The organism is Streptomyces flaveolus (assembly GCF_000716535.1).
GTDB lineage: Bacteria > Actinomycetota > Actinomycetes > Streptomycetales > Streptomycetaceae > Streptomyces > Streptomyces flaveolus_A.
In genome coordinates this window covers 57,672-114,699 of the sequence record NZ_JNWV01000014.1, presented here as the reverse complement: position 1 = coordinate 114,699, position 57,028 = coordinate 57,672, and the positions used below count along the sequence as shown (strand labels likewise).

Annotated in this window: 52 protein-coding genes and 1 riboswitch (2 of these 53 only partly in view); of the genes, 8 read left to right on the top strand and 44 right to left on the bottom strand. The window is 71.8% G+C overall.

What is annotated here, in order from left to right; all coding sequences use genetic code 11:
* A protein-coding gene (locus OO52_RS16595; RefSeq protein ID WP_014671472.1) for an Lrp/AsnC family transcriptional regulator crosses the window boundary here: on the bottom strand, window positions 1–332 show its 5' portion. Its footprint begins 109 nt before the window's first position; the window shows 332 of its 441 coding nt (coding positions 1–332); it begins with the start codon at window positions 330–332; the stop codon falls past the left edge of the window.
* 234 nt (window positions 333–566) lie between these two features.
* Between OO52_RS16595 and OO52_RS16590 the strand changes: the two genes are divergently transcribed.
* Window positions 567–1,001 (top strand): hypothetical protein, encoded by a 435-nt coding sequence (locus OO52_RS16590; protein WP_030644823.1) that lies wholly within the window; start codon window positions 567–569, stop codon window positions 999–1,001.
* A gap of 464 nt (window positions 1,002–1,465) precedes the next feature.
* On the opposite strand, the gene OO52_RS16585 is transcribed toward OO52_RS16590, so the two are convergent.
* A complete protein-coding gene (locus OO52_RS16585; protein WP_030644822.1) occupies window positions 1,466–2,638 on the bottom strand; it encodes an acyl-CoA dehydrogenase in 1,173 nt (390 codons plus the stop codon).
* Window positions 2,639–2,970: 332 nt separating this feature from the next.
* On the opposite strand from OO52_RS16585, the gene OO52_RS16580 reads away from it, so the two are divergent.
* Window positions 2,971–4,203: a glycoside hydrolase family 18 protein gene (locus tag OO52_RS16580; protein WP_030644821.1), complete on the top strand. Its 1,233-nt coding sequence runs from the start codon at window positions 2,971–2,973 to the stop codon at window positions 4,201–4,203.
* Between the two features lie 13 nt (window positions 4,204–4,216).
* Here OO52_RS16580 and OO52_RS16575 read toward each other — a convergent pair whose 3' ends face one another.
* The 5 genes from OO52_RS16575 to OO52_RS16555 form a co-directional block, all read right to left on the bottom strand.
* Complete coding sequence (locus OO52_RS16575; protein ID WP_037629082.1) at window positions 4,217–4,864, bottom strand: TetR/AcrR family transcriptional regulator; 648 nt, start codon at window positions 4,862–4,864, stop codon at window positions 4,217–4,219.
* A gap of 122 nt (window positions 4,865–4,986) precedes the next feature.
* Window positions 4,987–5,127, bottom strand: a complete 141-nt coding sequence (locus tag OO52_RS49620; RefSeq protein ID WP_103816500.1) for an SCO1431 family membrane protein — start codon at window positions 5,125–5,127, stop codon at window positions 4,987–4,989.
* A gap of 118 nt (window positions 5,128–5,245) precedes the next feature.
* Window positions 5,246–6,613 carry a peptidase C39 family protein gene (locus OO52_RS16565; protein WP_030644819.1) on the bottom strand — a complete coding sequence of 456 codons (1,368 nt, stop codon included), beginning with the start codon at window positions 6,611–6,613 and terminating at the stop codon, window positions 5,246–5,248.
* Window positions 6,614–6,841: 228 nt separating this feature from the next.
* Entirely contained in the window at window positions 6,842–8,368 is a 1,527-nt protein-coding gene (locus OO52_RS16560; RefSeq protein WP_245240316.1) for an amino acid permease, read from the bottom strand.
* Between the two features lie 54 nt (window positions 8,369–8,422).
* Window positions 8,423–9,379, bottom strand: coding sequence for a hypothetical protein (locus OO52_RS16555; RefSeq protein WP_030644815.1), 957 nt, complete (start codon window positions 9,377–9,379; stop codon window positions 8,423–8,425).
* A gap of 256 nt (window positions 9,380–9,635) precedes the next feature.
* Here OO52_RS16555 and OO52_RS16550 point away from each other — a divergent pair, with 256 nt between their 5' ends.
* Entirely contained in the window at window positions 9,636–10,256 is a 621-nt protein-coding gene (locus OO52_RS16550) for a uridine kinase family protein (protein WP_106972000.1), read from the top strand.
* Between the two features lie 429 nt (window positions 10,257–10,685).
* Entirely contained in the window at window positions 10,686–12,557 is a 1,872-nt protein-coding gene (locus tag OO52_RS16545) for an AAA family ATPase (RefSeq protein WP_030644810.1), read from the top strand.
* Window positions 12,558–12,638: 81 nt separating this feature from the next.
* Here OO52_RS16545 and OO52_RS16540 read toward each other — a convergent pair whose 3' ends face one another.
* The 10 genes from OO52_RS16540 to OO52_RS16495 form a co-directional block, all read right to left on the bottom strand.
* Entirely contained in the window at window positions 12,639–13,712 is a 1,074-nt protein-coding gene (locus OO52_RS16540) for a hemolysin family protein (RefSeq protein ID WP_030644808.1), read from the bottom strand.
* Window positions 13,709–15,043 (bottom strand): hemolysin family protein, encoded by a 1,335-nt coding sequence (locus tag OO52_RS16535; protein ID WP_030644806.1) that lies wholly within the window; start codon window positions 15,041–15,043, stop codon window positions 13,709–13,711. Before OO52_RS16535 ends, OO52_RS16540 begins: the two co-directional genes overlap by 4 nt.
* 164 nt (window positions 15,044–15,207) lie before the next feature.
* Window positions 15,208–15,678 carry a PH domain-containing protein gene (locus OO52_RS16530; protein WP_030644804.1) on the bottom strand — a complete coding sequence of 157 codons (471 nt, stop codon included), beginning with the start codon at window positions 15,676–15,678 and terminating at the stop codon, window positions 15,208–15,210.
* A 14-nt stretch (window positions 15,679–15,692) separates the two neighbouring features.
* Window positions 15,693–16,541, bottom strand: a complete 849-nt coding sequence (gene hisG / locus OO52_RS16525) for an ATP phosphoribosyltransferase (RefSeq protein WP_030644802.1) — start codon at window positions 16,539–16,541, stop codon at window positions 15,693–15,695.
* Between the two features lie 55 nt (window positions 16,542–16,596).
* Window positions 16,597–16,869, bottom strand: a complete 273-nt coding sequence (locus tag OO52_RS16520; protein ID WP_023552153.1) for a phosphoribosyl-ATP diphosphatase — start codon at window positions 16,867–16,869, stop codon at window positions 16,597–16,599.
* Between the two features lie 34 nt (window positions 16,870–16,903).
* Window positions 16,904–17,389, bottom strand: coding sequence for a 6,7-dimethyl-8-ribityllumazine synthase (ribH, locus tag OO52_RS16515; RefSeq protein WP_030644798.1), 486 nt, complete (start codon window positions 17,387–17,389; stop codon window positions 16,904–16,906).
* A gap of 23 nt (window positions 17,390–17,412) precedes the next feature.
* The gene (locus OO52_RS16510; RefSeq protein ID WP_030644796.1) at window positions 17,413–18,726 is read right to left on the bottom strand and encodes a bifunctional 3,4-dihydroxy-2-butanone-4-phosphate synthase/GTP cyclohydrolase II; all 1,314 of its coding nucleotides are present in this window, start codon (window positions 18,724–18,726) and stop codon (window positions 17,413–17,415) included.
* A complete protein-coding gene (locus OO52_RS16505) occupies window positions 18,723–19,364 on the bottom strand; it encodes a nicotinamide mononucleotide transporter family protein (RefSeq protein WP_030644795.1) in 642 nt (213 codons plus the stop codon). The genes OO52_RS16510 and OO52_RS16505 overlap by 4 nt, the downstream gene beginning before the upstream one ends.
* On the bottom strand, window positions 19,361–19,966 hold the full coding sequence (locus OO52_RS16500) for a riboflavin synthase (RefSeq protein WP_030644793.1): 606 nt from the start codon (window positions 19,964–19,966) through the stop codon (window positions 19,361–19,363). The genes OO52_RS16505 and OO52_RS16500 overlap by 4 nt, the downstream gene beginning before the upstream one ends.
* Window positions 19,967–20,130: 164 nt before the next feature.
* A riboswitch (FMN riboswitch) is annotated at window positions 20,131–20,261 on the bottom strand.
* Window positions 20,262–20,738: 477 nt separating this feature from the next.
* Window positions 20,739–22,277, bottom strand: a complete 1,539-nt coding sequence (locus OO52_RS16495; protein WP_030644791.1) for an ROK family transcriptional regulator — start codon at window positions 22,275–22,277, stop codon at window positions 20,739–20,741.
* 140 nt (window positions 22,278–22,417) lie between these two features.
* Between OO52_RS16495 and OO52_RS16490 the strand changes: the two genes are divergently transcribed.
* Entirely contained in the window at window positions 22,418–23,629 is a 1,212-nt protein-coding gene (locus OO52_RS16490; RefSeq protein WP_030644788.1) for an MFS transporter, read from the top strand.
* Here the strand turns inward: OO52_RS16490 and OO52_RS16485 are convergent.
* Entirely contained in the window at window positions 23,589–24,047 is a 459-nt protein-coding gene (locus OO52_RS16485; protein WP_030644785.1) for an acyl-CoA thioesterase, read from the bottom strand. The two genes, OO52_RS16490 and OO52_RS16485, sit on opposite strands and share 41 nt — an antisense overlap.
* Before the next feature lie 107 nt (window positions 24,048–24,154).
* Window positions 24,155–25,423 carry an alginate lyase family protein gene (locus tag OO52_RS16480; RefSeq protein WP_030644782.1) on the bottom strand — a complete coding sequence of 423 codons (1,269 nt, stop codon included), beginning with the start codon at window positions 25,421–25,423 and terminating at the stop codon, window positions 24,155–24,157.
* Window positions 25,424–25,572: 149 nt separating this feature from the next.
* On the opposite strand from OO52_RS16480, the gene OO52_RS16475 reads away from it, so the two are divergent.
* The gene (locus OO52_RS16475) at window positions 25,573–26,979 is read left to right on the top strand and encodes a uracil-xanthine permease family protein (RefSeq protein WP_030644780.1); all 1,407 of its coding nucleotides are present in this window, start codon (window positions 25,573–25,575) and stop codon (window positions 26,977–26,979) included.
* 76 nt (window positions 26,980–27,055) lie between these two features.
* The gene (locus OO52_RS16470) at window positions 27,056–27,742 is read left to right on the top strand and encodes a DUF5995 family protein (protein ID WP_030644778.1); all 687 of its coding nucleotides are present in this window, start codon (window positions 27,056–27,058) and stop codon (window positions 27,740–27,742) included.
* Between the two features lie 79 nt (window positions 27,743–27,821).
* On the opposite strand, the gene OO52_RS16465 is transcribed toward OO52_RS16470, so the two are convergent.
* From OO52_RS16465 to fmt, 11 genes are all read right to left on the bottom strand, one after another.
* Window positions 27,822–29,519, bottom strand: a complete 1,698-nt coding sequence (locus tag OO52_RS16465; RefSeq protein ID WP_030644776.1) for a flavin monoamine oxidase family protein — start codon at window positions 29,517–29,519, stop codon at window positions 27,822–27,824.
* A 46-nt stretch (window positions 29,520–29,565) separates the two neighbouring features.
* Window positions 29,566–30,354, bottom strand: a complete 789-nt coding sequence (locus OO52_RS16460) for a carbon-nitrogen hydrolase family protein (RefSeq protein WP_030644773.1) — start codon at window positions 30,352–30,354, stop codon at window positions 29,566–29,568.
* A gap of 304 nt (window positions 30,355–30,658) precedes the next feature.
* Window positions 30,659–31,111 (bottom strand): Lrp/AsnC family transcriptional regulator, encoded by a 453-nt coding sequence (locus tag OO52_RS16455; protein WP_030644771.1) that lies wholly within the window; start codon window positions 31,109–31,111, stop codon window positions 30,659–30,661.
* 27 nt (window positions 31,112–31,138) lie between these two features.
* Window positions 31,139–32,626 carry an amino acid permease gene (locus OO52_RS16450; protein WP_030644769.1) on the bottom strand — a complete coding sequence of 496 codons (1,488 nt, stop codon included), beginning with the start codon at window positions 32,624–32,626 and terminating at the stop codon, window positions 31,139–31,141.
* Window positions 32,627–33,074: 448 nt separating this feature from the next.
* Window positions 33,075–34,517, bottom strand: a complete 1,443-nt coding sequence (locus OO52_RS16445; RefSeq protein WP_030644767.1) for a GuaB1 family IMP dehydrogenase-related protein — start codon at window positions 34,515–34,517, stop codon at window positions 33,075–33,077.
* Window positions 34,518–34,649: 132 nt separating this feature from the next.
* Window positions 34,650–34,979 (bottom strand): barstar family protein, encoded by a 330-nt coding sequence (locus OO52_RS16440; protein ID WP_030644765.1) that lies wholly within the window; start codon window positions 34,977–34,979, stop codon window positions 34,650–34,652.
* The gene (locus OO52_RS16435; protein WP_030644763.1) at window positions 34,976–35,413 is read right to left on the bottom strand and encodes a ribonuclease domain-containing protein; all 438 of its coding nucleotides are present in this window, start codon (window positions 35,411–35,413) and stop codon (window positions 34,976–34,978) included. The genes OO52_RS16440 and OO52_RS16435 overlap by 4 nt, the downstream gene beginning before the upstream one ends.
* An 82-nt stretch (window positions 35,414–35,495) precedes the next feature.
* Window positions 35,496–36,539 (bottom strand): sugar-binding transcriptional regulator, encoded by a 1,044-nt coding sequence (locus OO52_RS16430; RefSeq protein ID WP_030644761.1) that lies wholly within the window; start codon window positions 36,537–36,539, stop codon window positions 35,496–35,498.
* A gap of 90 nt (window positions 36,540–36,629) precedes the next feature.
* Complete coding sequence (gene rpe, locus OO52_RS16425; protein WP_030644760.1) at window positions 36,630–37,316, bottom strand: ribulose-phosphate 3-epimerase; 687 nt, start codon at window positions 37,314–37,316, stop codon at window positions 36,630–36,632.
* 132 nt (window positions 37,317–37,448) lie between these two features.
* On the bottom strand, window positions 37,449–38,867 hold the full coding sequence (locus tag OO52_RS16420) for an RsmB/NOP family class I SAM-dependent RNA methyltransferase (protein ID WP_030644758.1): 1,419 nt from the start codon (window positions 38,865–38,867) through the stop codon (window positions 37,449–37,451).
* Between the two features lie 141 nt (window positions 38,868–39,008).
* Window positions 39,009–39,941: a methionyl-tRNA formyltransferase gene (gene fmt, locus OO52_RS16415; RefSeq protein ID WP_030644756.1), complete on the bottom strand. Its 933-nt coding sequence runs from the start codon at window positions 39,939–39,941 to the stop codon at window positions 39,009–39,011.
* Between the two features lie 285 nt (window positions 39,942–40,226).
* Here fmt and OO52_RS16410 point away from each other — a divergent pair, with 285 nt between their 5' ends.
* Entirely contained in the window at window positions 40,227–40,760 is a 534-nt protein-coding gene (locus OO52_RS16410; protein ID WP_030644754.1) for a hypothetical protein, read from the top strand.
* Window positions 40,761–40,937: 177 nt separating this feature from the next.
* Here OO52_RS16410 and OO52_RS16405 read toward each other — a convergent pair whose 3' ends face one another.
* The 14 genes from OO52_RS16405 to pyrR form a co-directional block, all read right to left on the bottom strand.
* Window positions 40,938–43,085 (bottom strand): primosomal protein N', encoded by a 2,148-nt coding sequence (locus OO52_RS16405; RefSeq protein ID WP_030644752.1) that lies wholly within the window; start codon window positions 43,083–43,085, stop codon window positions 40,938–40,940.
* Between the two features lie 114 nt (window positions 43,086–43,199).
* Entirely contained in the window at window positions 43,200–44,408 is a 1,209-nt protein-coding gene (metK, locus tag OO52_RS16400) for a methionine adenosyltransferase (RefSeq protein ID WP_030644750.1), read from the bottom strand.
* A 249-nt stretch (window positions 44,409–44,657) separates the two neighbouring features.
* Complete coding sequence (coaBC, locus tag OO52_RS16395) at window positions 44,658–45,860, bottom strand: bifunctional phosphopantothenoylcysteine decarboxylase/phosphopantothenate--cysteine ligase CoaBC (RefSeq protein WP_030644748.1); 1,203 nt, start codon at window positions 45,858–45,860, stop codon at window positions 44,658–44,660.
* Window positions 45,861–45,988: 128 nt separating this feature from the next.
* Window positions 45,989–46,261, bottom strand: coding sequence for a DNA-directed RNA polymerase subunit omega (rpoZ, locus tag OO52_RS16390; protein WP_030620214.1), 273 nt, complete (start codon window positions 46,259–46,261; stop codon window positions 45,989–45,991).
* A 53-nt stretch (window positions 46,262–46,314) separates the two neighbouring features.
* Window positions 46,315–46,872 carry a guanylate kinase gene (gene gmk, locus OO52_RS16385; protein WP_030644746.1) on the bottom strand — a complete coding sequence of 186 codons (558 nt, stop codon included), beginning with the start codon at window positions 46,870–46,872 and terminating at the stop codon, window positions 46,315–46,317.
* A 60-nt stretch (window positions 46,873–46,932) separates the two neighbouring features.
* Window positions 46,933–47,256 (bottom strand): integration host factor, encoded by a 324-nt coding sequence (locus OO52_RS16380; protein ID WP_003977346.1) that lies wholly within the window; start codon window positions 47,254–47,256, stop codon window positions 46,933–46,935.
* Between the two features lie 298 nt (window positions 47,257–47,554).
* Window positions 47,555–48,400, bottom strand: a complete 846-nt coding sequence (gene pyrF, locus OO52_RS16375) for an orotidine-5'-phosphate decarboxylase (protein WP_030644744.1) — start codon at window positions 48,398–48,400, stop codon at window positions 47,555–47,557.
* Window positions 48,397–49,503, bottom strand: a complete 1,107-nt coding sequence (locus OO52_RS16370; protein WP_030644742.1) for a quinone-dependent dihydroorotate dehydrogenase — start codon at window positions 49,501–49,503, stop codon at window positions 48,397–48,399. Before OO52_RS16370 ends, pyrF begins: the two co-directional genes overlap by 4 nt.
* A 75-nt stretch (window positions 49,504–49,578) precedes the next feature.
* Entirely contained in the window at window positions 49,579–52,887 is a 3,309-nt protein-coding gene (gene carB, locus OO52_RS16365) for a carbamoyl-phosphate synthase large subunit (RefSeq protein ID WP_030644741.1), read from the bottom strand.
* Window positions 52,880–54,022 carry a glutamine-hydrolyzing carbamoyl-phosphate synthase small subunit gene (gene carA, locus OO52_RS16360; protein WP_030644739.1) on the bottom strand — a complete coding sequence of 381 codons (1,143 nt, stop codon included), beginning with the start codon at window positions 54,020–54,022 and terminating at the stop codon, window positions 52,880–52,882. The genes carB and carA overlap by 8 nt, the downstream gene beginning before the upstream one ends.
* On the bottom strand, window positions 54,019–54,579 hold the full coding sequence (locus OO52_RS16355; RefSeq protein WP_030644737.1) for a hypothetical protein: 561 nt from the start codon (window positions 54,577–54,579) through the stop codon (window positions 54,019–54,021). The genes carA and OO52_RS16355 overlap by 4 nt, the downstream gene beginning before the upstream one ends.
* Window positions 54,576–55,862, bottom strand: coding sequence for a dihydroorotase (locus tag OO52_RS16350; RefSeq protein ID WP_030644734.1), 1,287 nt, complete (start codon window positions 55,860–55,862; stop codon window positions 54,576–54,578). The genes OO52_RS16355 and OO52_RS16350 overlap by 4 nt, the downstream gene beginning before the upstream one ends.
* Before the next feature lie 5 nt (window positions 55,863–55,867).
* Window positions 55,868–56,845 (bottom strand): aspartate carbamoyltransferase catalytic subunit, encoded by a 978-nt coding sequence (locus tag OO52_RS16345; protein WP_030644732.1) that lies wholly within the window; start codon window positions 56,843–56,845, stop codon window positions 55,868–55,870.
* A gap of 91 nt (window positions 56,846–56,936) precedes the next feature.
* Window positions 56,937–57,028 carry the end of a bifunctional pyr operon transcriptional regulator/uracil phosphoribosyltransferase PyrR gene (pyrR, locus tag OO52_RS16340; RefSeq protein ID WP_030644730.1) on the bottom strand. The gene runs 490 nt beyond the window's last position, so 92 of the gene's 582 nt are visible here — the last part of the coding sequence; its start codon lies beyond the right edge, outside the window; the stop codon is at window positions 56,937–56,939.

The window sequence follows — 57,028 nt, the reverse complement described above, 5'->3', positions numbered from 1 at the left end:
GGGGTGGACACGCGCACCTTGAGGATGTAGTTCTCGTCGCCCGCCACGCTGTGGCACGCCTCGATCTCGGGGACCCCGGCGAGGCGGTCCGCGATGTCGTCGGGGGCGCTGGGGTCGAACGGCTTCACCGAGATGAAGGCGGTCAGCGGCAGCCCGACGGCCTCGGGGTCGACCACCGCGGCGTAGCCGCGGATGACGCCACGCTGTTCCAGCCGGCGCACCCGCTGGTGCACGGCCGACGTGGACAGGCCCGTGGCCTTGCCCAGGTCTGTGTAGCTCATCCGCCCGTCCTTGACGAGCAGCTGCACGATCTGACGGTCCAGCTCCTCCATGCCGCCAAAACCTACAGTGCGCTTGATCTCCACGGATACCTCAGAGGCGCAGGTCATTCCCTGTTCGGCAGAAAATGCACCGGGACGGGCACCTGCATACGGCATGTGACGAAGACCACACACCTTGAGCAGGCTCCGTGATGGTCTCGTGATTACCGCCGAGACCGGGCGGGAAGTGCTTGCTGTGGTCCAGGCCGCAGCGCCTTCACGGCCCAGCCTTAGGGGGAGAATCCCATGCAGAGTGCCCATCGCCCTGGTCGATCCGCGTCCACGCACCGGCAGCCGGTCGCCGGTCCCGAGCCGGAGGGCGTCGAAGCCGACGTCTTCGACGAGGATCCGGACGCCTACGACACCTTCGAGATGTACCGGGTGATCTGCCCGGACTGCGCACAGCCGATCGCGCTGCTGGCGGACGAGGAGGTGCTGCCGGAGCACGCGCTGTGCGCCTCGCCGTGGAACCCGTTCGGGCTGACGGTGTGCGCGGGTACGGGCCGTGCGGCGGCCGACGCCCGCCCCGCGGACGAGTCCTTCGAGCCGCAGGAGCAGGACACCGCCCTGCTGCTCACGCTCCCCCAGGGTCTGAACTGGCGGACGCAGCCGTTCTCGCACGTCGGCGGCCCGGGCTCGCGCCCGATGCGCGTGCCGTCGATGCGCCGCCAGGCCGCCTGAGTCGTCTCCCACCCCCCGCTCACCCACGCGTACGTGCTCCGCACCATGGCGCGCAGGCCGTCATGGTGCAGGACCGGTCTGCCCGGGTCCGCGGGGACGGCGACCTTCCCGGAGCAGACCTGACGGCAGGCGGCGCGCAGCGCCGGCTGACAGCACGTCAGCGGACCGGAGGAAGCCGGAGAGTGAACCGGACGGGGATGAACTGAAGCTCGATTCCGTCGGAGGGTGACCTGTGCGGCCGTCGGCGCGTTGCCCTGGTATGACCCCCACGTACTCGGCAACCGGGCGTCAGCGCCGTATCTTCGTCCCCCGCCCCGGAGAATCGGTTCCGCCGGCCGCGCCGCCGGACCCGCCCATCTACCGCGACCTCATGCGGACCTGGGCCGACCGGGGCCGCACCCTGCCGGGCCGCCATGACCCGGAGTGGGTCAGGCTGGCGGCCCCGACGGTGCTCACGGGCCAGTTCAGCGACCTTCTGGCCCCGCCACGTGACGGGCGATGACCATCCGCTGGATCTGGTTGGTGCCCTCGACGATCTGCAGGACCTTGGCCTCGCGCATGTACCGCTCGGCCGGGAAGTCGGCGGTGTAGCCGTAGCCGCCCAGTATCTGCACCGCGTCCGTGGTGACCTTCATGGCGGTGTCGGTGCAGTGCAGTTTGGCCATGGCGGCCTGCTTGGCGAACGGCCTGCCCGCGTCGCGCAGCCGGGCGGCGGCGAGGTACAGCGCGCGGCCCGCCTCGATCTGGGTGGCCATGTCGGCGATCATGAAACGCAGGCCCTGGAAGTCGGCGATGGGCCGGCCGAACTGGCGGCGCTGGGTCGCGTAGCGGACCGCCTCGTCCAGTGCGGCCTGGGCGAGGCCGATGGCGCAGGCCGCGATGCCGAGCCGGCCCGAGTCGAGCGCCGCCAGGGCGATGGAGAAGCCCTGGCCCTCCTCGCCGACGCGCCGGTCGTCGGGGACGCGGACGCCGTCGAAGTGCACCTGCGCGGTGGGGGAGCCCTTCAGGCCCATCTTCTTCTCGGGCGCGGCGCCGCTCAGGCCGGGGGCGTCACCGGGCACGAGGAAGGCGGTGATCCCGCGCGGGCCGTCCTCGCCGGTGCGGGCCATCACGGTGTAGAAGTCGGCGATCCCGCCGTGGGTGATCCAGGCCTTGGTGCCGTCGATCACCCAAGTGTCGCCCTCCCGGACGGCCTTGGTGCGCAGGGAGGCGGCGTCCGAACCGGAGGACGGCTCGGAGAGGCAGTACGCCCCGAGCAGGCCGCCGCCCAGCATGGCGGGCAGGTGCTCGACCTGCTGCTGCTTGGTGCCGTAGGTGGCGAGGGCGTAGGACGCGAGCGTGTGGACGCTGACGCCCAGGCCGACGGTGAGCCGGGCCGCGGCCAGCTCCTCCAGGACCTGGAGATAGACCTCGTAGGGCTGGTCGCCGCCGCCGTACTCGGACGGGTACGGCAGGCCCAGCAGGCCGGATTCGGAGAGCAGACCGAAGATCTCACGCGGGAAACGTCCCGCGTCCTCCTCCTCCGCGGCCCTGGGCGCTATCTCGCGCTGGGCGATCTCCCGGACGAGGGCGAGCAGATCCCTCGCCTCTTCCGTCGGCAGTTGACGCTCCACCGGCTGCGGGTCGCGGTCGGACATGGCGTCGGGCTCCTCCCTGTTCGGGCACCGGCGGTCCGGCCCGGGGTGGGGGGCGGCTCCGCCTGGTGATCGCGCTTCGCCGAAGGCGCCCGCTCCCGGGTCTCGGAAGCTGCTGACCAGCGGCATGCGCAGTGAGTATGCCCGATCAGCGACCTCCCGTCACCAGTTAACGACCGCTTACTTCAGGAGTCCAGTCGGGGCTCTGCGCAGGGCCGATATTGGTCCGAACCATTGACCTAATGGTCTAGTCCTCCTAGGGTGCATGACCAACGCTTTACCGCGTTCATGCCAATCGGCGCGCGTTCCCCTCTCCCCCACGAGGAGACACCCGAATGCACACTCCCCACCGCTCCCTCGTCCGGGCCCTCGTCTCGGCCGCGTGTACCGCCGCCCTCGGCGCCGGCCTGCTGGCCGGAACGGGCACGGCGACCGCGGCGGCCCCGAGCGCCCCGCGGCCGGCGGCCGGCTCGAAGGTCGTCGGCTACTTCACCGAATGGGGCACCTACGACCGCAAGTACTACGTCAAGAACATCGAGACCTCCGGCTCGGCCGCCAAGCTGACCCACATCAACTACGCCTTCGGCAACGTCACCGGCGGCAAGTGCGCCATGGGCGACTCCTACGCGGCCACCGACCGGGCCTACACCGCCGCCGAGTCCGTCGACGGCGTCGCCGACACCTGGGACCAGCCGCTGCGCGGCAACTTCAACCAGCTGCTGAAGCTCAAGAAGAAGCACCCCGGCCTGAAGGTCCTCTGGTCCTTCGGCGGCTGGACCTGGTCCGGCGGCTTCGGCGAGGCCGCGAAGAACCCGGCCGCCTTCGCCCAGTCCTGCTACGACCTGGTGAAGAACTCCAAGTGGGCGGGTGTCTTCGACGGCATCGACATCGACTGGGAGTACCCGAACGCCTGCGGCGACACCTGTGACACCAGCGGACGCGAGGCGTTCAAGAACCTGATGGCCGCCCTGCGCTCGAAGTTCGGCTCCGGGAACCTGGTGACCGCGGCGATCACCGCCGACGCCACCAGCGGGGGCAAGATCGACGCGGCGAACTACGCAGGCGCCGCCCAGTACGTCGACTGGTACAACCCGATGACGTACGACTACTTCGGCGCCTGGGACGCGACCGGCCCGACCGCCCCGCACTCCCCGCTGAACTCCTACTCGGGCATCCCCAAGGCGAACTACTACACCTCGGCGACGATCGCCAAGCTCAAGGGCCTCGGCATCCCGGCCTCCAAGCTGCTCCTCGGCATCGGCTTCTACGGGCGCGGCTGGACCGGCGTCACCCAGGCGGCCCCCGGCGGTACGGCCACGGGCCCGGCCGCCGGGACGTACGACCAGGGCATCGACGACTACAAGGTGCTCAAGACCAAGTGCCCGGCGACCGGCACCGTGGGCGGCACGGCCTACGCCAAGTGCGGCAGCGACTGGTGGAGTTACGACACCCCTGCCACCATCGCCACGAAGATGACGTACAAGAACCAGCAGGGCCTCGGCGGCACCTTCTTCTGGGAGCTGAGCGGCGACACCGCGAACGGTGAGCTGATCAGGGCGATCAACTGACGGTTCTTCCGGGTCAGCCGTCCCTGCGGGCGGGCGGCGGGGCCGGGTGGGCGGGGTCCAGCTCCTCGATGGCGCGCAGGGCCCCGCCGAGCGTCTTCACCAGCAGCTCGCACAGGGTGTCCCGGGACAGCCGGGGGCGGTCGATCCAGTCCAGGGTGGCGCCCTCCACGCTGCACACCCAGGAGAGCAGACCCATCCTGGCCACCGGGGAGATGTCGCCGCGGCCGTAGGCGCCCTCGGCGATCGTGGTGACGATCGCCTCGCGCACGCCGTCCCGGATCGCGTGCACCTCGGTGTCGAAGCCGACGCCACCGCTGACGATGGTGCGGTAGGCGGCCTGGTGCTGCTCGGCGTAGCGCAGATAGCCGTCGATCGTGCGGTGCACGCGGTCCACGGCGGGCAGCTCGACCCCGCCGGCGGCGGAGGTGACCAGGTCGGCGACGGAGTCCTGGATGATCGCCAGGTAGTAGCCGCGCTTGGACCGGAAGTAGTAGTAGATCAGGCCCTTGGCCACCTGCGCCTGGCGGGCGATGTCGTCCATGGACAACGCGTCGTAGGACGTGTCGGCGAACAACTTCCGCCCGATGGCGATGAGTTCGGCGCGACGCGCCACGGAACGCTCGGTGCCGCGCGCCTGGACGACGGCACGCTGCTGCGGCATGTTCAAGACCGGCCCTGCACTGGGTACGACGGGACAGCCGCAGTATGTCAGAACAAGCCGCACGCGTGAGCGGTCGATGCGGAGGCGATGACGCGCCGATTCCGAGGCGGGAGCGCCTCGGTTCAGAGCAGGCCGAGCTGGGTCACGAGCATCGCGAACACCGCGACGAGGACCCAGCCCAGGACATGCTCGACGATCTTCGGGCCGTCTTCCTGCGGGCCGCCGGTGACGGCGCGGGTGGCGGTGGCCGGGTGTGCGGTCATGGTGTTACTCGCAGAGGTCGGACGTATACGGCGGAATCCCCCCACCCATCCGTCCACCATGCCACCCGCGACGGCGTGCGCGGCGATGAGCTTGGTCACACGCCGCGCACACCGGGGCTCAGTACACGCCCACCGCGGCGAGCGCCTTGCGCTGGTGCGGGGTCGGGTGGGCCGGGAAGTAGAGGTAGCAGACCCCTCCGGTGCCGGAGACGACCTTGCCGGAGGCGTTGTACCGCTTGGTCCTGAGCCAGATGTTCTCCCACTCGCGCCGCTTGTAGACGCGCCGCACCGCCTCGTCGCTCGGCGAGGCGGGGTCGTTGGCGATCACGTCCCCGTCCGCGGTGAAGCCGATGACGGTCATCAGATGGCCGGAGGTGCCGTAACCGGCCCCCGTCAGCTCCTCCTTGAGGAACGACTGGGACGTTATGGCCGGGATGCCGGCCGCGATCAGCGTCTCCAGGTCGGTGAGGGAGGCGAGCCGGGTGACCACGCCCTGAAGGCCGTCGAAGGTGGCCGCGTAGGCGGCGTTGAAGGGCCAGTTGCCGCAGCCCTGGTACTGGTGGTCGTAGGTGGACCGGGCCGCGTGGCAGACCTGCGGGTCCGCGTAGGACGGGTCGACCCAGGACAGTTGCTCGGGGGTGAGCCGGCCGCCCCAGTACTCGATGATCATCTGTGAGGAGGTGGGGCTGCACCAGGCCTCGCCGCCGTTGTCGTACTCGGGGTACTGGCCCTTGTGGATCTCCTGCGAGTAGCGCGGTACGGCCAGTTCCTGGGCGAGGCCGGGAGTGGAGGCCGGCACGGTGAAGCGGTCGGGGATGTCGGAGCCCATCGCGCCGAGCCGCCAGACCGTCGGGGTCAGGTGCGTGCCGGGCCGGCGGTAGAGGGTGAGGCGCAGCCGGTACGACGTCAGGCGCAGGCCGGTGCTCGCGTCGTCGATGGCGAAGGTGTCCGTCCAGATCGTGCTCTTGCCGTCGGTCTGGTCGTCCACCGAGGTGCGCTTGATGTCCTGGTCGCCGGCGGCCCAGCGGCCCATCACGTACCAGGGTGTCTCGGTGCCGTCGGAGTACGTGCCGTGCAGCTCGACCTGGAGCCAGGTGCCGGCGGGGGTGTGCGCGTTCCAGGAGGCGATGACCTCGGTCGCGGGCACGGTGAGCCGGTGCACCGGGGAGGTCCAGGTGGCGTACTCCCAGGTGGCGGTGGTGCCGGTGTGCGGGTCGGTGTAGTCGCTGCGGCCGGCCGGGGCGCCGATCACGACGCCGGGGCGGCTGCCGGAGACCGGCCGGGCGCCCTGGGCGGTGCCGCAGCGCCAGTCGCGGAACGTGGTCCAGCAGTGGTAGTCGATCGGGCGGGCCTGCGCCTGGCCGGGGTCGTCGCTGCCGGCGGTTCGCGGTGCGGCGGCGGCAGCGGGGGCCGCTGTGCCGGTCACCGCCGCGGCGACGGCCACGGCCAAGACGGTTCTGCGGGACGGCTGTTGGGCTCTGCTCATGGGCGCGACGACCCCCAGGGTGTCCGAGACGGGCTGATCCGGTGCGGTAACTATGAAGCAGGCCGGATCTCGCTGCCAGCACTTCGGCGCATGCCGTGGCACGAATATTGGTCTGGACCCCTGACGGGGCGCGCCAGGGGCGCCCGAAGGGGCGCGGGAGCGTGGGGCCGCGCGGCCCCGCGCACCCCGCACCCCGGCGACGACGCGACCGCGAGCCGGACGGCTCGCTCAGACGAGATCCATCGCGGCGACCTCGTCCGGGCGGCCATAGCTGACCGGTCCCTGGAAGCGGCGGCGGGCCGTGGCGAACCACCACACCGTGGCCACCAGAAGGACGACGGCGAGCGCGATCGGCGCGTAGTTGAAGGAGTCGACGGTGATCGGGGAGGCCTGCGGCAGCATGAACAGGACGCTGCTGAGCAGGATCCAGGTCACCGCGAGCCAGCCGATCGGCCTGCCCCAGCGGCCCAGGTGCCAGGGACCGGGCTGGAACGCGTCGCCGAGCCGCAGCCGCAGGAAGATCGGTACGGCGTAGGCCAGGAAGAGGCCGACCACGTTGACGCTGACGATGGCGGTGAACGCCGTGTGCGACCACCAGCCCGGCACCACCAGGGCCAGCGAGCACACGACCGCGAGCCAGACCGCCTTCACCGGCGTGCGGGTGCGCAGCGAGACCGTGTGCCACCAGCGGGAGCCGGGCATGGCGCCGTCCCGGGAGAAGGCGAAGATCTGCCGGGTGTTGCTGGTGAGGTTGGCGAGACCGCAGAAGAGCATGGCGCCGATGACGATGAGGAGCATCACCTTGGCGGTGCGCAGGCCGAGGCCGTCGATGAGGATCTGCACGGGCGGCGCGGCGGCCCCGGCCACCTTGGCGTAGTCGCCGATGCTATAGACCAATGCCAGCATCAGGACGAGACCGGTGATCGCCGAATAGCCGATGGCACGGGTGATGCCCTTCGGGGCGCTGACCGTCGCATGGACCGTTTCCTCGGACATGTGGAAGCTGCCGTCGAACCCGGTGAAGGTCCAGCTGGTGACCAGCAGGCCGAGCATGCCGCCGTAAAGCCCGCTCGTGAAACCGGTGTTGTTCTCGAAATGGGTGACGAAGGACGCGGACTGGTGATGATCGGGCATCACGATGAGTGCGCCCACGATCACGACGAGTCCGATCAGCAGCCACCACACGGAAATGCGGTTCAGTACGGCGACGAGCTGGACGGTGTAGGTGTTGGCGAGCCCCTGGAGCACGATGATCAGGGCCGTGATGAGGACCGTCTGGTGCGCGGTCGGCTGGTAGGAGGGCCACTGCAGCTCAACGAACACCTGTATGAAGGTGGCGGCGGCATAGCCGGTGGCGGCGGTGCCGCCGATCTGGCCGACGAAGTTCAGCCAGCCCGTGAACCACGACCAGGCGCCTTTGTGCCGCTTGGCGAGTTTACCGGCGGAGAAATACAGGGCACCGCTGGTCGGATAGGCGGAGGCGACTTCCGCCATGGCCGCGCCGATGAGCAGCACCATGAGCGAGACGCCGATCCAGCCGAACACGAGAATGCGGGGGCCGCCCGCGTTCATACCGAATCCGAAGGACGAGAAAATGCCCGAGAGGATATTGATGATGGTGAACGAGATCGCGAAATTGTCGAACGCCCGGAAGCGTCGGGTGAGTTTCCGCGGATAACCCATCGCGTGCAGGGTGGCGTCGTCGTCGAGCACGACGGGGTCCGTCGCGCGGGCGCGGGCCCGGGGAGTCGACATCCGTTCCGACACAGATCGGCCTTTCTCTGGGTGGGGGGTGGAGGGGACGTGCGGTCAGGCGGGCCCCGGGACGGGCAGGCCGCAGGCGCGCCGCGCCCGGGAGAGCTGCTCGGCGGGATCGCCGAAGGCGCTCCACGGCATGCGCGAGGCGTACGGGCCCATCGCCGTGAAGACCGCCCGGGCCTCGAACACGCGCTGGGCCATGACCAGCGCGTGCGCGAGGTAGGCCAGGTCGAGCACCGGGGTGAAGCGGTAACCGGCCACGCTGGGCAGCCAGTGCTGGTAGATCGCCAGCGCGGTGGAGCGCCACTGGGGCTGCTCCCACACCCGGTCGGCGAGGAGCTGGGTGGGGTTGTAGCTCTCCACCAGGGCCACCAGGGGAAGCAGCCGCAGGGCGGAGTCGGCGGGCGCCCGCTGGCTGAGGAAGGCGGCCACGTCCCAGGCAGCGGTGACCGAGCCGCCGTACCGCGTGAAGAAGCAGGACAGGAAGCGGTGGTGGGCCTCGCGGTGCCAGGGGTCCAGGGACAGGATGTGCGCGAACAGCCGCCAGGGGCCGGGCGGGGCGGTGAGCAGGCCTTTCGGGGCCGGGTCGCGCAGCCGGTGGAGCCGGGCCATGGCGAGCCGGGCGACCCAGGGGGTGGGGTCGGCGGGAGCCGCCTCGGCGGCCCGGTCGCAGGCGGTCAGCGCTATCCGTTCCAGGGCCTCGGCGCGCTCGTCACGGGCGTCGGCGGCCCGCAGGGCGCGCTGCACCGCGACCCGGGCCCACATGAGCGCGGCCTCGGGCGTCGGCTCCTCGGCCAGCCAGCGCTCCACCAGGTCGGTGCCCGCCGCCTCGGAGGCGAGGACGAGCGAGCGGTGGGCGCGCAGGGCGAAGTCGGAACGCGTCTCGGCGAGCGCCTCGTGGGCGTATCGATAACGTCCGGCGCGCACATCGACGCATACGCTCGCCAGGACCCGGTCGTCGGCCGCCGGATGCCATACATAGTGCCCTTCGAATAATTCCGCGGCCATGGTCCCCCTGCCGGTCCCCGTTCGACGCATCACGTTGCGCAGGAGGCACCTTACTCAGCGTGGGGCACACCCGGAACGCCGAATTCGACATATCGGTCAGGGGATTCGGACTGTTTATCGGCGCCTTTGACTGGCCGCCAGCCGATGGTTCAACGCGTGACGACTGCCGGCGCGTGACCGCTACTAGACTGTTTCACGGAAAACCCACAACAACGGACCTCACGCCCACACACGGCACGACTCCACGGGAATCACCATTCACGACCTCGCCGCCCGGCTGCACGGGCTCCCGCCCTCACTGGGACCGGTCCGGCTCGTCGCCGTCGACGGACACGCCGGCTCGGGGAAGTCCACCTTCGCCGGACGACTGGCGCACGCGCTGGGCGGGGCTCCGGTGCTCCACCTCGACGACATCGCCAGCCACGAGCGGCTCTTCGCGTGGACCGACCGGCTCATGACCCAGGTGATCGAGCCTCTGGCGCGTGGCGAGAGCGCGCACTACACCCCGTACGACTGGCGGGCCCGTGCCTTCGGCGCACCGCGCCCGCTGCCGGCCGCACCCGTCGTCCTGATCGAGGGTGTCGGCGCCGGCCGCCGCGCCCTGCGGCCGCACCTGGCCCGGCTGCTCTGGATGGAGCTGCCCCGGGAGGAGTCCTGGGCGCGCGGGCGGCGACGGGACGGCGCGGAGCAACGGGAGTTCTGGGACGGCTGGGTCGCGGCGGAGCGCGCGCACTTCGCCGTGGATCCCTCGCGCCCCCATGCCGATCTGCTGGTACTCCAGCGACAGGAGGGATATGAGGTGCTGCCGGGACCGGCGGCGACTCCCGAATCCGGGCCGGATGTGACGCTCCGTGACGGACCATCCCGGATGTGGTGAAGTCGTGAAGAGCCTTGCGGGACAACTTCTCCGAGTGCCTCAACTGCGCTTGACCGGGGGGCCGTACAGGTCTTACGTTCTCAATGTGCGGCTTTCGGAGTCGCCCATCGACGCGAAGCCCCCGGTTGTTCCCCCGTGACCGGGGGCTTCGTTCTGCCCGCGAAGACCGCTTTCCGGGCGCCCGGCGCACCCGCACTCTCACCCTCGGTCACGAAACGCCGTGCGCCCCGTCTGCTCCCACCTCGTGGAACGCCCCGTGCGGCACCCTTCGGCACGCGGAGTACCGCGGGTACGATGCCCTCGGTGCGACCTTCGAGCGGCTGCCTCGCGCACTGCAACTCCGGTCCGCGGCACAGCGGTTCGACCGCGGCGGCCGTCGGGCGACTGCCCGGTGGTGAACCACGGGGACACGGTCTGTGGGGGGACGTGATGGACTTCGGCACGCAGGGCCCCGAGGCCCCGGCCGACCTCGCCTGGCTGCGGGGTGTGGACGCCTACACGATGGGCGCCTACCCGCAGGCGGAGGAGGAGTTCCGCACCGCGGTGCGGATGGACCCGGGCATGGCGGACGCCTGGCTCGGGCTGCACGCGCTCCGGGTCGACACGACCACGGCGCTGCTGCGGATGTTCCGGCACCGCGACCGCTTCGGCGAACAGCGCGCCCGGCACCGCCGGAGCCTCAACTCCTGGTACTGGCTGGGCTGGTGGGTGCAGCCGGTGCTGGAGAGCCCGCGCGATCTGCTGCTGGCGCACGCCTCCCACTGGCTGGACGGCCGGCATGTGCCCGAGCTGGACCGCGCCCTCGCCGGGCTGCCCCCGGTCGACGCCGACCCGCAGGTCCGCTTCCTGCACGCCTGCCGCGCCTATCTGGTCAAGGACTGGGAACAGCTGGTCCGGCACACCGATCCGCTGCTGGACGATCCCCTGCTCGGCATCGAGGCCGGGCTGTTCGGCGGCATGGCCCGGGTCCGGCTGGAGATGTACGGCCAGGCCGAGCCGCTGCTGTCGGCGGCGCTGATGCGGTGCCGCAGCGAGCAGCCGCAGCGCAAGGAACTGCGCTACTGGCTGGCGAGGGCGCACGAGGGGACGGGGCGCTCGGCCGCCGCGCTCCCCCTGTACCGCGCGGTGCACCGGGTCGACCCGGCCTTCATGGACACCTCCGCCCGGCTCGCCGCCATCTCCGAGGGCGACGGGTACGACGAGACGGCCGACTACGCCGCGATCACGCTGACCGGCGCGGGGCAGGACGCGGTGGACGGGCCGGACGGGTTCGATCCGCTGTTCGGCACGGAGGGCCGGGACCTGCGGCTGCCGGAGCCCGATCTGCCGACCGGGCCGCTGCCGTCGGTGGCCGACCCCTCGGTACGGACCAAGACGGGGGTGCCCGGGGTGTCCGCCGTACCGATCCCGGCCGGGCCCACCGACCCCGCGTTACTGGAGGAGGCGCTCGCCGAACTGGAGCGCATGGTGGGGCTCGAACCGGTCAAGCGCCAGGTCAAGGCGCTGTCGGCGCAGTTGAACATGGCGCGGCTGCGGGCCGGTCAGGGGCTGCCGGTCCAGCCGCCCAAACGGCACTTCGTCTTCTCCGGCCCGTCCGGCACGGGCAAGACCACGGTCGCGCGGATCCTCGGCCGGGTGTTCTACGCGCTGGGGCTGCTGGGCGGGGACCACCTGGTGGAGGCCCAGCGCGCCGACCTGGTCGGCGAGTACCTGGGGCAGACGGCCGTGAAGGCCAACGAACTGATCGACTCCGCGATCGGCGGGGTGCTGTTCGTGGACGAGGCCTACTCGCTGTCCAACTCCGGGTACGGCAAGGGGGACGCGTACGGCGACGAGGCCTTGCAGGTGCTGCTGAAGCGGGCCGAGGACAACCGGGACCACCTGGTGGTGATCCTGGCCGGCTACCCGGAGGGCATGGACCGCCTGCTCGCCGCCAACCCCGGGCTGTCCTCCCGCTTCACCACCCGGGTGGACTTCCCCTCCTACCGGCCGCTGGAGCTGACCGAGATCGGCAAGGTGCTCGCGGCGGAGAACGGGGACCTGTGGGACGACGAGGCGCTGGACGAGCTGCGGTCCATCGCCGGGCACGTGGTCGATCAAGGGTGGATCGACGAATTGGGCAACGGCCGGTTCCTGCGGACGCTGTACGAGAAGAGCTGCGCGTACCGGGACCTGCGGTTGTCGACGTACGCCGGTTCGCTCACGCGGGACGACCTGGCGACGCTCCGGCTGCCGGACCTCATGCAGGCCTACGGCGAGGTGCTGTCGGGGCGGGGGCCCCAGGATCCGCCGGGTATGTGAAGCGCCCCGAAGGGACGCGGGGAACCGCGCGACCGGCACGCCACCGGCGGGCAGTCGCGCGGCTCCCCGTCACCATCCGGGCTATCCGGCGAGCGCTCCCTCCGGCTCCCCGCTCACCCGCGGCTCCGGCATCTCCCGGTGCGCCGGGTCCCGGACCTCGCCCACCAGCAGCTCCAGCACGTCCTCCAGGGCCACCAGCCCCAGCACCTTGCCGGTGGCGTCCGCCACCTGGGCCAGGTGCGTGGCCGCCCGGCGCATGACCGTCAACGCGTCGTCCAGCGGCAGCTCGGCGCGGAGCGTGGCCATCGGGCGCCACACGTGCTGCGGCACGGCCCGGTCGGACTCCTCCAGATCCAGGACGTCCTTCACGTGCACGTACCCCATGAACGGGCCCTTCGCGCCGGCCTCGACCGGGAAGCGGGAGTAGCCCGTGCGGGCGGTCAGCTCCACGATCTCGCCCGGGGTGACCGCCGGGGTCACCGTGACCAGGGTCTCCCGGCGCAGCAGGACGTCCGTCACCGGGCGCGAGCCCAGCTCCAGGGCGTCCTCCAGGCGCTCCTGCTCCTCCGGGTCGAGGAGGCCGGCCTGGCCGGAGTCCTCCAGGAGCCGGTTGAGCTGCTCGGTGGTGACGACCGCCTCCACCTCGTCCTTCGGCTCGACCCGGAACAGCCGCAGGATGCCCTGGGCGCAGGCGCCGAGGGACACCGTGATCGGCTTGCAGAGGCGGGCGAACCAGACCAGGCCCGGGCTGAGCCACAGCGCGGCCTTCTCCGGGGCGGCCATGGCGAGGTTCTTCGGGACCATCTCGCCGATGACCAGGTGGAAGAAGACCACCGCCGCCAGCGCGATGACGTAGCCCAGGGGGTGGATCATGCCGTGCGGGAGGTGGATCCACTCGAACACCGGCTCCAGCAGGTGCGCCACCGTCGGCTCGGCGACCGCGCCGAGCGTCAGCGAGCAGACGGTGATGCCGAACTGGGCGGCGGCCATCATCTGCGGGAGGTGTTCGAGGCCGTACAGCACCTGCCGGGCCCGGGCGGTGCCGAGCGGTTCGATCTGGCTGCGGCGGACGGAGACGAGCGCGAACTCGGCGCCGACGAAGAAACCGTTGGCGAGCACGAGCAGCGCAGCGAAGACCAGTTGGAGGACGCTCATCGGGCGGCCTCCACCACGTTCACCGCAGGGACCGTCCTGACCAGGCGGACCCGTTCGGCGCGGTAGTGGCCGACCTGGCGGACCGAGAGCCGCCAGCCGGGCAGTTCGGCCCGGTCGCCGGGGGCCGGAATCCGGCCGAGCAGGTCGGCGACCAGGCCGGCGACGGTCTCGTACGGTCCTTCGGGGACATCGAGGCCTATGCGCTGCAGGATGTCGACGCGGCAACTGCCGTCCACGTCCCAGGCGGGCCTGCCGTCCTCGGGCGGGGCGGGGGCCAGCTCGGGCACGTCCTTGGCGTCGTGCTCGTCGCGGACCTCGCCGACCAGTTCCTCGACGATGTCCTCCAGGGTGACCACGCCGGCCGTGCCGCCGTACTCGTCCACGACGACCGCGATGGGCTGCTCGCTGCGCAGCCGCGCGAGCAGGGGCTGGACCGGCAGGGTCTCGGGGACGAGGAGCGCCTTGCGGGCGATCCGGCTGACCGGCGTGCGCAGCCGGTCGTGCACGGGAACCGCCAGGGCGTCCTTGAGGTGGGCCATGCCGACGATCTCGTCGATCTTCTCCCGGTAGACGGGGAAGCGGGACAGACCGGTGGCCCGGGTGAGGTTGACGACGTCCTCGGCGGTGGCCGAGTCCTGCAGCGCGCTCACCTTCACGCGCGGCGTCATGACGTGCTGGGCGGTCAGCTCGCCCAGGGACAGGGTGCGGACGAACAGGTCGGCCGTGTCCTGCTCCAGGGCGCCGGCCTGGGCGGAGTGCCGGGCCAGGGAGACCAGTTCGCCGGGGGTGCGGGCGGAGGCCAGCTCGTCGGCGGGTTCGACGCCGAGGGCGCGGACCAGCCGGTTGGCGACCGTGTTCAGCGCCGAGATCACCGGACGGAACAGGCGGGCGAAGCGGTGCTGGGGGCCGGCGACGAAGCGCGCGACCTGCAGCGGCCGGGACACCGCCCAGTTCTTGGGTACGAGTTCGCCGATCACCATCTGGATCGCGGAGGCCAGCAGCATGCCGACGACCACGGCGACGCCGGAGGCGGCACCGTCGGGGATGCCGAGCGCGGCGAACGGGCCGCGCAGCAGCTCGGCCAGGGCCGGTTCGGCGAGCATGCCGACGACCAGGGAGGTGATGGTGATGCCGAGCTGGGTGCCGGAGAGCTGGAAGGACAGCTCCTTCAGCGACTCCACGACCGTACGGGCGCGGGCGTCGCCGTCGGCGGCGGCCTTCTCGGCCTCCGGTCGCTCGACCGTCACCAGGCCGAACTCGGCCGCCACGAAGAAGCCGTTGGCGAGAATCAGCAGGAACGCAGCTCCGAGGAGCAGCAGGGAGATGGTCACGCTGCCACCGCCTTCCCGCTGAGTCGGGCAGGGGTGGCGCAGGTACTACAGGACGATCCGTCCATCGCCGGAGGGAGTCACTCCTCGGGTAGCAGGAACCCCTGTGCACCGGGCGGCACGCAGGGGCGGAGGCGCAGCGAAACGGCCTCCGCCCTCCAGATTAATCAAGATCTGGGCTCGTGCGGCAGGGCGGACGGCGCCGAGTGGGCCTCGGCGAGCGCGCGCAGGGCCTTGGCGTCGGCGATGGCCCGCTGCTTGGCGATGCCCGGCTGGATGCCGAGCGCGGGCAGGCTGGTGCCGTCGCTGAGGTCGAGGAACACCCAGGGGTCACCCGGCCGGAGGTTCACCCGGAGGATCTCCTCCCAGGCCAGGCGGCGCTTGCCGACGATGTTGACGACGGTGACGCCGGCCTCGTCGGCGACCACCTTCACCCGGGCCAACTGGGCCAGGACCCAGAAGATCAGCGCGCCGGTGACGACGAAACTGAGCTTCGAGCCCGGGCCGAGGTGTTCCAGCAGCATCGCGACCCCGCTTATCACGAGGAAGATCACGACCCCGGCGGTGAGCAGGATGGCCCGCGTGTGCCCCGGCCGGAAGGTGACGGGGAGGCGGGGAAGAGGGGGCAGGTCCGACATCTCGGGCGTACCTCTTACAGGCGGCAGGCGTGGATGGCCGTGGTCAGGATGGCGCGGGCGCCGATGGCGTAGAGGTCGTCCATGATCCGCTGGGCCTCCTTGGCGGGGACCATGGCGCGTACGGCGACCCAGCCCTCGTTGTGCAGCGGGGAGACGGTCGGGGACTCCAGGCCGGGGGTGAGCGCGACGGCCTTCTCGAGCTGCTCGACCCGGCAGTCGTAGTCCATCATCACGTACGTGCGGGCCACCAGGACGCCCTGGAGGCGGCGCAGGAACTGCTGGACCTTCGGCTCCTCGGCGTCGGCGCCGGTGCGGCGGATGACGATCGCCTCGGACTTCATGATCGGCTCGCCGAAGACCTCCAGGCCCGCGTTGCGCAGGCTGGTGCCGGTCTCCACGACGTCGGCGATGACCTCGGCGACGCCCAGTTCGATCGCGGTCTCCACGGCGCCGTCCAGGTGGACGACGGAGGCGTCGATCCCGCGGTCCGCGAGGTGCTTGTCGACGATGCCCTCGTAGGAGGTGGCGACCGTCTTGCCCTTGAGGTCCTCGATGCCGCTCGCCGTGCCGGGCTTGGCGGCGAAGCGGAAGGTGGAGCGGGCGAAGCCGAGCGGCAGGATCTCCTCGGCGTCGGCGCCGGAGTCGATCAGCAGGTCACGACCGGTGATGCCGATGTCGAGGCGTCCGGAGGAGACGTAGATCGCGATGTCGCGGGGGCGGAGGTAGAAGAACTCGACCTCGTTCTCCGGGTCGACGATGCGCAGTTCCTTGGACTCACGGCGCTGCTGGTAGCCGGCCTCATGCAGCATCTCCGCCGCAGGGCCGGACAGTGAACCCTTGTTGGGGACGGCGATGCGCAGCATGAGGTCGGCTTCCTTTGCGTGACGGGGTTTTCTACGGCTGTGTGCGGCGGGCGGCTTACAGGTGGGCGTAGACGTCGTCCAGGGAGATCCCGCGGGCGACCATCATCACCTGGACGTGGTACAGCAGCTGCGAGATCTCCTCGGCCGCCGCCTCCTTGCCCTCGTACTCGGCGGCCATCCAGACCTCGGCGGCCTCCTCGACGACCTTCTTGCCGATGGCGTGGACACCCTTGCCGACCAGCTCCGCGGTACGGGAGGTGGCGGGATCGCCGTGGGCGGCCTTCTGCTGGAGCTCGGTGAAGAGCTCCTCGAACGTCTTCTTGGACATGGTGCTGCCCACCCTACGCGGTCGGCCCCGCTCCTCAGTGCCAGGGTTCGGATACTGAGCGGAGCGTGGCCGCGGTCGCGACGGCGGCGGTCACCGCCTCGTGGCCCTTGTCCTCGTTCGAGCCCTCCAGGCCGGCCCGGTCCAGGGCCTGCTCCTCGGTGTCGCAGGTGAGCACGCCGAAGCCGACGGGGACGCCGGTCTCTACGGACACCTGGGTGAGGCCCTGCGTGACGCCCTGGCACACGTAGTCGAAGTGGGGGGTGCCGCCCCGGATGACGACGCCGAGGGCGACCACGGCGTCGTAGCCACGGCCCGCGAGGACCTTGGCGGCGACCGGCAGCTCGAAGCTGCCGGGGACCCGGATCAGGGTCGGCTCGTCGATCCCCAGCTCACGCAGGGCGCGCAGGGCGCCGTTCACCAGACCGTCCATCACCTGCTCGTGCCACTGCGCCGCGATGACGGCGACCCGGAGGTCGCTCACATTGCGTACGGACAGTTCCGGTGCACCCTTGCCGCTCACGTCTCTCCTCAGTGCTTTCGTGCTTACTGGTTGCCGCAGGTGGCCGCGGACGCGGCCGTGGAGGCCGACACGGCGGGCGTGTCGAGCCAGGGCAGGTCGTGCCCCATCCGGTCCCGCTTGGTGCGCAGGTACCGGAGGTTGTGCTCGCCGGCCTGGACGGGCATGGACTCCCGGCCGGTGACCTTCAGGCCGTGGCGCAGCAGCGCCTCGGTCTTGTCGGGGTTGTTGGTCATCAGCCGGACGCCGCGCACGCCGAGGTCGGCGAGGATCTGCGCGCCGGCGCCGTAGTCGCGGGCGTCGGCGGGCAGGCCCAATTCGAGGTTGGCGTCCAGGGTGTCGCGGCCCTGCTCCTGGAGTTCGTAGGCGCGCAGCTTGGACAGCAGACCGATGCCGCGTCCCTCGTGTCCGCGCAGATAGACGACGACGCCCCGGCCCTCGGCCTGGATGCGTTCCAGGGCGGCGTCGAGCTGGGGGCCGCAGTCGCAGCGCAGCGAGCCGAAGACGTCGCCGGTGAGGCATTCGGAGTGGACGCGGACGAGGACGTCCTCGCCGTCGCCGATCTCGCCGTGGACGAGGGCGACGTGTTCGACGCCGTCGACGGTGGACCGGTAGCCGTAGGCGGTGAAGGTGCCGTGCCGGGTGGGCAGGCGGGTCTCGGCCTCGCGGCGGACGGTTGGCTCGCTGCTGCGGCGGTAGGCGATCAGGTCCGCGATGGAGATGATCGTCAGGCCGTGCTTGCGGGCGAACGGGATCAGTTCGGGGAGCCGGAGCATCCGGCCGTCCTCACCGGCGATCTCCACGATGGCGCCGGCCGGGCGGAGCCCCGCGAGCCGGGCGAGGTCGACGGCGGCCTCGGTGTGGCCGTTGCGCACGAGGACCCCTCCGGGCCGGGCGCGCAGCGGGAAGACATGGCCGGGGCGGACGAGGTCGGTGGGCTGCGCCGTGCCGCTCGCGAGGAGCTGGAGCGTCGTCGCGCGGTCGGCGGCCGAGATGCCGGTGCTCACGCCGTGGGCGGCGGAGGCGTCCACCGAGATGGTGAACGCGGTCTTCATCGACTCGGTGTTGTCCTGGACCATCTGCGGCAGTCGCAGCCGGTCCAGTTCCTCCCCCTCCATGGGGGCGCAGATCAGGCCCCGGCACTCGCTCATCATGAAGGCGACGATCTCGGGGGTCGCCTTCTCGGCGGCGATGACGAGGTCGCCCTCGTTCTCCCGGTCCTCGTCGTCCACGACGACCACCGGGCGGCCCGCCGCGATGTCGGCGATGGCCTGCTCGACCGGGTCGAGGGCGAAGTTCTCGATGTCGTCGGTGCCGTACAGCAGCGGTGCGGAGGTCATGCCGGGGCTCCTTCCAGTGCGGGCTGCGGGCCCCGGCGGGAGCGCAGCCACCAGTCGCGCATGCCCCACAGGACGAGTGCGCCGTAGATGACGTAGACGAAGCCGGAGAAGGCGTAGCCGTTGGCGAAGTTGAGGGGGACGCCGACGAGGTCGACGAGCAGCCAGGCGATCCAGAACTCGACCATGCCCTTGGCCTGGGCGTACATCGCGACGACGGTGCCGACGAAGATGTAGGCGTCGGGCCAGGGGTCCCAGGACAGCTTCGGGTAGGCCGTGAAGAGCAGGGCGACGGCGACCGTGCCGGCGGCGGCCGCGGCGAGCATGGCCGCGCGCTCCCGCCAGGTGGCGAAGCGCGGGGCGATGTGGCCGTCGTCGGACCGGTCCTTGGTGCGCTGCCACTGCCACCAGCCGTACAGCGCGACGGCCATGACGACGACCTGCTTGCCGGCGCTGCCGGTCAGGTGGCCGTAGAAGGCGGCGAAGAGGACGAGACCGGACAGGAACTGCACGGGCCAGGTCCACAGGGAGCGGCGCCAGCCGAGGGCGAGGGTGATGAGGCCCAGGATGTTGCCGATCATGTCGGACCAGATGATGTGCTGGCCGAAGAGGGTGAACGCCTCGGAGTTCATCCAGTTCACTTGCCGGTCCCCTGTCCGGCCGCGAGCAGCCGCTCCACGTACTTGGCGATGACGTCCACTTCGAGGTTGACCGGGTCGCCGGGCTGCTTCACGCCGAGCGTGGTGAGGGCGAGGGTGGTCGGGATGAGGCTGACGGTGAAGTGGTCGGGGCCGGCCTCGACCACGGTGAGGCTGATGCCGTCGACGGTGATGGAGCCCTTCTCCACGACGTAGCGGGAGAGGTCCGCGGGGAGGGAGATCTTCACGATCTCCCAGTGCTCGGAGGGCGTGCGGGCCAGGACCTGGCCGGTGCCGTCCACGTGTCCCTGCACGATGTGTCCGCCGAGGCGGGCGCCGACGGCGGTGGGGCGCTCCAGGTTGACGCGGGAGCCGACGGTGAGCGCGCCCAGGCTGGAGCGCTTCAGGGTCTCGGCCATGACGTCGGCGGTGAACTCGTCGCCCTCGTGCTCGACGACCGTGAGACAGACCCCGTTGACGGCGATGGAGTCGCCGTGGCGTGCACCCTCGGTCACGACGGGGCCGCGGAGCCGGAAGCGGGAGGAGTCGCCGAGGTTCTCGACGGCGGTGACTTCACCCAGTTCTTCGACGATTCCGGTGAACACTTCCCGGGTCCTCCTGCCTCTTCGGGCACGGACTCCGGGGCCTGTCGATGACGACAGCAAGGTACGGATGAGCACACACCGGGGGCGTCGCCGAAAGGGACACGTCCGCGCACGGACCCGTCACACGTACGGCGGCGCGCACACGGAAGACGCATGCCCGCCCGCCGCGCACTGCCTCCCATCCGGACTTTAACCGTCGGTCCAGGAATTTCACCTGGTCAACCGGCCGCTGGAAGCGACCGGGTCGCGGACTGTAACCGCCGGTTCGGAGTTTCACCGACCCCGGAGTGCGCTGCTTCTGGTACAGGGCCAGTGTGCCACGCCCGGTACGCGTCCAGGCGGGTGACGGGTGTGGGGTCGCTCACAGCCTGTGTCGTCGCCTTCGCGCCACGCGGCCGGCCGCGCCAACTGGCCGGTACGGAAAGAGCATTGGCCTCGGTCCGGACCATTGACCGTACTGGTCTAGTCCTTTTAGGGTGCGGACGGGCCCGGCGGCGGTGACGACGGCCCTTGCCCGCCGCCGGGCCGTCACGGGACGACCCCTCCGAGGACCAACTCCACGATCTACCGGCGGACATGAGTCCGGCCTGGCGCTTCGTCACCGGTGCCGCGCGAGCACGACGCGTTCGCCGTCGCGCCCGTGGCCGAGGCCGTACGGGCGTAGGCGTTCGGACGGCCGGGGCGGCGGGAGGCACCGCCGTGGGTCAGGTGCCTGAGCCGAGCCACGTCGAAGAGCCGCCCGCTCCGGGGTCGTGGGCGCTCCGGTGGCGTGTCAGCCGCCCGGGCGCTCCGGTGGCGCGAACAGTTCGTCCTGCGCCCGCTCCCTCGCCGTGAGGAGCGCGCCGCGCAGCACGGCCGTCCCGCCGAGGCTGCTCGCCCGCACCTCGGTGACCAGCGGCGACATCCGGCGCAGCCGCTCCTCCACCAGCCCGGCGAGCACCGCTCCCCCGGCCTGGCCGACCTCCCCGCCGAGCACGACGCAGCCGGGGTCCAGAACGGCCACCACGGAGGCGGCACCGACGGCGACCCGGTCGGCGAGGATGCGAAGGAAGCGGGCGGCGGGAAGCTCACCCGGCGGGGCCACCGGGGGCGCGCCGCCCGACTCCGGCTGTTGGGCCGCCCCGCATCCGACATGCCCCTTCGCCGCCGTAGCCGGCATCGACGCGGAATCGCGGCCGGGATCGACGCCCGAAGCCCGCACCGAGGGCCCCGCCTCCCCCGGGGCCGACACGGTGCCAGGACCCGAGTCCGCACCCGCCTCCGCGCAGGCCCCGCCCGGCCGCGCCGCCGGCCCCACCGCTCCCGGCCCCGCCACGGTCACGGCCTCCGCCGCCATGGGCGCCTCCACCGGCACCGCCTCCCCCGCCGTCTCCAGCACCTCCGCCACGGCGGCCCGCACCGCCTCGGCCGCCCCCGGGCCGTCCGGTGTCGCAGGGGTCGGGAGGCCGCACTCGGCTGCCAGGGAGGCGACCGCCGCCGCGCCGGTGAGGGAGTGGAAGCCGCCGGCGCAGTCGGTCACCGAGGGCAGCGTCGCGGTTCCCGGGACCGGCAGGAAGCCGATCTCGCCGGTGCCGCCGGAGGCCCCGCGGCGCAGGGTGCCGTCCAGGACGACCGCGGCGCCGACGCCGTGGCCGAGCCAGAGCAGGACGAAGGTGTCCCGGTCGCGCGCGGCGCCCTCGCGCTGTTCGGCCAGGGCGGCCAGGTTGGTCTCGTTCTCGACGGTGACCCGCGCGCCGGGCAGCCGGTCCTGGAGGGTGGCGGCCAGGCTGCGGTGCCAGGCGGGCAGCCCGGCCGAGTCGCGGAGGTCCCCGGTGGCCGGGTCGATGAGGCCCGGCGCGCCGATGCCGACGGTGTGCAGCCTCCCCCATGCCCGGACGTCCTCGCGCGAGGGCGCCCCCATGGCGCCGGCCTCCTTCGCGGCGCTCTCCACCGCCGCCACCGCCTGCTCCACGGCGGGGCCCGTTCCGGCGTCGGGGTCGATCGGCACGGACGCCTCGGCGAGCACCCGCCCGACCAGGTCGGAGACGAGGACGAAGACGCCCTCGGTGCGGACGTCGAGCGCGGCGAGATGGGCGCGGTCGGCGACGATGCCGTAGAGCCGGGCGTTGGGGCCCCGGCGCTGTTCCCCGGACTCGCCGACCACGGTGATCAGCCCGGACGCGGTGAGCCGGTCGACCAGGTCGGCGACCGTGGGCCGGGACAGTCCGGTCAACTGCTTCAACTGCCCTGCCGTGAGCGGGCCTTCCTGCTGCAACAGCCGCAGGGCCAGCCGGTCGTTGATGGCCCGGGCGGTGCTGGGTGATGCGGGCATGACGGGAATCCTCCCAGATCGCCGAGGCAGGACCAGGCTGGTAATCGCTATCTATCAGGCAGGGTTCCTGATAGTTTACGGCGCGTCGCAGCCGGAGCGGCGCCGACGGGGCCGGGCACTCCCGGGGAGGGGACAGGATCATGAGTGACGTGACGCGTGCGGGCGACGAGGTCAGGCGCGCCCGGTACGCCGTGGCGGCCGTCTTCGCCGTGCACGGCGCCGTGACCGGCTCGTTCGCGACGCGCGTGCCGTGGGTCCAGGACCACACCTCGCTCGGCGCGGGCCAGTTGGGGTTCGCCCTGGCCTTCACCGCGCTCGGTGCCTCGTGCGCGATGCCGCTGGCGGGCGGGATCACCCATCGTTTCGGCAGCCGTACGGCCCTGCGCGGGCTGCTGGCGCTGTGGACGCTGTCCCTGATCCTGCCGTCGATCGCGCCGAACCTGGTCACCTTGTGCCTGGCGATGTTCGTCTACGGGGCGAGCGCGGGCATGGCCGATGTCGCGATGAACGCGCTCGGTGTGGAGGTCGAGCGGCGGCTCCACAAGTCGATCATGTCGGGGCTGCACGGCATGTGGAGCGCGGGCGCCCTGATCGGCTCGGCGGCCGGCACCCTCGCCGCGCATCTCGGCGCCGACGCGCGCGTGCACTTCGCCCTGGCGTCGGCCGTCCTCACCGTGCTCGGTCTGGTGGCCTGCACCTGGGTGCTGGACCTCCAGCCCGCCGAGGACGAGGAACCGCCGCCGCGGTTCGCGCTGCCGCCGCGCTCCGCGCTGCTGATCGGCGCGGTCGGCTTCTGCGCGGTGTTCGCGGAGGGCGCGAGCCTGGACTGGTCGGCGGTGTTCCTGCGGGACCGGCTGGACAGTTCGGCCGGGCTGGCGGCGGCGTCCACGACCGGCTTCATGCTGACCATGGCGGTGGCCCGGATCGCCGGGGACGCGGTGGTGAACCGCTTCGGCGCGGTCCGCACGGTGCGGGCCGGAGGTGTCCTGGCCGTGCTGGGCGGGCTGCTGATCGTGCTCGCCGGGCATCCGGCGGTGGCGATGGCCGGGTTCGCGCTGATGGGGCTCGGCATCGCGGTGGTCGTACCGCTGTGCTTCGCGGCGGCCGGGCACGCGGGCCCGAACCCCAGCCAGGCCATCGCGGGCGTGGCGACCATCACCTACACCTCGGGGCTGGTCGCGCCGAGCCTGATCGGCGGGGTGGCCCAGGCGACCAGCCTGATGGTGTCCTTCGTGGTGGTGACGGTGCTGGCGTGCGGGCTCGCGGCGTTCGCGGGCGTGCTGCGCACCGCCGAGCGCGGCGGCGGCGAGGTCAGCCGGCAGGCCGCAGCAGTTCCCGACCCGCGGCCCTGAAGGTCTCGCTCCAGGGCGCGGGGCGCATGGTCGCCGCGTCCAGCCGGACCAGCACCCGGGTGCCCCGGGCGTAGGTCTCGGTGCCGTCGGCCGAGCAGAACCGGAAGCCGTAGGTGAGGCCGGTGGTGCCGAGCCGTTCCAGCCAGAGGTGGACGGCGTAGGTGCCGGGCCGGGTGACCGGCGCCTCGTAGCTGATGCGCAGTTCGCGGACCGCGTTGCAGGCGTCGCCGGCCGCCGCCCAGTCGCCGTCGAAGCGGACGCCGTGCTCGTGCCACAGCTCGGTCCAGGCGCGCTCGACCATGAGCGGGTAGCGGGCGTTGTGCAGCAGCCCGAGCGCGTCGAGGTCGTCGAAGTGGACGGTGACGGGGATCAGCCGGCCGTGGGAGACGGCGGGGGCGGTCGGGGCTTCGGCGGTCACGGGAAGGGCTCCTGAGCAGCGCTGTTGGGGTGGCGACACCCCCGTACACCACCATACTAAGCGACCGCTCAGGAGCCTGGCAGGGAAGCCCCGTGTCAGCCGGGGGGTCAGCCCGCGATGGAGTCGAGCTGCTCGGCGGCGGGCCGCAGCGCCCAGAGGTCTCCCCCGGGCGGCGCCTCCAGCTTCGGCACGGCCGCCTTGGCCAGTGGGTCACCGGCGTCGGCCGCCGCGTGCACCACGTCGGTCGCCGCGTAGCGGTGGAACTCCAGCTCGGGGTGCGGCCAGGCGGTGGCGCCGGTCGCCGCGGGCAGCAGATAGTCGACCGCCTTGGAGAGGCTCTGCCCGTCCGGCCCGGCGTAGCCCCACAGGTTCACGCCGACGTGCCGGCCGATGGCCGCGAGCCGGGTGTAGGCGACCAGGTCGAAGGTCGAGTAGTGCCAGCTCCGGGTGCGGGTGAGTTCCTGGGGCTGGCTGCCGTCGGCCGCGATCTGCGGGTCGATGCGCTTCGCGCGCGCGTCGAGCACGGTCCGCCGGGCGAGCGCGGTGTCGCCGGTGGCGTAGGCGAGAGCGGCGAGCTGCATGTCGTAGAAGGTGCCGTGGTTGTTGGCGGCGGCGCCCTCCTGCCGGCCGAACTCGCTGTTCTTCAGCCAGTCGCGGAAGTCCTCGTTCCACCGGGTCATCGCGGCGCGGTCGGCGGCCGTCCAGCCGGGTGCGCCGGTGGCGAGGATCGCCTGCGCGTCCAGGACGCTGGTGTAGGACTGCGAGAAGTCGATGATGCCGATGGCCCGGCCGTCGTACTTGCACGGGATGAACTGGGCGTGGTCCAGGTCGGGGTTCATCCGGGTGGCCGGGTCGAGGAACCAGGTGCGCAGGATCTGCCCGGCCTTCTCGGCGTAGCTCCGCTCGCCGGTGTAGTACCAGGCGAGCGAGAGGTCGTACGTCGCGTCGAAGACCTTCTCCACGTCCTGCCGGTCGGTCCCGCTGTCGACCTCCGGATTGCGCTGGCCGTCGCGCTGGACGTACGGGCAGCCCCAGGGGTTGTCGGCGGTGGGGGCGGTCGTGGGCCACCAGTAGGGGGCCTGGCTCAGGTAGTCGTGGACGTCGCCGCCGGGGGCGGGCCTCGGCTTGTCGACTACCGTCCAGGGGCCCTGGTCCAGCCAGGCGTCGGCGCGGGTGGTCAGGTCCGCGAGGGCGCGCCGGAGCCGGGGGTCGTGGGGTAGGCGGGCCCGGGTCTGCTGGAGGCGGGCGCCGTCGAGGACCGCGGTCCGCGGGGCCGCCTTGGCCGGGGCCGGTGCCGCGTGGGCGGAGGGGACGAGGAGGGCTCCGAAGGCCACCACGGCGGCGAGGAGCGCGGCCGCACGGGGTCTTCCACTCATTCAGGCACTCCGATCTTCGCTCGACCCGATCAGACCTCGATCAGGTATGTGAACGCAGTTCATGAGTAGGACCGTGTGAGCGTAGAGCCGCCAGGTACCCCTGACAATGGTTCGGACCCTCTTCACGTACAGAGAAAGCGAAACCCCTCATGGATCTCGGCGTGCGCTGGAAGCTGCACGGTGACGGGCGCACGCCCGCGCCCGGAGCGGTGGTACGCCCCGACGAACGGCTGTCCTGGCCCCGCACCGTGGGCCTGGGCGCCCAGCACGTGGTCGCGATGTTCGGCGCCTCGTTCGTGGCCCCCGTGCTCATGGGCCTCGACCCCAACCTGGCGATCATGATGTCGGGCGTGGCGACCATGATCTTCCTGCTCGCCACCCGCGGCCGGGTGCCGAGCTACCTCGGCTGCTCCCTTTCCTTCGTGGGCGTGGCCGCCGTCATCCGCGCCCAGGGCGGTACGAGCGCGACCGTGACCGGCGCGGTCCTCGTGGTCGGTGTCGTGCTGTTCCTGGTCGGCCTCGCGGTGCAGCGCTTCGGGGCGCGGATCATCCATGCCGCGATGCCGCCGATCGTCACCGGCGCGGTCGTCATGCTGATCGGCTTCAACCTGGCCCCGGTGACCGCGTCCACCTACTGGCCGCAGGACCAGTGGACGGCCCTGCTGGTGATGCTCTTCACCGGTCTGGCGGTCGTCTGTCTGCGCGGTTTCTGGTCCCGCGTCGCCATCTTCCTGGGCCTCGTGTTCGGGTACGGCCTGTCCTGGGCGTCCGACCGGGTCTTCGGCAGGATCCACTCGGTGGACGCGAGCGGCAAGCTCACCGACCACTGGCGCCTGGACCTCTCCGGCGTCTCCAAGGCCGACTGGATCGGTCTGCCGTCCTTCCACGGCCCGTCCTTCCAGTGGTCGGCGGTCCTGGTCGCGCTGCCGGTCGTCATCGCGCTGGTCGCGGAGAACGCGGGCCACGTCAAGGCGGTCGGCGAGATGACCGGCGACCCGCTGGACGACAAGCTCGGTACGGCGATCTCGGCGGACGGCGTCGCCTCCGTGCTGTCGACGGCCGTCGGCGGCCCGCCCAACACCACCTACTCCGAGAACATCGGCGTGATGGCCGCGACCCGCGTCTACTCCACCGCCGCCTACTGGGCCGCCGCCGGCTTCGCGCTGCTCTTCGGCGTCTGCCCCAAGTTCGGCGCGGTCGTCGCCGCGATCCCGGGCGGGGTGCTCGGCGGCATCACCGTCATCCTCTACGGCATGATCGGCCTGCTCGGCGCCCAGATCTGGCTGAACGCCAAGGTGGACCTGCGCAACCCGCTGAACCTGGTCCCGGCCGCGGCGGGCATCATCATCGGCGTCGGCAACGTCAGCATGAAGTTCACCGACACCTTCTCGCTCAGCGGCATCGCGCTCGGCACGCTGGTCGTCATCACCGGCTACCACGCGCTGCGCGCCTTCGCCCCAGCCCACCTGAAGAAGCAGGAGCCGCTGCTGGACGAGGGCACGTCCTCCTACGACAGGGAGGCGGACACGGACGCGGCGCCGCGCGCCGAGTCGTAGCCCGGCGTTCCCCCGTTCCGGCGAAGCACCGGGCCGGTCGGCACACCGGCCGGCCCCGGGCTGGGACCCTTCCCCCATGGTGCAGCTGGAACACCTCACCGCCCCCGTCGACGCCGTCGTCGCACGGATGCGCGCGCTGGACGCGGCCCTGCCCCCACGGGACGGTGTCGCCGTGTTCAACCGGGTCTACCTCGCCGTCACCGAGGAGATCGACCGGCGCCTGGACGCCGGGGAGTTCCCGGACCCGCACGCGGCGACGGCGCTGGACGTGCGGTTCGCCGAGCGCTATCTGGCCGCGGTGGACGCGGCCGCCGCGGACCGCCGCCCGCCCGCCTGCTGGCGCCCCCTGTTCCAGCTCCGCCGCCACCCCGGGGTACGGCCACTGCAGTTCGCGCTGGCGGGCATCAACGCCCACATCGGGCACGACCTGGCCCTGGCCGTGGTCGACGCCTGCCGCACGCTCGGCTGTGAACCGGCCGATCTGGAGGACGAGTTCGACCGCGTGGGCGATCTCCTCGTGTCACTGGAGGAGCGCATCCGCGAGGATCTGATGCCGGGCCCCGACCTGTTCCAGATCGCCGACCCGCTCACCCATCTGCTGGGCTCCTGGAGCCTGGAGCGGGCCCGGGAGGCGACCTGGGCGGCGGCCCGGGCCCTGTGGGCGCTGCGGCACTGCGCCGACGTGGCCGAGGAGTTCACCGAACGGCTCGACGCGGCGGTGGGGTTCGCGGGCCGGATGCTGCTGACACCGCTGGCCGACTGAGCTTTCAAGGGGGTTGAAGAAGGCGCGGGCGGCCGGAGTCTGGTGGCCGGCCGCCCGCGCCTTTCGTCCGTCTCCCGGGTCAGTCCTCGGGAAGCTCCACCGGCGCGATCTCGTCGTAGACGTCACCCGGGCCCGGGTTCGACGCGTCGGTCTCGCCGCCGAAGTGGTGCATGACGCCCCAGACCGCGTTCAGCGCGGTCTGCACGGCGCCCTCGGCCCAGCCGGCCGTCCAGGAGATGTCGTCGCCGGCGAGGAAGATGCCCCGCTTGTCCTCGGGCAGCCGCTCCTGCATGAAGTGCGTGAACAGGCGCCGCTGGTAGCGGTAGTGGCCGGGCAGGTTGGCCTTGAACGCGCCCATGAAGTAGGGCTCGTTCTCCCAGGAGACGGTCACCGGGTTGCCTATGATGTGCTTCCTGATGTCGACCTTCGGGTAGATCTCGCCGAGCGACTTCAGCATGACCTCCATCCGCTCGTTCGCGGACAGCGGCAGCCACTTCAGGCTGTCGTCGCACCAGGTGTACGACAGGCAGATGACGGCGGGCTTGTCCGGGCCGTCGTCCAGCAGGTAGGTGCCGCGGGTCATGCGGTCGGTGAGCGTCATCGACATGACGTCCCGGCCGGTCTGCTCGTCCTTGTCCAGCCAGAACGGCCGGTCCACGGGCACGAAGAGCTTGGAGCTCTCCATGTAGTGGGTGCGCTCGATCGCGGTCCAGTGGTCGATCGGGAAGAGCGAGTCGTCGCAGGCGATCTTGGACAGCAGCATCCAGGACTGGGCGGTGAAGATCGCCGCCCGGTAGGTGCGGATGTCGCCGTTCGCGTCCGTCACGGTGATCCGGTTGCCGGCGGTGCGGTGCAGCCGGGTCACGGCCGGCAGCGGCTTGCCGCCCTCGTGCAGCTTGGCGAGCGAGGTGCCGTACGCCCAGTGGACGATCTTCTCCGGCTCGCGCTCCCACAGCCGCAGCGGCAGCTGCTGGGAGCCGCCGACGATGCCGCGGTGGTGGTCGTCGGCCTCGGTGTAGACGACGCGGAGGATCTCCAGGATGGAGTTCGGGAAGTCGGTGTCCCAGCCGCCGGTGCCGAAGCCGACCTGGCCGAAGATCTCGCGGTGCCGGAAGGACTTGAAGGCCTCGGAGTCGCAGAGGAAGCCGTAGAAGGTCTGGTTGTCCAGCTTCTCGACCAGCTTCGCCCAGATCTCGCGGATGCGCGGGACGTCCCGCTCGCGCATCGCGCGGTTCATGTCGGAGAAGTCGGCGCCCTCCTCCAGGCACTTGTTCCAGGCGTCGGCGACGTCCCGGTACACCTGGGGCAGGTCGTCGATCGTCTCGGCGTAGTGCGACTCGCCCTTGAGGTCGACCACGGTGGACGGGGTCGCCTCGGCCAGGGGGTTCGGGAAGGGCCTGGTCTCCAGGCCCACCAGGTCGATGTAGTGCTGGAGCGCGGTGGAGGACGGCGGGAAGCGCATGGCGCCCATCTCGGCGGTCAGCGAGTCGTCGCAGCCCTCGAAACCGACCGTGCGCAGCCGGCCACCGATCTGGTCGGCCTCGTAGACGACGGGCTTGAGGCCCATCTTCATCAGCTCGTAGGCGGCCACGATGCCGGACAGGCCGCCGCCGATGATCGCGACCTCGGTGCCGTGCTCGGTCGCCGGGACCTGGCCGAGGCCCGCCGGGTGGGCGAGGAAGTCGTCGTAGGCGTAGGGGAAGTCCGGGCCGAACATGGTGATCGGCGGCTGCTGCTCGTCGGTGTGCTCGACGGCGTTGGGCACCGTGGACGTCATGGGGTACGGACTCCTTGCACGGGTGGTTCGGGGGAAGGCTCGGGTGTCAGACGAGGGACCCGTACAGACCGGGGCGGCGGTCCTTCAGGTACGGGTTGTGCTCGCGGGAGGCGGCCAGGAAGGCGGGGTCGGCGTCGGCGAGCACCAGCTCCTCGGCGCGGCCCGCGCGGGTGCGGGCGACGCCGTCGGGACCGGCGAGGACGGAGAGGCCGACGAACTCGAACTCGCCTTCCTGGCCGACCCGGTTGACGTAGGCGACGTACATCTGGTTCTCGAAGGCGCGCACCGGGATCATCGACTCGGCGACGAACTGGAAGGGGTGCATCTGCGCGGTCGGCACGACCAGGAGGTCGGTGCCGGCCAGGGCGTGGGCGCGGACGTTCTCCGGGAACTCGACGTCGTAGCAGATCAGCAGGCCCACGGTGAGGCCGTTCAGCTCGGCCTGCACGACCTGCTGCTCGCCCGGTGTGAAGTGGTCGCGCTCGAAGCAGCCGAAGAGGTGGGTCTTGCGGTAGTTCGCGAGCCGGGTGCCGTCGGCGGAGACGAGCTGGGCGGAGTTGAAGACGGCGTCGCCGTCGCGCTCGGGGTAGCCGTAGGCGAGCGCGAGGCCGTGCCGGGTGGCGATCTCGGCGATCGCGTCGGCGGAGTCACCGTCGGCGGGCTCGGCGAGGCGGGCGATGTCGTCGCCGATCGCGTACCCGGTGAGGAACATCTCCGGCGCGGCCAGCAGCCCGGCGCCCGCGGCGGCGGCCCGGCCCGCGGCCTCGTCGAGGACCTTGAGGTTCTCGGCGATCGAGCCGGGGCGGCCGGAGCTCTGGAGCAGGGCGGTGCGCATGCGTGATCCTCACCGGAAAAAAAGGGGGGTTCGGGGGCCAGAAAGAAGGTACGTTCGGCGCGCTCGGCCGGACAAGAAGGAGCCGTTGCGCGCCGGTGCGAAGTTTGTTGCGCCGAGGGGCGGCTGGGCGGCGATTCGTTGCGTGGGCCGGTGAGGGGGGCCGGAGGAGCGCGGAAAAGGGCTCGGGGCGCCTCGCCGTCGGCCGGGTGCGGGTAGTCCGGGGTGCTCGCGCAGTTCCCCGCGCCCCCTCGGGGCGCCGACCCGCACCCGGTGACGACGAGGCGCCCCGGGCCGTGGTCCGCTCCTACCCCGGCGCCCCGGAGGAGAAGCGGCGCAGCAGCGGCGACAGCACCAGCACCGACTTGGTCCGTTCCACGAACGGCTCCCCGGCGATCCGCTCCAGCACCCGCTCGAAGTGACGCATGTCGGACGCGAAGACCTGCGCGATCGCGTCCGCGTCCCCGGTGACGGTGGACGCGGCCACGACCTCCTGGTACCGCTCCAGTCCCCGCTGGATCGTCTCCGGCGAGGTGTTCCGCCGGCAGTAGATCTCGATGAACCCCTCGGTCTCCCAGCCGAGCGCCGCAGGGTCCACCCGCACGGTGAATCCGGTGATGGCTCCGGTGGCCCGCAGCCGGTCCACGCGCCGCTTCACCGCGGGCGCGGACAGGCCGACCATCTGCCCGATGTCCGCGTAGGAGCGGCGGGCGTCCTCGGCGAGGGCGTGCACGATGCGTTCGTCGAGATCGTTCAGCACAGGGGGTGGTTCACTTCTTCGGTCCGGTCACTTCTCTGCCGTCACCGCGAGAGCGCCGTCGGCCGCGAGACGGGAACGGCGATAGCCGTAGAGGAAGTAGAACACGAGCCCGGCGGCCATCCAGCATCCGAAGACCACCCAGGTGATGGTGTCGAGACTGAACATGTTGTACGCGCAGAACAGGAAGCCCAGCACCGGCAGGACCGGGCCGAACGGCACCTTGAACGTGCGCTCCAGCTCCGGCCGCCTGACCCGCAGCACGATCACCGCGATGTTGACCAGACCGAAGGCGAACAGCGTGCCGATGCTGGTGGCGTCGACGAGCTTGCCCAGCGGGATGAGGGCGGCGAGCGCACCGCAGAACAGGGACACGATCACCGTGTTCAGGCGCGGCGCCCCGGTCTTCGGGTGGATCCTGCCGAGCGCCTTCGGCACCAGGCCGTCGCGGGCCATCGCGAAGAGAATGCGGGTCTGGCCGTAGAGGACGGTGAGGACCACGCTCGCGATGGAGATGACCGCGCCCAGCGCCAGCAGCGTGCCCCAGAAGGTCTGACCGCTGACGTCGTTCATGATCCCGGCGAGGGCGGCCTCGGAGCCGTCGAACTTCTTCCAGTTCCAGGCGCCGACGGCGACGGCCGCGACGAGCACGTACAGCGCGGTCACGATGATCAGCGAGAGCATGATCGCCCGCGGCAGGTCCCGCTTGGGGTCCTTCGCCTCCTCACCTGCGGTGGAGGCGGCGTCGAAGCCGATGTACGAGAAGAACAGCGTGGCGCCGGCGGCGCTGACCCCGGTCATGCCGAGCGGCATGAAGTCGGCGTAGTTGCCGGACTTGAAGCCCATGACGCCGATCGCGCAGAACAGCACCAGCGCGGCGATCTTCACACAGACCATGATCGTGTTGGCGCGGGCGGACTCCCGCGCGCCACCGAGCAGGAACACCATCGCCAGCAGGACGACGATCAGGGCCGGCAGGTTGATGACGCCGCCCTCGCCCGGCGCGGAGGACAGGGCGGCCGGGATGGTGACGCCGATGGTGCCGTCCAGCAGCTCGTTCAGGTACTCGCCCCAGCCGACGGCGACCGCGGCCACCGAGACGCCGTACTCCAGCACGAGACACCAGCCGCAGACCCAGGCGACCAGTTCGCCCATCGTTGCGTACGCATACGAGTAGGAGGAGCCGGCGACGGGGATGCTGCCGGCCAGTTCGGCGTACGACAGGGCCGAGAACAGCGCCGTGAGACCGGCGATGACGAAGGCGAGGGTGACCGCGGGACCGGCCTTGGGGACGGCGTCGCCGAGGACGACGAAGATGCCGGTGCCGAGGGTGGCACCGATGCTGATCATGGTCAGCTGCCACAGCCCGAGGGAGCGCCGAAGCTGCCCTCCCTCGCCGTGGCCGCCCTCCGCGACCAGGCGTTCCACGGGCTTGCGACGCATGAGGCGCGCGGCGACGCCCGGGGACGCGGGGGCGGCCGATATCTGGTCGTGCGGGGGTGCGCCTTGGTCGAGCACGCGTTGGCTCCTTATCGCTGCCGGTGATTGTGGGGCGGACCGGCAAGAGCGCCGGCCCTCGTGGGCGGGGACCGGCGGAGCCTGCGAGGGCAGGAACCCGCCGAGCGGGGTCCCCGCCACGCCACGTACTAGCGCAGCACCCTATGAGGCGGGCCTTCACGGGCGTAATGCAGCAACCTTGCGCATCCCCGCATGATCATTGCGTTCATCGGGGCGGAATGACAAATCGTTGCGCGCGACCTGTCGACCGTTGCACACCCGTCCCACGGGTCCCGTTCGCCGTCGGTTTGCCTGCCGGCTTCTCGGCGGCGACCTCGCCGACTCCGGGCCCGTCCCCGCCGGCTCCTCGCCCGCTCCTCGTCCTTTTCCTCGGCGGGCGCCGCACACGCCGACGGCCCCCGTCGTTCCCGGACGCGGGAACGACGGGGGCCGTCGGTGCGGAGCGGGGTCAGTTCCAGCTGGCGTGCAGCGGCTTGCCCTCGGCGTAGCCGGCCGCGCTCTGGATGCCGACGATGGCCTTCTCGGCGAACTCCTCAAGGGAGCCCGCACCGGCGTAGGTGCAGGAGGAACGGACGCCCGCGATGATCGAGTCGATCAGGTCCTCGACGCCCGGGCGGGCCGGGTCGAGGAACATGCGGGAGGTGGAAATGCCCTCCTCGAACAGCGCCTTGCGGGCGCGGTCGTACGCCGACTCCTCCGACGTGCGGTTGGCCACCGCACGCGCGGAGGCCATGCCGAACGACTCCTTGTAGGCGCGGCCGTTGGCGTCGTGCTGGAGGTCGCCCGGGGACTCGTACGTGCCCGCGAACCACGAACCGACCATCACGTTGGACGCGCCCGCGGCGAGCGCCATGGCCACGTCGCGCGGGTGGCGGACACCGCCGTCGGCCCAGACGTGCTTGCCGTACTTCTTCGCCTCGGCGGCGCACTCCAGGACGGCGGAGAACTGCGGGCGGCCCACGCCGGTCATCATGCGGGTGGTGCACATGGCGCCCGGCCCGACACCGACCTTGACGATGTCCGCGCCGGCGTCGATCAGGTCCTTGACGCCCTCGGCGGAGACGATGTTGCCCGCGGCGATCGGCACCCGCGGGTCGAGGGCGCGCACCACCTTGATGGCGTTGATCATCGACTCCTGGTGGCCGTGCGCGGTGTCGATGACGAGCGTGTCCACGCCCGCGTCGAGCAGCTGCTTGGCCTTGCCCGCCACGTCGCCGTTGATGCCGACGGCCGCGGCGATCCGCAGCCTGCCGTTCGCGTCCACGGCCGGGGTGTACAGCGTGGCGCGCAGCGCGCCCTTGCGGGTGAGGATGCCGACGAGCTTGCCGTCCTTGTCGACGGCCGGGGCGTAGCGGCGGTTGTGGTGGTCGAGGGTGTTGAAGGCCTCACGCGGGTCGATGTCGGCGTCCAGCAGGAGCAGGTCCTTGGACATGACCACTTCGAGCTGGGTGAAGCGGTCCACACCGGACAGGTCGGCGTCGGTGACGACACCGACGGGCCGGTTGTTCTCGTCCACGACCACGCCGGCGTTGTGCGCGCGCTTGGGCAGCAGCGACAGGGCGTCGGCGACGGTCTGGTGCGGGGCCAGCACGATCGGGGTGTCCAGCACCAGGTGGCGGCTCTTCACCCAGGAGATCACGTCGGTGACGACGTCGATCGGGATGTCCTGCGGGATGACCACCAGGCCGCCCCGGCGGGCCACCGTCTCGGCCATGCGGCGGCCGGCGATGGCGGTCATGTTGGCGACGACGAGCGGGATGGTGGTGCCCGTGCCGTCCGGCGAGGCGAGGTCCACGCCCTGACGCGAGCCGACCGCGGAGCGGCTCGGCACCATGAACACGTCGTCGTACGTCAGGTCGTACGCGGGCTGGATGTCATTGAGGAAACGCACGTGCTGCACATCCCAGTCGATCAGAGGCGACCCCCTGACAGGTGTGCCAGGGGGAAAGAGCACGTACTTCATTGTCCCATGTCGGGGCCGCTGTCATGCCCTGACGGATCATCCAGGGTCCTCGCCGATCAGCTAGGAGGTTCCTCCAAGGGCGAGGGCGACGGTGAGCGAGGGCATCACGCGCATGGCCTGCGTGAACACCTCCCGGGCGGTCTCCCACTCCCGGGGCCGCTCCGTGGCGTAGCCCTCCCAGCCCCGTACGACGACCAGGAGCCCTCTGCCCTCGGCCTCCGCCGGCCACACGGACGGGTCGGACAGGGAGTCGGCCAGCGCGTCCCAGTTGCGGCCGAACCAGTCGGGCAGCGACAGGGCCCGGGCGGCGCGGTCCATCAGGCCGGCCTTGTCCGTGACGCCGTCGAGGTCGAGTGCGACCACGATGCGGCCGGTCAGGTCCTCGCTCATCTCAATACCGCCCGGAACGACTCGTAGTGATCATCGGTGTAGTAGAACTCCCCGCCCTGACCGGTGACGATGCGCCGGGCCCCGCGGTCGTGCGAGCCGGGGGTCGGCACGGTGTACTCGTGGTAGTAGCCGCGCCGGTGCTTCGGCAGACGTCCCTCGAAGTTCCCGAAGACGGTCCCGTCCTTGGCGTAGGGGAAGGGGCCGCCCCTGTCGATGAGGGCCAGTGTCCTGCGGGCTTCGGCCGGGAGCCGGGGCTCCTGGACGGTGGCCGTGCCGGCGGCCCAGGCCGGGGTGGACGCGGCCGGTGCGGGCGGCGTCGGCGTACTCGTGCCCGTACTCGGCGAGGCCGGGGAGGCGCCGGAGCACCCCGTCAGGAGGACGGCGAGACAGACCAGCACCCCGGCGAGAGCACGGGGGACGAACCGTGGCAGCATGCGGACGATGCTGCCACGGCCGTCCCGCGACGACCCCGGCGCGACCCGCCACCGGACTCCGTCGAGGTCCCGAGGCCGAGCGTCAGACCCCGTCGGGGTCCTGCCGGCTGAGGGCCGGCTTCGGGGTCGGGCCCGCCGTCATCAGGTAGTCGGCGGCCGAGGTGTCGGTCACCAGACTGGTGACCAGCCCGGAGCGCAGGACCGCGTCGATCGCGGCGGCCTTGCGCTGCCCGCCCGCGATGGCCACGACCTCCGGGATACGGCGCAGCTGGTCGGCCTTGACCGTGATGCACCGCTCCCCCAGGTCCCGCCCGACCCGGCGCCCCTCGGCGTCGAAGAGGTGTGCCGACATCTCGGCGGCGACCCCGAGCGAGGCGTAGTGCGCGCGCTCCTCGTCGCTGAGCATGTCGTGCACGGTCGAGATGCCCGGCTCCCAGGAGCCGATGGAGACGCAGGCGACCGTGACCTTGTCGAAGTACTCGAAGGCCCGGGCGATCCCGGTCTGGTGGCGCAGCGCCGCCGCGGTGGCCGCGTCCGGCAGCAGCATCGGCGCGTAGATGGGGTGCGCGTCTCCGCCCGACACCTGGGCGGCCCGGCGGACGGCCTCCACCGAGCCGCGCTCGGCGGTCCCGGCGTCGTACACGCCCGTCAGCTGCACCACCGTGCACGGCGGCAGCCGGTCCAGCGCCGCCGCCATGTGGATGGTGGACCGGCCCCAGGCCAGCCCGAGCACGTCCCCCTCGTTGACGAGTTCGCCGAGCAGGTCGGCGGCGACCTCGCCGAGGTTCTCGGGGTCGGGGGTCTCCTCGGCCTCGGCCGGGGACTCGACCACGACGGCGTGCCTCAGGCCGTAGCGGGCGCGGAGCGCGTCGGAGCGCTCGGCGTCCAGTTCGGCCGGCACGCGGATCTCGATGCGTACGAGGTCCCTTTCGAGGGCAGTCTCAAGTACCCGGGCCACCTTGAAGCGGCTGACGCCGAACTCCTCCGCGATCTGGATCTTGGACTTGCCCTCGAGGTAGAAGCGGCGGGCCATGGCCGCCGCCTGCACCAGCTCAGCGGGTCCCATCCGCATGGCTGACCGGCCCGCCGACATACCCGACACGGCGATCTCCTCACTGCTGTTCACACTCTGGATTCGCCGTTCATCCTTGCAGATTCGGGGCGACTGATCTGCCCTGATGGGCGCCGTTCACTTAACCGTTCACTTGGCCGTGGCTCAGTGGTCGCATGCCCAGGACGCCTTGGCGGTGGCCGCTTCCGCCTGGGCGCGCAGGGCACGTACCGCCTCCGCCGGGTCCTTCGCACCGTAGACGGCCGAGCCGGCGACGAACACGTCCGCTCCCGCGTCCGCGCACCGCTCGATCGTCGAGGCCGAGACCCCGCCGTCGACCTGCAGCCACAGCTCGAGACCGTGCTTCTTGATCAGCTCACGGGTGCGGCGGATCTTCGGCAGCATGATGTCGAGGAAGGCCTGGCCGCCGAAACCGGGCTCCACCGTCATGACGAGCAGCATGTCGAGTTCCGGCAGCAGGTCCTCGAACGGCTCTATCGGCGTCGCCGGCTTGAGCGCCATGGAGGCGCGGGCACCCTTGGCGCGGATCTCCCGGGCGAGCCGCACCGGTGCGGCGGCGGCCTCCACGTGGAAGGTGACCGACGACGCCCCCGCCTCGACGTACTGGGGCGCCCACCGGTCGGGGGCCTCGATCATCAGGTGGCAGTCCAGCGGGGTGTCCGTCGCACGGGCCAGGGACTCCACCACCGGCACGCCGAGCGTGAGGTTCGGGACGAAGTGGTTGTCCATGACGTCGACGTGGAGGAAGTCGGCGCCTTGGACCGCCTTGGCCTCCTCCGCGAGGCGGGCGAAGTCGGCGGACAGGATGCTGGGGTTGATCTGCACGGCCATGACCCAAGCCTGCCATGTCGCTGCGCTGGGCTGTAGCCGCGGTCCCTTGCGGTGGGGATTCGGACGCGGGCCGGTGGGGGTTGCTCGCGCAGTTCCCCGCGCCCCGCCGATGGCGCTGCCCCCCTGGCGGCGTTATGCGGTTCTGCGGATCAGGGACAGGTACATCGCGTCCGTGCCGTGGATGTGGGGCCACAGCTGGATGTCGGGGCCGTCGCCCAGGTCGGGCACGCCGGGCAGGAGGGGGCGGGCGTCGATCAGTTCCGTGTCCGGGCGCTGCTTGAGCACGTCGGAGACGACCGCGCGGGTCTCCGCCAGGTGCGGGGAGCACGTGGCGTAGCCGACGACGCCGCCCACGCGGACGGAGTCGAGGGCGGTGCGCAGCAGACCGCGCTGGAGCGGGGCGAAGCTGTCCAGGTCCTCGGGGCGGCGGCGCCAGCGGGCCTCGGGGCGGCGGCGCAGGGCGCCGAGGCCGGTGCACGGGACGTCCACCAGTACCCGGTCGAAGCTGCCGAGCCGCCACGGCGGGCGGGTGCCGTCGGCGGCGATGACCTGGTACGGCCCGGGGTTGCCGTGCAGGGCCCTGGCCACCAGCCCGGCGCGGTGCGGCTGCTTCTCCGAGGCGAGCAGCGTGGCCCCCCGCTCGGCGGCGAGCGCGGCCAGCAGCGCGGCCTTCCCGCCGGGTCCGGCGCAGCCGTCGAGCCACTTCTCGTCGGGGCCGTCGAGCGGGGCGTTCGCCAGTGCGAGGGCGACGAGCTGGCTGCCCTCGTCCTGGACGCCGGCGCGGCCCTCGCGCACGGCCTCGACCGCGCCCGGCTCGCCGCCCTCGGCGAGCCGCACGGCGTACGGCGACCAGCGCCCGGGTACGGCGGCGTCCTCGCGGAGCAGTTCCCCGGTGGTGGCCCGGCCGGGCCGGGCGACGAGCGTGACCTCGGGCCGCTCGTTGTCCGCCGCCAGCAGCTCCTCGATGCCGGCCCGGCCACCGCCGAGGGAGTCCCAGAGCGCGGAGACGACCCAGCGGGGGTGCGAGTGCACGACGGCGAGGTGGTCCTCGGGGTCCTCGTCGTAGGGCGGCGCGACCTTCTCGATCCAGCCGTCGAGATTGTCCTGGGCCACCTTGCGCAGCACGGCGTTGACGAACTTGGCCCGTCCGTCGCCGAGTACGACCCGGGCCAGCTCGACCGAGGCGGACACGGCCGCGTGCGTGGGGATGCGAGTGCCGAGCAACTGGTGCGCGCCCAGGCTCAGCACGTCGAGCACCGGCGGGTCGACCTCGCGCAGCGGCCGGTCGACGCAGGCGGCGATGACGGCGTCGTACGTGCCCTGGCGGCGCAGCGTGCCGTACACCAGCTCGGTGGCGAGGGCGGCGTCCCGGGCGTCGAAGTCACCCTGCTCGCGGGCCTTCCGCAGCAGCGGGGGCAGCACGAGGTTGGCGTACGCGTCCCGCTCGTCCACCGCGCGCAGCGCCTCGAAGGCCAGGATGCGGACGGGGTCCTTCTTGGGACGGCGGTAGGGCTTGGCGGGCTTGCGGGGCCGCCGGGACTGCTCGCTCACGAAAAAGGTGCTCCGGGTGTGAAGAGGGGGATGCGCCTCCAGCGTACGTCGCCTCGCCCCCGGGCCCGTCGGCCGGGCTCGGCCGTGCCGCCGCCCGGAGCCGCCGCCGCCGCCCGCCCGTGCTCGGCCTCGCCCGGGCTGTCAGCCGCCCAGCGTCTCGCCGTCCGCGATGCGTACCCCGCGGGCCCAGTCGGCCGCGCGCATCGGCTTCTTGCCCTGGGCCTGGACCCAGAGCAGCTCGACGGCGTACGACCCCGTGCCCACGTGCACGCTGTTCTTGCCCACCGCGAGCCGGCCCGGCGCGAGGTCCGTCCGCTCCGGCACCGGCGTGACCTGGACGAGCTTGAGCCGCTCGCCGCGGAAGGTGGTCCAGGCGCCGGGCGCGGGCGTGCAGCCGCGCACGACCCGGTCGACGCGCAGCGCGGGCGCCGCCCAGTCCACCTGAGCGTCCTCGACGGTGATCTTCGGCGCCACGGTGATGCCCTCGGCGGGCTGCGGTACGGCCTTCAGCGTGCCGTCCTCGATGCCGTCCATGGTCGCTGCGAGCAGCCCGGCGCCCGCGAAGGCGAGCCGGGTGAGCAGGTCGCCGCTGGTGTCGGTGGGGCGGATCTCCTCGGTCACGGTGCCGTAGACGGGCCCGGAGTCCAGGCCCTCCTCGATGAGGAAGGTGGACGCCCCGGTGATCTCGTCGCCCGCCATGATGGCGTGCTGGACGGGTGCGGCGCCGCGCCAGGCGGGCAGCAGCGAGAAGTGCAGGTTGACCCAGCCGTGGGCGGGGATGTCCAGGGCGGCCTTCGGCAGCAGGGCGCCGTAGGCGACGACCGGGCAGCAGTCCGGGGCGATCTCCCGCAGCCGCTCCAGGAACTCCGGGTCCCGGGGCTTCAGCGGCTTCAGCACCTCGATGCCCGCCTCCTCCGCCCGCTCGGCCACGGGCGACGCGACCAGCCTGCGCCCGCGCCCGGCCGGCGCGTCGGGCCGCGTGACGACGGCGGCCACCTCGTGCCGCCCGGAGGCGAGCAGAGCGTCCAGAGCGGGAACGGCGACCTCGGGGGTACCGGCGAAGACGAGCTTCATGGGCGGGATCGGGCCTCTCGGGCGGAAGTTGGCGGGCAGCGCACCAGTCTATGACCACGGACGTGGGCACGCCGACGGCGACCGGCCCCCAGCGGGGTGTCCGGCCTCCCGGCCGAGCCGACGGGAAACGGGGGGTGCGTGGGTGGGAGAACGGCGTACGCATATGCCCGTACGCCCCCACCCCGTGACCAGCGGAGCGTCAGCGCGTTGGTCAAGAAAGAGTTGACCACATCGGGCCGCTTTCGCGGCCCAATTCCTTTCAACGCCGGTTCGAGAGGCTTGTTCATGGCCGACCACGCAACCCACGACGCCCAGGCCCGGGCCAGCCTGCACTTGCTGGTGCGGGACATCGAGAGGGTCCGCCGGCAGGTGGACGCGCTGCGCACGCTCACCGCCCAGTTGGGCAACGTCTACCGCCCGCGCCGCTCCGGCCCGTCCACGGGCTTCGTCGTCTACGGACGCGCTCCCGCCCCGACGGTCCGCCTCGCCCAGGAGCTCCGGGACAGTGTCGAGACCCTGGTGACGGCCGCCGTGGACTTCGACCGCTCGCTCGGCTTCTCGTGGGACGCGGTGGGCTCGGCGCTCGGGGTCACCAAGCAGGCGGTGCACCGCCGGTACGGCGCCCGCCGCGCCGCGGCCCAGGCGGCGGCGGAGGCGGAGCGGACGCCGGAGCCGTCCGGCACCCGCACGGTCAACGTGAACACGCCACTGCCCACGGTCCCCGCGGCCCGCTCCATGCCCACGCAGCCGACGGCGGGCAGCCCGACACTGCGCGACGACGCCCGCCCGACGGCCTTCCCGGGCCCCCGCAACGGCTGACACCCCCACCCCTGCCCTTCCGGGCCACGTCCGGGAGGGCAGGCGTTTCCTCCCCTCCGGTCCGGACCGCCGCGGGTACCGGGGGGGTTCCGCCCGGTCGAGCGGCTCCCCGCGGGGGACGCCTCGCCGGGTCCCGACGCCCGGCCACCGCGGCGGAAGGCGCTCCGCTCGCCACCGTCACCCGATGTCCGGCGGATCGATCCGTACCCGGACCGCCTCCCCGCTCCCCCGTGCCATGCGCGCCGCCTGAGCGGTCTTCAGGGCCATGGCCAGTGCGGAGCCGCTGCCCGGTGGTACGCGCACCAGTGCCCGGTCCCAGTGTTCGCCGGGCGGCGGGGCGCCGGGTCTGCGTGGTCCGCCCGGCGGGAGCGGTGGCAGCGGGACCGGTCCCAGTACCTCGGCGTCCGGCGGCAGGTCGACCGCCGCCAGGAACTCGGCGACGGCCGTGGGCGGTCCGGAGACGGCCGCCATCCGGGACACCGGCGGAAAGCCCAGCTCGGCCCGCTCGGCCAGCTCCCGCACGGCATGCCCGACGGGGTCCCACCGCACCAGCGCCTGGACGGGCCGCAGGGTCGGCTCGGCCACCACGACCACCGTGCCGCCCTCGCTCTGCGGCCGTACCAGCGCCCCGGCCGCGATCCACCGGCGCAGCGCGTCCTCACCGGCCCGCAGGTCGGGTCGTACGAGCATGGCCCAGCCGTCCAGCAGCAGGGCCGCCGCGTAGCCGCCCTCGGCGACCGGTTCGGCGCCCGGGGTGCTGACGACCAGGGCGGGCGCGTCCGGGACGGTGTCCAGCACATGCTCGCGTCCGGAGGTGCGCACCGGTACGGCGGGGAAGGCCCGGCCCAGCTCCTCGGCGGTCCGGCGCGCGCCCACGACCTGGGCGCGGAGCCGGAAGCCGCCGCACTCCGGGCAGTGCCAGGCGCTCTCCTCGCGCCCGCACCAGCCGCAGCGCAGCACGCCCGCGTCCTGCCCCTGGAGCGGGCCGGAGCAGTGCCGGCACCGGGCGGGGGCCCGGCACCGGGCGCAGGCCATGCGGGGCGCGTAACCACGCCGGGGCACCTGCACCAGCACCGGCCCGTGCCGCAGCCCCTCGCGGGCGGCCTGCCAGGCGAGCGTGGGCAGCCGGGCGGCGCGGGCGGCCTCGTCGCGCGCGAGGTCTTCGTCCCCGACCGTCCGGACGAGGGGCGCGGTCCGGCGCACCTGTTCCCGCCCGGCGACCAGCGGCCGGGCCCAGCCGCTCTCGACGAGCTGGGCGGCCTCCACGGTGCAGCCCCAACTGCCCAGCAGGAACGCGCACTTGTCGAGTGCGGCGCGCAGCAGGAGGACATCGCGGGCGTGTGGCTGCGGGGCGTGCGGCTCGCTGTGGCTGTCGTCCCCGTCGTCCCAGATCGCGACGAGCCCCAGGTCCTGGACGGGCGCGAACATCGCCGCCCGGGTCCCGACGACGGCACGCACCGCACCGCGCCGCACCGCCAGCCACTGCGCGTACCGCTTCTCCGGCCCGGCGTCGGCGGTGAGCAGCGCGTGCCGGCCGGTGCCGAGCAGCGCGGTGAGCGCGGCGTCCACGCGCGCGGCGGAGCGCCCGTCCGGTACGACGACGAGGGCGCCGCGTCCGGAGACGAGGGTGGCGGCGACGGCCCGGGCCAGCTCCTCGCTCCACAGCGGCCCCGGCAGCGCGTTCCACACGGCCCTGGGCGCCCCGCCGGAGGCCAGGGCGTCGAGGAAGGCGCTCCCGTGCTCGTACCGGGTCCAGGAGCCGTGGTCCGGCGCCTGGGGCGGGGGCAGCGGCTCGGGGGACGGGCGCTGCTCGGCACGGGCGCTGCGCGGGGGCACGGCCAGCTGGAGGACATCGGCGAGGCTTCCCGCGTACCGGTCGGCGACGGCCCGGGCGAGGCCCAGCAGTTCCTCGCTCAGCACCGGCTCGGGCGACACGACCTGGGCGAGCGCGGCCAGCGGCCCGGAGTAGTCGGACTCGGCGCGCCGCTCGACGAGGAAGCCGTCGATGAGCCCGCCGCCCTCCCGGCGTCCGTCGCGCACCCGGTGCCGCCCGGCCCCGAACCGCACCCGCACCCGCACGCCGGGCTGGGCGTCCGCGTCCAGCTCCGCGGGCACGGCGTAGTCGAAGTACCGGTCGAGGTGCAGCACGCCCTTGTCGACCAGGACCCGTGCGACGGGCAGTTCCCCGGCGAGCGCGGCCCCCCGCCAGGTCCGGGGCTTGGCCTTCGGCACCTTCGCCTTCCGCACGCTCTCGCGGATGAGCGCGAGCTGTTCCGGCGGAGCCCCCTCGGCCCCGCCACCCCCCGACCCGTTCTCGCTGCTCACGCTTGCATTCTTGCAAATCCCACTGACAACGCGGCCGGTCCGCCGGTGGACGGCGACGCCGAGGCCCGGCCCCCCGAAGGGAGCCGGGCCTCGGCGACAGCGGGTGGGCCGGGGTTACAGGCCCGCGGCCTTGCGCAGGGCGTCCACGCGGTCCGTCCGCTCCCAGGTGAAGTCGGGCAGCTCGCGGCCGAAGTGGCCGTAGGCCGCCGTCTGCGCGTAGATCGGGCGGAGCAGGTCGAGGTCGCGGATGATCGCGGCCGGGCGGAGGTCGAAGACCTCGTCGATCGCCTTCTCGATCTTCTCCGGCTCGATCTTGTGGGTCCCGAAGGTCTCCACGAACAGGCCCACGGGCTCGGCCTTGCCGATCGCGTAGGCGACCTGGACCTCGCAGCGGGAGGCCAGGCCCGCCGCCACCACGTTCTTCGCCACCCAGCGCATCGCGTACGCCGCCGAACGGTCGACCTTGGACGGGTCCTTGCCGGAGAAGGCGCCGCCGCCGTGCCGGGCCATGCCGCCGTAGGTGTCGATGATGATCTTCCGGCCGGTCAGGCCGGCGTCGCCCATCGGGCCACCGATCTCGAAACGGCCGGTCGGGTTGACCAGCAGCCGGTAGCCCTCGGTGTCCAGCTTGATGCCCTCCTCCAGGAGCGCCTTCAGCTCCGGCTCCACGACGAACTCGCGGATGTCGGGGGCGAGCAGCGACTCCAGGTCGATGTCGGAGGCGTGCTGGGAGGAGACGACCACCGTGTCCAGGCGCACGGCCTTGTCACCGTCGTACTCGATGGTGACCTGCGTCTTGCCGTCCGGACGCAGGTAGGGGATCGTGCCGTTCTTGCGGACCTCGGACAGGCGCTTGGACAGCCGGTGCGCCAGGAAGATCGGCAGCGGCATCAGGGTCGGCGTCTCGTCGGACGCGTAACCGAACATCAGGCCCTGGTCGCCCGCGCCCTGCCGGTCCAGCTCGTCCTCGTCGCCCTCGACCCGGGCCTCGTACGCCGCGTCCACGCCCTGCGCGATGTCCGGGGACTGCGCGCCGATGGACACCGAGACACCGCAGGAGGCGCCGTCGAAGCCCTTCTTGGAGGAGTCGTACCCGATCTCCAGGATCGTGTTGCGGACGAGGGTCGCGATGTCCGCGTACGCCTTCGTCGTCACCTCGCCGGCCACGTGCACCAGGCCGGTGGTGATCAGCGTCTCCACGGCGACCCGGGAAGACGGGTCCTCACGCAGGAGCGCGTCGAGAATGGTGTCGCTGATCTGGTCAGCGATCTTGTCGGGGTGACCTTCGGTCACGGACTCCGAGGTGAACAGGCGACGGGACACAACGCTCCCTGTGGTTGCAGCGGCTGCTGGCTGATCATTTACGGTCGACACGGGGCTGCGCCCGGCGTCGACCGTGAACAGTTTATCGGTCGCGCTCGACATGCGGGCCACTGTCTCGCCTCTCGGGAGCGCTGTGACCTGCGGCACGGGCATTCTGCACAATGGCGAGCGCCCTTGGCCAGGGCCGCCGCACCCGATTTCGGCGTGGCGTGAACCTGCCGTCGAGTTCGCCCGATCGCGTGCCCGGGGTTAGTCCAGTCGCCGTACGACCAAGTCCCAGACGGTGTCGGCCAGGGCTTCCTTGGGGCCGTGCGGCACCGGGGTCTCGCTGCCGTCGGCACCCAGGACGACGGCCTCGTTCTCCTCGGAGCCGAAGGTCTTGCGCTCCCCGACCTCGTTGACCACGAGCAGGTCGCAGCCCTTGCGGGCGAGCTTGGCGCGGCCGTTGGCGAGGACGTCGTCGGTCTCGGCGGCGAAGCCGACGACGACCTGTCCCGGCCGGGCGCGGTCGGCGGAGATCTCCGCGAGAATGTCCGGATTCCGCACCAGGACGATCGGGTCCGGGTCCTGGCCGTCCTTCTTCTTGATCTTCCCGGCGGCGTAGGCGGCCGGGCGGAAGTCGGCGACGGCGGCGGCCATCACCACGGCGTCGGCGTCCGCGGCGGCCTTGAGGACGGCCTCGCGCAACTGCACGGCGGTGCCGACCCGGACGACGTCCACGCCCGCCGGATCGGGCAGGCCGGCGTTGGCGGAGACCAGGGTCACCCGGGCGCCACGGGCCGCGGCGGTGCGGGCGAGGGCGTAGCCCTGCTTGCCGGAGGAGCGGTTGCCGAGGAAGCGGACCGGGTCCAGGGGCTCGCGGGTGCCGCCGGCCGAGACGACGACGTGCCGGCCCCGGAGGTCGGGCTCGGTGACACCGCGGGCCAGCACCCGGCGGCACACCTCGAAGATCTCCGCCGGGTCGGGCAGCCGGCCCTTGCCGGTGTCGACGCCGGTGAGGCGGCCGACGGCGGGCTCGATGACGACGGCGCCGCGGCGACGCAGCGTGGCCACGTTCTCCTGGGTGGCCGGGTGCTCCCACATCTCGGTGTGCATGGCCGGGGCGAAGACGACCGGGCAGCGGGCGGTGAGGAGGGTGTTGGTCAGCAGGTCGTCGGCGAGGCCGTGGGCGGCCTTGGCGAGCATGTCGGCGGTGGCCGGGGCCACGACGACCAGGTCGGCGTGCTGGCCGATGCGGACGTGCGGCACCTCGTGGACGTCGTCCCAGACCTCGGTGGCGACGGGGTTGCCGGACAGCGCGGACCAGGTGGCGGCGCCGACGAAGTGCAGCGCGGAGGCGGTCGGCACGACGCGGACGTCATGGCCCGACTCCGTGAACCTTCTCAGCAGCTCGCAGGCCTTGTAGGCGGCGATGCCACCGCTGACCCCCAGCACGACCTTCGGCTTGTCCACCATGGCTCCTCGCATTCGAGAATCTGCACCACCCATGACACACCACAGGCCCGGCAGGGGGTCCCCCCGGCGTTAGCTGGGGGAATGACTGCCGAGCCTGTGGATAAGTCAATCGCGATCTGAAAGTACTACTGCGCCGGGCCGTCGACGGCCTCGGAGGTCAGCAGACCGGCGTTGATCTCGCGCAGGGCGATCGACAGCGGCTTCTCGTGGACGTGGGTGTCGACGAGCGGACCGACGTACTCGAGGAGGCCCTCACCGAGCTGGGAGTAGTACGCGTTGATCTGGCGGGCACGCTTGGCCGCGTAGATCACGAGGCTGTACTTCGAGTCGGTCGCCTCGAGAAGCTCGTCGATCGGCGGGTTGATGATGCCCTCGGGCGCGGTGATGGAAGAGGACACGCTCTACCTTCCGATGGGTGGGAAAGAATCAGACATCGTGATCACAGTCACGATCACACAACGTCCATCAAGGCTAGCAGCTCGCGAGCCACGTCCTCGACGGAGGTGTTGACCAAGGTCGTATCGAACTCCGGCTCGGCCGCCAGCTCGGTCTTCGCCGCCGCCAGGCGGCGCTCGATGACCTCGGGCGGCTCGGTCCCCCGGCCGGTCAGCCTGCGCACCAGCTCCTCCCAGGAGGGCGGAGCGAGGAACACCAGCTGGGCGTCGGCCATGGACTCGCGGACCTGCCGGGCGCCCTGGAGGTCGATCTCCAGCAGGACGGGCTCGCCGTTCTCCAGCCGCTCCAGCACCGCCGCACGGGGGGTGCCGTAGCGGTTGCCGGCGAACTCGGCCCATTCCAGCAGCTCGCCGTTGGCGATCAGCTTGTCCATCTCCTCGTCGGTGACGAAGAAGTAGTGGACTCCGTGCTGCTCGCCGGGGCGCGGCTTGCGGGTGGTCGCCGACACCGAGAGCCAGACCTCGGGGTGTTCCTTGCGCATATGGGCGACGACCGTGCTCTTGCCGACCCCCGAGGGGCCGGAGAGCACGGTCAGCCGCGGACGTTCACTCATGCAGCGATTATTCCAGCAATCCCGGAGTGCCCGGGACTCCCGGTCCGCCGGGAGACGGACTCAGGAGCCGGTGCTGCCGAACTCACGCTCCAGGGAAGCGATCTGGTTGGAACCGAGACCGCGCACGCGGCGGCTCTCGGAGATGCCCAGACGCTCCATGATCTGCTTGGCGCGGACCTTGCCCACGCCCGGCAGCGACTCAAGAAGGGCGGAGACCTTCATCTTGCCGATGACGTCGTTTTCCTGGCCCTGCTTGATGACCTCGTGCAGGGAGGCGCCGGAGTGCTTGAGTCGATTCTTGACCTCGGCCCGCTCCCGGCGAGCCGCGGCGGCCTTTTCGAGCGCGGCTGCGCGCTGTTCAGGGGTAAGGGGCGGAAGAGCCACGCCTACGTCACCTCGGATGTCGAACTGTCGGATACGGACCGGTGAGGAACCTAGTCGCCCCACACCTGGGGAGCCACGAGCAACACGCTGCCCGTTCTCCCCCACTGCCTGAGGGGCGCGGGAGGTGCCCCCACTGCTCGGAGACTAGCGGGCAAGTCCGCCAGAGTCAGCGAGAACAGCGGAAAAGTCCTGGTCAGCCTCCGTCAGGCCGGACATTTCAGACATACTGCCCCTGATTTGAGGATGTATTCACACTCAAGTCGGCGTGATGCCGCTCAGCGGAGCACCCGGCCGGGCCTCAGACGCCGTCGACGGCCGCCCGGATCTCCCCCGCGAACCGTTCGGCAGCCCCCCGCAACGCGCTGACGTCGGGACCGTGACGCAGAACACCCCGGCTGACGTTGGGCACGACGTTGCGGACGGCCGCCCCGAAGACCCGAGGAAGATCGGCCGGGGTCGCCCCCTGGGCACCGATGCCCGGCGCGAGGAGCGGACCGCCCACGGCGAGGTCGTACGAGGACAGGTCCCCGAGCGTGGCCCCCACCACCGCGCCGAAGGAGCCCAGCGGCTCCTCCCCCGCGTTCTCGGCCGCCAGGTGGGCCAGCATGGTCGCCCCGACCGTCCGGCCGTCCGCGCGGACCGCGTGCTGCACCTCGCCGCCCTCCGGGTTGGAGGTCAGCGCCAGCACGAACAGGCCGGCCCCGCTCTCCCGGGCGAGCGCGACGGCCGGGCTCAGCGAGCCGTAGCCGAGGTACGGCGAGACGGTCAGGGCGTCGGAGAACAGCGGGGCGCCGGGGCGGAGGAACGCCTCGGCGTAGGCGGCCATGGTCGAGCCGATGTCCCCGCGCTTGGCGTCCATCACGACCAGGGCACCGGCCGCGCGCGCCTCCTGGACCGACTTCTCCAGGACGGCGAGGCCGCACGAGCCGAACCGCTCGAAGAAGGCGCTCTGGGGCTTCAGGACGGCCACCCGGTCGGCCATGGCCTCGACGACCGTGCGGCTGAACCGCTCCAGGCCGGCGACGTCGTCGTCCAGGCCCCACTCGGCGAGCAGGGAGGCGTGCGGGTCGATGCCGACGCACAGCGGGCCGCGCTCGTCCATGGCGCGGCGCAGCCGGGCGCCGAAGGGCTCCAACGGGCTCATGCGGGCTTCCTCACGTCGGCGCCGACCGCGTCGGCGAGGGTGGCGTACGGACTGGTGCGCAGGCGGGCGGCGAGGCCCTTGTGGAGGGCGCGGCACCAGAAGGGGCCCTCGTAGATGAAGGCGCTGTAGCCCTGGACCAGCGTGGCACCGGCCAGGATGCGCTGCCAGGCGTCCTCGGCGGTCTCGATGCCGCCCACGCCCACCAGGGTGATCCGGTCGCCCACGCGCGCGTACAGGCGGCGCAGGACCTCCAGGGAGCGCTCCTTGAGCGGAGCGCCGGACAGGCCGCCGGTCTCCTTGACCAGCGCGGCGGAGGAGCGCAGGCCGAGGCCCTCGCGCGCGATGGTGGTGTTGGTGGCGATGATGCCGTCCAGGCCCAGCTCCACGGCGAGGTCGGCGACCGCGTCGACGTCCTCGTCGGCGAGGTCGGGGGCGATCTTCACCAGCAGCGGGACGCGCCGGTTCGCGACCGTGCGGTCGGCGGCCTCGCGCACGGCGGTGAGCAGCGGGCGCAGGTGCTCCACCGCCTGGAGGTCGCGCAGACCGGGCGTGTTCGGCGAGGAGACGTTGACGACCAGGTAGTCCGCGTACGGCGCGAGGCGCTCGGCGGACTTCACGTAGTCGGCGACGGCCTCCGCCTCCGGGACGACCTTGGTCTTGCCGATGTTGACGCCGACCACCGTCCTGAAGACCGGCTCACGGGTGGCCAGACGGGCCGCCACGGCCAGGGAGCCGTCGTTGTTGAAGCCCATGCGGTTGATCAGCGCGCGGTCCGCCACGAGCCGGAACAGCCGTTTCTTGGGGTTGCCGGGCTGCGGCTCCCCCGTCACCGTGCCGATCTCGACGTGGTCGAAGCCCAGCATCGACATCCCGTCGATGGCGACCGCGTTCTTGTCGAATCCGGCCGCGAGCCCGAACGGGCCGTGCATGCGCAGCCCGAACGCCTCGGTGCGCAGCTCCTTGTGGCGGGGCGCGAGCGCGGCGGCGACGAAGGTGCGCAGCACGGGGATCCGGACGGCCAGACGGATCCAGCGGAAGGCGAGGTGGTGGGCCTGCTCCGGGTCCATGCGCCGGAAGACCAGACGGAAGAAGAGCTTGTACATGTGCGTGTCCTCTTGAGGCTTCAGGGAGCCCTCATGAAGAGGGGGACACCGTTTCCGGTGTCCCCCTCGGGGCTGCTAGTCGCGGGCCGCGGTCAGGTGTTCCGCGTGTTCCTGGAGCGAGCGGACGCCCACGTCACCGTGGTTGAGGGCGTCGATGCCCTGGACTGCGGCGGCGAGCGCCTGGACGGTCGTCAGGCACGGCACGGACCGCGCGACGGCCGCCGTACGGATGTCGTAGCCGTCGAGGCGGCCACCGGTGCCGTACGGGGTGTTGACGATGAGGTCGACCTCGCCGTCGTGGATGAGCTGGACGATGGTCCGCTCGCCGTTCGGGCCGGTGCCCTCGGACTGCTTGCGCACGACGGTGGCGTTGATGCCGTTGCGCTTGAGGACCTCGGCGGTGCCGGAGGTCGCGAGCAGCTCGAAGCCGTGCGCGACCAGCTCGCGCGCCGGGAAGATCATCGAGCGCTTGTCGCGGTTGGCGACCGAGATGAACGCGCGGCCCTTGGTGGGCAGCGGGCCGTAGGCACCGGCCTGCGACTTGGCGTACGCCGTGCCGAAGACCGAGTCGATGCCCATGACCTCGCCGGTGGAGCGCATCTCCGGGCCGAGGACGGTGTCGACGCCGCGGCCGTGGATGTCGCGGAACCGCGACCACGGCATGACGGCCTCCTTGACGGAGATCGGCGCGTCCAGCGGCAGCTCTCCGCCGTCGCCGTTCTTCGGCAGCAGGCCTTCGGCGCGCAGCTCGGCGATGGTCGCGCCCAGGGAGATCCGGGCGGCGGCCTTCGCCAGCGGCACCGCGGTCGCCTTCGAGGTGAAGGGAACCGTGCGCGAGGCGCGCGGGTTGGCCTCCAGGACGTAGAGGATGTCGCCGGCCATCGCGAACTGGATGTTGATCAGGCCGCGCACGCCGACGCCCTTGGCGATGGCCTCGGTGGAGGCGCGCAGGCGCTTGATGTCGAAGCCGCCGAGGGTGATCGGCGGCAGGGCGCACGCCGAGTCGCCGGAGTGGATGCCGGCCTCCTCGATGTGCTCCATGACGCCGCCGAGGTACAGCTCCTCGCCGTCGTAGAGCGCGTCCACGTCGATCTCGATGGCGTCGTCCAGGAAGCGGTCGACGAGGACCGGCCGGGAGGGGCTGATCTCGGTCGACTCGGCGATGTAGGAGGCGAGGCGGGTCTCGTCGTAGACGATCTCCATGCCGCGCCCGCCGAGGACGTACGACGGCCGGACCAGGACCGGGTAGCCGATCTCGTCGGCGATGGCCTTGGCCTCCGCGAAGGTGGTGGCCGTGCCGTGCTTGGGCGCCGGCAGGCCCGCCTCCGCGAGGACGCGGCCGAAGGCGCCGCGGTCCTCGGCGGCGTGGATGGCCTCGGGGGACGTGCCCACGATCGGCACGCCGTTGTCCTTCAGGGCCTGCGAGAGGCCGAGCGGGGTCTGGCCGCCGAGCTGGACGATGACACCGGCGATCGGGCCGGCCTGCTGCTCCGCGTGGACGATCTCCAGCACGTCCTCGAGCGTCAGCGGCTCGAAGTACAGGCGGTCGGAGGTGTCGTAGTCCGTGGAGACGGTCTCCGGGTTGCAGTTGACCATCACGGTCTCGTACCCGGCGTCGGACAGCGCGAAGGAGGCGTGGACGCAGGAGTAGTCGAACTCGATGCCCTGGCCGATGCGGTTGGGACCGGAGCCCAGGATGATGACGGCCGGCTTCTCACGGCGCGCGACCTCGGTCTCCTCGTCGTAGGAGGAGTAGAAGTACGGCGTCCTGGCGGCGAACTCGGCGGCGCAGGTGTCGACGGTCTTGTAGACCGGGCGGACACCGAGGGCGTGCCGGACCTCGCGGACGACGTCCTCGCGCAGGCCGCGGATCTCGGCGATCTGCTGGTCGGAGAAGCCGTGCCGCTTGGCCTCGGCGAGCAGGTCGCGGGTCAGCTCGGGGGCCTCGGCCAGCTCGTCCGCGATCTCCTTGATCAGGAAGAGCTGGTCCACGAACCAGGGGTCGATCTTCGTGTACTCGAAGACCTCTTCCGGGGTGGCGCCCGCGCGGATGGCCTGCATGACGGTGTTGATCCGGCCGTCGGTGGGCCGAACGGCCTCGCGCAGCAGGGCGTCCTTGTCGCCGGGCTCGCCGGTGAAGGCGAACTGGCTGCCCTTCTTCTCCAGGGAGCGCAGCGCCTTCTGGAAGGCCTCGGGGAAGTTGCGGCCGATGGCCATGGCCTCGCCGACCGACTTCATGGTGGTGGTCAGCGTGGAGTCGGCCTGCGGGAACTTCTCGAAGGCGAAGCGCGGGGCCTTGACGACCACGTAGTCGAGCGTGGGCTCGAAGGAGGCCGGGGTCTCCTGCGTGATGTCGTTCGGGATCTCGTCGAGCGTGTAGCCGACGGCCAGCTTGGCAGCGATCTTGGCGATCGGGAAACCGGTGGCCTTGGAGGCGAGCGCCGAGGAACGCGACACGCGCGGGTTCATCTCGATGACGATCACGCGGCCGTCCTCGGGGTTGACCGCGAACTGGATGTTGCAGCCGCCGGTGTCGACGCCGACCTCGCGGATGATCGCGATGCCGACGTCGCGCAGCACCTGGTACTCGCGGTCGGTCAGGGTCATCGCCGGGGCGACGGTGATCGAGTCGCCGGTGTGCACGCCCATCGGGTCGAAGTTCTCGATGGAGCAGACGACCACGACGTTGTCGTGCTTGTCGCGCATCAGCTCCAGCTCGTACTCCTTCCAGCCGAGGATGGACTCCTCCAGGAGCACCTCGGTGGTCGGGGAGAGCGTGAGGCCCTGCCCGGCGATACGGCGCAGCTCCTCCTCGTCGTGCGCGAAGCCCGAGCCGGCGCCGCCCATGGTGAAGGACGGGCGGACGACGACCGGGTAGCCGCCGAGGGTCTCGACGCCCTTGAGGACGTCGTCCATGGAGTGGCAGATGACCGAGCGGGCGGACTCGCCGTGCCCGATCTTCTTGCGGACCTCCTCCACGACGTCCTTGAACAGGTCGCGGTCCTCGCCCTTGTGGATCGCCTCGGGCTTGGCGCCGATCAGCTCCACGCCGTACTTCTCCAGGACACCGTTCTCGTGCAGCGAGATGGCGGTGTTCAGGGCCGTCTGGCCGCCCAGGGTGGGCAGCAGGGCGTCGGGGCGCTCCTTGGCGATGATCTTCTCGACGAACTCGGGGGTGATCGGCTCGACGTAGGTGGCGTCGGCGATCTCCGGGTCGGTCATGATCGTCGCCGGGTTGGAGTTCACCAGGATGACGCGCAGGCCCTCGGCCTTGAGCACGCGGCACGCCTGGGTGCCGGAGTAGTCGAACTCGGCGGCCTGGCCGATGACGATCGGGCCGGAGCCGATGACCAGGACGGACTGGATATCGGTGCGCTTAGGCACGCTGGCCCTCCATCAGGGAGACGAAGCGGTCGAAGAGGTAGGCGGCGTCGTGCGGGCCGGCGGCCGCTTCGGGGTGGTACTGGACGGAGAAGGCGGGCTGGTCGAGCAGCCGCAGCCCCTCCACGACGTCGTCGTTGAGACAGACGTGCGAGACCTCGGCACGGCCGAACTTCGTCTCGCTGACCTTGTCGAGCGGCGCGTCCACGGCGAAGCCGTGGTTGTGCGCGGTGACCTCGACCTTGCCGGTCGTACGGTCCTGGACCGGCTGGTTGATGCCCCGGTGGCCGTACTTCAGCTTGTAGGTGCCGAAGCCGAGGGCGCGGCCGAGGATCTGGTTGCCGAAGCAGATGCCGAACAGCGGAGTCCTGCGCTCCAGGACGGCGGTCATCAGCGCGACCGGGCCGTCGGCGGTCGCCGGGTCGCCGGGACCGTTGGAGAAGAACACACCGTCCGGGTCGACGGCGTAGACGTCGTCGGCTGTGGCGGTGGCGGGCAGGACGTGCACCTCGATGCCGCGCTCGGCCATGCGGTGCGGGGTCATGCCCTTGATGCCGAGGTCGATGGCGGCGACGGTGAACCGCTTCTCGCCGACCGCCGGGACGACGTACGCCTCCTTGGTCGCGACCTCCTCGTAGAGGCTCGCGCCCTTCATGTGCGGCTGGGCCTGCACGCGCGCGACCAGCTCGGACTCGGCGGCGATCGCGTCGCCGGAGAAGATCCCGGCGCGCATGGAGCCGCGCTCGCGCAGATGACGGGTGAGGGCCCGGGTGTCGATGCCGGAGATGCCGACCACGCCCTGCCGCTCCAGCTCGTCGTCCAGGGAGCGCTTGGCCCGCCAGTTGGACGGCACGCGCGCGGGGTCGCGCACGACGTAGCCGGAGACCCAGATGCGGCTGGACTCGTCGTCCTCGTCGTTCCAGCCGGTGTTGCCGATCTGGGGGGCCGTCGCGACGACGATCTGGCGGTCGTACGACGGGTCGGTGAGGGTCTCCTGGTAGCCGGTCATGCCGGTGGAGAACACGGCCTCGCCGAAGGTCTCCCCCACGGCCCCGTAGGCACGGCCGCGGAAGACCCGGCCGTCCTCCAGGACGAGTACGGCGGGAACCTTGCCAGCTCCCCTTGTGGAGGTCGTCATCGTGCGCCTTCCGTGTCGTTGATCATCTGGTTCAGGGTGTCGACCCACTCGGTGTGCTCGGCCGCGTGGTCGGAGCGGAAGCCGGAGTCGATCAGTCTGTCGCCGTGCGCCCAGGTCACCACCAGCAGTCCGCCCTCGGTGAGGACCTTGCCGGCGATGCCCTTGTCCAGCCGGGCTCCGCGCAGTGCGGCCGTGGGGACGAAGAAGTCGGTAGCGCCGGGGCGCTCGACCTCCAGGCCCGCGTCGGTCAGGGTGAGCTCGGCCCGGCTGCGGGTGCCCAGGCCGTGGGCGACGATGCGGTCCAGCCACTGCCCGGCGGTGGTGGAGCCGTGGTAGCGGCCGCTCATGCTCAGTCTGGCCGGGCCGGTCTCCTCCGGCGCGCCAGGCAGCTCGGGCAGGTCGCTCTGGAGGGTGCCGCGCCACTTCCAGCCCTCGCGCATCAGCCAGTAGACGAGCGCGATGAAGAGGACCAGTCCGACGAGCCAGCCGATGCGGGCCGGCCAGTCGGTGACCTCGGCCGACCGCTCGGCCTCGGCCAACAGGATTACAGGTGTCACGTGAGCTTCCCGTCGACGAGCGTGGCCTTGCCCCGCAGCCACGTGTGCGTCACACGGCCCGGCAGCTCACGCCCCTCGTACGGGGTGTTGCGGCTGCGCGAGGCGAAGCCCGCGGGGTCCACCTGGCCACGGTATTCCGTGTCGACCAGGGTGAGGTTGGCGGGCTCACCAGCCGAGACGGGACGGCCGTGGCCGGTGGCCTGTCCGATCTGCGCGGGCTTGGAGGACATGCGGTCGGCGACGCCGGCCCAGTCCAGCAGGCCCGTGTCCACCATGGTCTGCTGCACCACCGACAACGCGGTCTCCAGGCCGACCATGCCCATGGCGGCGGCGGCCCACTCGCAGTCCTTGTCCTCGTGCGGGTGCGGGGCGTGGTCGGTGGCGACGATGTCGATCGTGCCGTCGGCGAGCGCCTCGCGCAGGGCCAGCACGTCGCGCTCGGTGCGCAGCGGCGGGTTGACCTTGTAGACGGGGTTGTAGGTGCGCACCAGCTCGTCGGTGAGGAGCAGGTGGTGCGGGGTGACCTCGGCGGTGACCTGGATGCCCCGGGACTTGGCCCAGCGGACGATCTCGACGGAGCCGGCGGTCGACAGGTGGCAGATGTGGACGCGGGAGCCGACGTGGTCGGCGAGGAGGACATCGCGCGCGATGATCGACTCCTCGGCGACGGCAGGCCAGCCGCCAAGGCCCAGCTCGGCGGAGACGACGCCCTCGTTCATCTGGGCGCCCTCGGTGAGCCGCGGCTCCTGCGCGTGCTGGGCGACGACGCCGCCGAAGGCCTTCACGTACTCCAGCGCCCGACGCATGATCACGGCGTCGTCCACGCACTTGCCGTCGTCGGAGAAGACGGTGACGCCGGCGGCGGACTCGTGCATGGCGCCCAGCTCGGCGAGCTTCTTGCCCTCGAGGCCGACGGTGACGGCGCCGATGGGCCGGACGTCGCAGTAGCCGTGCTCCTGGCCGAGGCGCCAGACCTGCTCGACCACACCGGCGGTGTCGGCGACCGGGAAGGTGTTGGCCATGGCGAAGACGGCCGTGTAGCCGCCGCTCGCCGCCGCGCGGGTGCCGGTGAGGACGGTCTCGGAGTCCTCGCGGCCCGGCTCGCGCAGGTGGGTGTGCAGATCGACCAGGCCCGGCAGCAGCACCTTGCCGTCGGCCTCGACGACCTGGGCACCCTCGGCGCTCAGTCCGGTGCCGACCTCCGCGATGGTCTCCCCGTCGATCAGGACGTCCTGCGGCGCGCCGCCGAGCACCTTCGCACCACGGATCAGGATCTTGCTCATGGGTCTTACTTCTCCTCGGTACGAGAGTGGGTGACGGCGGGCTCGTTGCCGCCGAGCAGCAGGTACAGGACGGCCATCCGGATGGAGACGCCGTTGGCGACCTGCTCGACGGCGGTGCAGCGGTCGGAGTCGGCGACCTCGGCGGTGATCTCCATGCCGCGCACCATCGGACCGGGGTGCATCACGATGGCGTGCTCGGGCAGCTTGGCCATGCGGTCGCCGTCGAGGCCGTAACGCCGCGAGTACTCGCGCTCGGTGGGGAAGAAGGCGGCGTTCATGCGCTCGCGCTGGACGCGGAGCATCATCACGGCGTCGCACTTGGGCAGCGTGCTGTCGAGGTCGTACGACACCGCGCACGGCCAGGTTTCGACACCGACCGGCACCAGGGTGGGCGGGGCGACCAGGGTGACCTCGGCGCCGAGGGTGTGCAGCAGGTCGACGTTTGAGCGGGCGACCCGGCTGTGCAGGACGTCACCGACGACGGTGATCCGCTTGCCGGACAGGTCCTGGCCGAGCCCGGCGTCGCGGCCGATCAGCCGGCGGCGCATGGTGAAGGCGTCCAGCAGGGCCTGGGTGGGGTGCTGGTGGGTGCCGTCGCCGGCGTTGATGACGGCCGCGTCGATCCAGCCGGAGTTGGCCAGGCGGTACGGGGCTCCGGAGGCGCCGTGCCGGATGACCACGGCGTCGACGCCCATGGCCTCCAGGGTCTGCGCGGTGTCCTTCAGGGACTCGCCCTTGGACACCGAGGACCCCTTGGCGGAGAAGTTGATGACGTCCGCGGACAGGCGCTTCTCGGCGGCCTCGAAGGAGATGCGCGTGCGCGTGGAGTCCTCGAAGAAGAGGTTGACGATCGTCCGGCCGCGCAGGGTCGGCAGCTTCTTGATCGGCCGGTCCGCGACCCGGGCCATCTCCTCGGCGGTGTCGAGGATCAGGACGGCGTCGTCGCGGGTGAGGTCGGCGGCCGAGATGAGATGACGCTGCATCTGTCAGGCTCCGTAAGGCAGTTCATTCGGGAGATTTCGGGCAGGCGGGCGCGTGTTCACGGCACGCCGGAGCGGCCGTGCGCCTGACTTGCTACTGAGCGGCCGGCTTCACACCGAGCAGCACGGTGTCGCGACCGTCCTCCTCGGCGAGCTGGACCTTGACCGTCTCCCGCAGCGACGTGG

What these genes read in the sequence shown, in the direction of transcription:
- OO52_RS16590 (WP_030644823.1), top strand. Translation starts at nt 567, where the DNA reads ATGCAGAGTGCCCATCGCCCTGGTCGATCCGCGTCCACGCACCGGCAG.
- OO52_RS16585 (WP_030644822.1), bottom strand. Translation starts at nt 2,638, where the DNA reads ATGTCCGACCGCGACCCGCAGCCGGTGGAGCGTCAACTGCCGACGGAA.
- OO52_RS16580 (WP_030644821.1), top strand. Translation starts at nt 2,971, where the DNA reads ATGCACACTCCCCACCGCTCCCTCGTCCGGGCCCTCGTCTCGGCCGCG.
- OO52_RS16575 (WP_037629082.1), bottom strand. Translation starts at nt 4,864, where the DNA reads ATGCCGCAGCAGCGTGCCGTCGTCCAGGCGCGCGGCACCGAGCGTTCC.
- OO52_RS49620 (WP_103816500.1), bottom strand. Translation starts at nt 5,127, where the DNA reads ATGACCGCACACCCGGCCACCGCCACCCGCGCCGTCACCGGCGGCCCG.
- OO52_RS16565 (WP_030644819.1), bottom strand. Translation starts at nt 6,613, where the DNA reads ATGAGCAGAGCCCAACAGCCGTCCCGCAGAACCGTCTTGGCCGTGGCC.
- OO52_RS16560 (WP_245240316.1), bottom strand. Translation starts at nt 8,368, where the DNA reads ATGTCGACTCCCCGGGCCCGCGCCCGCGCGACGGACCCCGTCGTGCTC.
- OO52_RS16555 (WP_030644815.1), bottom strand. Translation starts at nt 9,379, where the DNA reads ATGGCCGCGGAATTATTCGAAGGGCACTATGTATGGCATCCGGCGGCC.
- OO52_RS16545 (WP_030644810.1), top strand. Translation starts at nt 10,686, where the DNA reads ATGGACTTCGGCACGCAGGGCCCCGAGGCCCCGGCCGACCTCGCCTGG.
- OO52_RS16540 (WP_030644808.1), bottom strand. Translation starts at nt 13,712, where the DNA reads ATGAGCGTCCTCCAACTGGTCTTCGCTGCGCTGCTCGTGCTCGCCAAC.
- OO52_RS16530 (WP_030644804.1), bottom strand. Translation starts at nt 15,678, where the DNA reads ATGTCGGACCTGCCCCCTCTTCCCCGCCTCCCCGTCACCTTCCGGCCG.
- hisG (WP_030644802.1), bottom strand. Translation starts at nt 16,541, where the DNA reads ATGCTGCGCATCGCCGTCCCCAACAAGGGTTCACTGTCCGGCCCTGCG.
- OO52_RS16520 (WP_023552153.1), bottom strand. Translation starts at nt 16,869, where the DNA reads ATGTCCAAGAAGACGTTCGAGGAGCTCTTCACCGAGCTCCAGCAGAAG.
- OO52_RS16510 (WP_030644796.1), bottom strand. Translation starts at nt 18,726, where the DNA reads ATGACCTCCGCACCGCTGCTGTACGGCACCGACGACATCGAGAACTTC.
- OO52_RS16495 (WP_030644791.1), bottom strand. Translation starts at nt 22,277, where the DNA reads ATGCCCGCATCACCCAGCACCGCCCGGGCCATCAACGACCGGCTGGCC.
- OO52_RS16490 (WP_030644788.1), top strand. Translation starts at nt 22,418, where the DNA reads ATGAGTGACGTGACGCGTGCGGGCGACGAGGTCAGGCGCGCCCGGTAC.
- OO52_RS16480 (WP_030644782.1), bottom strand. Translation starts at nt 25,423, where the DNA reads ATGAGTGGAAGACCCCGTGCGGCCGCGCTCCTCGCCGCCGTGGTGGCC.
- OO52_RS16475 (WP_030644780.1), top strand. Translation starts at nt 25,573, where the DNA reads ATGGATCTCGGCGTGCGCTGGAAGCTGCACGGTGACGGGCGCACGCCC.
- OO52_RS16470 (WP_030644778.1), top strand. Translation starts at nt 27,056, where the DNA reads ATGGTGCAGCTGGAACACCTCACCGCCCCCGTCGACGCCGTCGTCGCA.
- OO52_RS16465 (WP_030644776.1), bottom strand. Translation starts at nt 29,519, where the DNA reads ATGACGTCCACGGTGCCCAACGCCGTCGAGCACACCGACGAGCAGCAG.
- OO52_RS16460 (WP_030644773.1), bottom strand. Translation starts at nt 30,354, where the DNA reads ATGCGCACCGCCCTGCTCCAGAGCTCCGGCCGCCCCGGCTCGATCGCC.
- OO52_RS16440 (WP_030644765.1), bottom strand. Translation starts at nt 34,979, where the DNA reads ATGAGCGAGGACCTGACCGGCCGCATCGTGGTCGCACTCGACCTCGAC.
- OO52_RS16435 (WP_030644763.1), bottom strand. Translation starts at nt 35,413, where the DNA reads ATGCTGCCACGGTTCGTCCCCCGTGCTCTCGCCGGGGTGCTGGTCTGT.
- rpe (WP_030644760.1), bottom strand. Translation starts at nt 37,316, where the DNA reads ATGGCCGTGCAGATCAACCCCAGCATCCTGTCCGCCGACTTCGCCCGC.
- fmt (WP_030644756.1), bottom strand. Translation starts at nt 39,941, where the DNA reads ATGAAGCTCGTCTTCGCCGGTACCCCCGAGGTCGCCGTTCCCGCTCTG.
- OO52_RS16410 (WP_030644754.1), top strand. Translation starts at nt 40,227, where the DNA reads ATGGCCGACCACGCAACCCACGACGCCCAGGCCCGGGCCAGCCTGCAC.
- gmk (WP_030644746.1), bottom strand. Translation starts at nt 46,872, where the DNA reads ATGAGTGAACGTCCGCGGCTGACCGTGCTCTCCGGCCCCTCGGGGGTC.
- pyrF (WP_030644744.1), bottom strand. Translation starts at nt 48,400, where the DNA reads ATGAGCCCGTTGGAGCCCTTCGGCGCCCGGCTGCGCCGCGCCATGGAC.
- OO52_RS16370 (WP_030644742.1), bottom strand. Translation starts at nt 49,503, where the DNA reads ATGTACAAGCTCTTCTTCCGTCTGGTCTTCCGGCGCATGGACCCGGAG.
- carA (WP_030644739.1), bottom strand. Translation starts at nt 54,022, where the DNA reads ATGACGACCTCCACAAGGGGAGCTGGCAAGGTTCCCGCCGTACTCGTC.
- OO52_RS16350 (WP_030644734.1), bottom strand. Translation starts at nt 55,862, where the DNA reads ATGAGCAAGATCCTGATCCGTGGTGCGAAGGTGCTCGGCGGCGCGCCG.
- OO52_RS16345 (WP_030644732.1), bottom strand. Translation starts at nt 56,845, where the DNA reads ATGCAGCGTCATCTCATCTCGGCCGCCGACCTCACCCGCGACGACGCC.